Here is a 57671-nt window from a genome sequence, read left to right on the forward strand (position 1 = left end):
AACGCGCCACCCTGGGCTTCACCGAGCGCGGCATCGAATGCCTCAAGGAACTCATCGCCGATCAGAAGCGGTGACCCCCGGCCCGATCCCGGCACTCAGCACCCGCGGCCTTGGCCGGATGGATACGGGCAGGGCGCGTGATGAGCCGCAAGGCTGCGCACCGACAGTTCACGCGAGTGCAGATGGAGGAGTGGCTGCGCGGGCGCGGCGTGCGGCTGCGAGGTGGCGATCTGGACGAGAGCCCGATGGCTTACCGTCGGTTGCCCGATGTGTTGACGCGGCACGCGGCGAGCATCCGCGTCCTGCATCAGTTCAGGCCCATCGGTGTCGTCATGGCCGGACCGGACATCGTCGATCCCTTCAAGGACTGACGGGTGCCTTCATCACCGGCGCGAATCGGCCGGTTCACACCATCCCCGCCGCCTGCTTCGGCCGTCGTAAGCACGAGCGAAGCCCTCTCGCACCATGATGACCGCCAATTCGCGGCCCCGACGATCTCGTACGACTGCCAAGGTCCGGCGAACCGGTCGCGTCCGTGGCGCTCCAGAATGATGCCGTCAGCGATGAGTTGGGAAAGGCGTGCCTGCGCGGCACGGGCGGCCTGAATCTCGGTCGGACAGCGCCCGTGCATTTCGGGAGCACCAGACCCTGGATTCGGACCCGCTCGGAACCACAGCGGAGCGTGTCGCCACGCGGCGCTTTCTCATGGTGGAGATGGATGCAGGGATGGAGGACCCAACGCGGCGGCCGTTCCGCGGTGACTTCCTCGCCGACCTGGAAGCGGAGCGCGCGACGATGTTGCGCGATGTGCTCACGATCTGGCGCTGGGGGCGCCTGCAAGGCGCGGCGCTGACCGAAGGTGCACCCATCGGCAGCTTCGGCACGTGGGCGCGGTGGTGCCGCGATCCACTGAGCGCGCTCGGTTGCGCTGATCCGGTGCTTCGCCTCTCGCAACTCAACGCCAACGATCCGCGGCGACGGGAGATTGCCGAGCTCTTCGCGGCGATTTCGGCCGCGCATGGCACCGACTGGTGGTCGGTGAGCGAATTGAAGCAGGCGGTGCGCGATGTGGCGGACCCGAACAGCCGGGGGCGACAGTACATGGCGAACCGCATTCGCACTCTGGAAGGCACACGCGCCGCCGGCTTCGTGCTGATCCGGTATGCGCCTGAAGGCAAGCACTCGCCAGATCGATATCGGCTACAGCGACATGAATCCCAAAGTTAATCGGGGATTCGAGGCATTTCAACTCAAGTCACGGAGCTGCGGATCCCCGTGCATTCAGAGATGTCTTGAGGCTTGGTGCTCAGATGAGGCCAGGTCGCGTCTTTCCCCAAGGACCCACACCGTCGATGGGCTCACGATCTAAAAACCGGTTTGGCAGCTTCTCTTCACGCTTCTCGACAGCCCGCTGCAGCTCCTGCCTATTCACCTCCAATTGGACCTCTTTTAGCCGTCGAAGCGGTAGCATATTGGTCATAGCTGCTCGATCAGAGGTCATCCAAAGGTAGGCCCGCCGATCCGCTGCTGCTTGGAACAGCGTCCATGCAGCGTAGCTTTCGCCCCTGTCCTCGGCCCGGAGGAACTTGCCCCACCAATACTGAGCGAAGGCGTCGCGCGCTCGAGATCGGGCTGTCGTATGTCTGAGTGAGGCGGCACTCGTTTGTATCTTCCCAGCAGGCCAGGCGTCCGGTTCGTTCAAGCCGATGCCAGTCGTGAACCCCCGCAGGCGGACAGCGCGCATCTGTCGCCATGTCTCCGGCGCAACAGCATCCTGTTCGATAGCTTGATCGAGCCAGTCACGCCGGTCGGCAGCTATTGCGGCAAATGCGATATCGAACAGTTGACTATCCGTCGACGCCCGATTGAGGGCGAGCAATTCGTTTCGAAGGGCCGTGACTGGTTCGGAATCGGGCGCCCGAAAAAGCATGTGCACCGTCTCCTCTACCCCGCCGTGTCCTACATAGCGGATCGGTGCGACCTGGGTCAGCACGAGCCAGAGCTGCTTACCCCTCTGCGGATCTAGATCGAGGAGCGCCTCGCAGAGTGCAAGGTAGAGCCCCTGAGCGATCACAATCCGCGATCGCATTGCTGAGGAGCCATTTTCGAGGCCTTCGAGCCAAGCGTCGATCTCTCGCGGGGCTTGCGACACGAGCGCCTTCATATCCGCCACATCGACCTGCGACAGGTAAAGCGATGCCCCCTTTGCCCGTGCCTCATTGACTCGCGCAATGGTGACGTCGACCGCGCGCCTATCAGCGTCGCGTCGCTCCTCCGCTGATAGCCGTTTACTGGGACTGAAACTTTCATCATTCCGCAGCGTGATAGAAAATCCACCCTGTTCGTTGCGAGTCCGGTCGACTGTCAGCAGACCGCCAGGGATTTCGGGCGTGACGGAAACATTCAAAATAGACCGACCTAAGACTTCCGCAGCGAGGCGTAGCTCTGCAGCATCTGCACCCCGCCTACGAGCCGCCCAGACCAGTAGACAAGGCGCGAGCTTCGGTAGCAGTTGATCAAAAGGCATCGCAGAAGTCGCGTCGACCAGAGACCGCGAACCGTATTCACTTACATAGGCGTTCTCTTCAGAGACCGACCAAGACCAATTCACGGCGTTGAGATGCGCCCCAAATCGACGGCTATCTTTCTCAGTTAACAATCGAAACAGCAACCCGCGATGCGGATTATCCGCGTGGTCAGACGCGGCCTGTAGCCAGTTCCAAAGCCTTTCGCTTTCCGATATAGACGCCTTGAAGAAGAGACTCATCAACACGCCGGCACGATCAGAGGTTGTATCGGGGCCGTGCCGATCGAGGAGCGCTTCAGCCTCCTGAATCGTCATGCGCTCCAGGACGCACATGAGTTCTGTGGATAGGTACTCAAGATCGGCGGCAAGGATCTGCCGGGCCTGTTCTGCGCTCGGCTTCCCGACCAACTCTACCAGTAGGAGACGTGTGCGCGCCCATGTCTCCGACGCCATCTCGGTATGGGCATCGGGCGCCTGTCTCAAATCGTAAGCAGCTTGCGCATCTTCCGGCTCGGTCAACAGGAGGGCAGATGGGGCTCGAATCGCTCTCCAGTAACGAGACTCCGGCGCTATAGGGCCGCGTAGCTTTCGGTGCAGCAAGCGGGCTAAAGCTTCCGGCGAGCATCGCGCTACTGCTGGTATGAGACGCTCGAAGTTGTGGTCGCTGAGCGTTCGTGATCCATGGCTTTCAACATCTGATAGGTCGAACTGATCGGCTGCGGCCACCACTTCGACGATGAGTTCCGGGGGCAACGCGAAATTAGGGTCAAGAAGGAAGTCTCGGGCACGTTCGAGACGACGCAGCAACGGCGTTTCCGTGTCGCAGAGTGCGGCAGCCGCGTGCCTCTGTTCGAGGGGAAAAAAACTTGCTGCCGGGTGAGGCAGATAGTCACTCTCATATGTGATCCATCCATCTAGGTCCGGATCGAATTCCTTCGCATTATTTTCGTCAGTTTCATGGCCGGTCAGATACAGCAGTAGCGAAGCGACGCGAGCCGGCAGCCTTGCGTCAATGCCCGTCTCGACAGGCAAGTTTCGGACAGCCAAGGCTCTCTCGCGCAGGGCTGTCGCCGTCGCGTCCGCATCCCTGTCATTGAAGAGGCAAAGCCACTTCAAACCCTTCCATGGCGAAGAATGACCGCGAATGGCGAGGGCAATGGCTGCCGTTTCGAAAGTCGAGATTGCGGTCGCTAGCGAAAAGCCCTCTAGAAGGGAAGCGACACTCATTTGCAGAGCCTCGTCGTCGTCATCTAAAGCGAGCCGCACGCGATGGCCCAACACCACCATCTCGCCTTCCTCAGAGGTTCCGAGGCGCGTTTGAAAGCGCGCCGCTCGTTTGGCGTCCATGGCGTCGTCCGAACCAACGCCGAGGCGTTTCCGATCCATGGAGATAACGCTCAGCCACTTTGCGGTTCGGCCTAAGATTACGTTTCTCACCTCGCCGTCATCGCGTGGAATCGCCCGCAAAGCATTGAGGGCGTCCAAGCGCGCTCCCGACTGATTGTAACCGGTCGTCTGCTCCACTGCATCCAACAGCGCGAGGTGAAGCGGTCTCGCCATCCCGGTAATCTCGCTCCGGTGCGGTTCGGCGAGATTCTGTGTCGTCAGCCATGCAGTGAGTAGCACGCTAAGCGCTAAGTCAGCGGCCTGAGCACCCTGCGCAACCAGGATCGATACCGCCGCCCGCAGGATCTCCGCACGCTGATCCAGGCCTGAGATGGGATCCAGCCATTCATCGAGCTTCTCGGAAACCGCGCCACGCCCGTGGGGTGTCGTCACCTGGACGAGTTCTAGTAGTGCAAGGCCGAGGGCATGTGCGACTGCTTCGGGCTTAAAGCGACTACGTCCTAGTGGCCCATCTTCCGCGAGCTGGCCGTCAACAATGTCGTCCAGTCGGGCCTTGATGTCACCGGTGCTGAGGTCGGCGCGGTGCAACGAGTCAGCTAGGGCTCCTCGAGCCATCTCGGTCACCCCATTGCGGAAGTGTCGAGCGATGCCAGCCAACCAGGTGCGCCATTCCTCTTCGCTGAAGGATCGGCTCTGGCGCTTTCCCTCTTCGTCTCGACCGTACTCCCAGAGCAACCGGTGCAGTGTCATTTCGCCCCCGTCGGGAGCGGCGTGATACCTCGCCACCAAGTCGAATAGCCGTGGCGTGCGGGCGAGATGCAGAAGCTCGGCGTTCAGCTGTTCGCGTCGCATGCCGGCCTGAGCCAGTCGTTTATCAAGCTCCACGTCATTGAACGGTCCGACCTCGACCTCGACGGGCCGGTCTACAAGTACGCGCAACCGCTTCAAGTGGCCCTTGAAATAGGTGGGCCGGGCAGTTCCGATAACTCGGACATGGTTCAGAAAAGGATCGTCCTGGAGCGAGGCGAACAGTCCCTCCCACGGCGCTTCTGGCTGCTGGTTGAGTCCGTCGATGACCATCAGCACCACCGGCCCGCTATTCGTTGGGCGCTTCAATAAGCGGCGCGCTCGTGTCTCCCAATGTGACGCGTCCCGAATGCCGCCGCTCGCTTCATAGAGCTGTTCTCCGAGCAGCCTCATGGCCGCATGTCCGCTGCCATTCCGCGCCGCCGCCGCTGCTGAGGCAGGCAGAAGAAGTACAATCGGAAGGTTATCGAGACGATCGATCGTCCAGTCTAATGCGGCCCAAGTTTTGCCGACGCCTTCCGGCCCGATGATCAATGCCAGGCTGCGGTCGGCCTGGTCCCACCACCCCGACAGCTCCGTCGCAACGCCCTCACGCCGCACCACGAAAGCCGCGCCGCCGGCGACGTTTTGATGCATGGCAGCACGCGCCGTGCGAGGATTGTTCCACATCTTCTGCAGTCGTTCCGCCGCAAGTCGGCGGATACCCTCAAAGCCGAGCGCCCACGCCTGCAGATCAGCTTTTAGGGATGCCAGCTTGGCGACGCAGGCGACTGTCAGTGAACGCGTGAGGTCGGCAGCGGTCTTCGAATAGAGCTTCTCGACAGTGTCGGGAGCTGACGTGCAGAGAGCCGCGAGCAGCGGCAGCCCTGGCGACTTCCAGTCGATGACTAAGATTGGTAGTGCCTCACGCGCAGCCTTCGACCGCAGGGCGTCCTCAAGCTGTTCGGGGACCTCACGCGTTGTCGCCAGGATCCAGACTTCGAGCGCAGCGTCCCGATCAAGCGCGTGATCAATCTCACCCAGCAACTCCCGTTCGTTCAGCGAGGTGGAGTCGGCATAGCGCTTGCACTCGATCCGAAGCGATCGGCTTTGTCGGCCACCAACCCCACTATCGGCTCCATGCTGGAATCCGCTCTTGGCCACGGCGACGCTGATCCCGAGGAGATCGCCGATGAGGGCAGCAATGAGATGCTCGAAAGTCTTTGGGAGATGCTGATCACTTTGGAGCTCAGCTTTGAGCTCTTCGAGAGCCTTCTGTTCATTCGATGTCATGAAGAGTCTCGATTGTTGGGCGGCGACCGGAAGAGGTTACGATAATAGGAGACCTTGGCAAGAACGGCTGAAAGTAGCGGCGGCCGAATAGTCGCCACATGCTTCCGCCCCGAAGGCGCGGCGGAGCCGCGGGCGGGCAGCTGAAAGCCTCACTGCATGGATCGCCTTCGTGGCATCGTGCGAGAAGGCATCAAGGGCATCAGGGTTAGCATCAAGGTCAGGTAAGGTGCTGGGATATTTGTCCTGCTCCCCGATGCTCCTTATGCTCCCCGATGGTTTCGAAGAGGAAAGGTCAATAGTGCCTTGCATCGCCTGAAGGGGGACTTTCCCCCCGTTACCCAGGGTTCGTGTGGCCGTGACCGGGCCGTCGCGGGGAGGTCAGCGGGCGTTCCCAGGCGTGTTACCTGCCATTCCGCCTTTGCCGACACCTTGCGACGGCCGAATGCGTCGCCCCGCAAATGCTCGAAATCGCGAAGCGTGGTAGCCCGGTGGTAGCCCACTAGCGTTGGCTCCGGAGACGCTTCCCACAAGTGATTGAAAAATGGTGCCCAGGGGCGGAATCGAACCACCGACACTGCGATTTTCAGTCGCAATTTCGTCCGCCCTGAACTCTGCTGCCAAATCTTGATATCGCCGCCGGAGGACAAGCGTTGGCTTCGCCACGTTGGCACCCATCTGCTTCCATGGGCACGGCGGCTTGAAGCCGCCATTCCGCTTTCAGCCACAAGCGGCCAAATCCTGCCAGGCTCGTCGTTAGTTCCAGCGAAAAGCCTGGGGATTAAATCGCTACCTCAATGTATTGGGATCGTTGGGTGCGTGTCCCCGCATCCCAACCAATGACAAAACAAAAGCCCGTCGCCAAAAAGCGACGGGCTTTCCGCGTTCAGCACCCTCGCAGCCAAGCATTAAGACCATCCCAGCCGCGCCTCCCGCGGTCGCAACCAAGCCAGACAACGCACAGGCTATTCCCGGGCCTGCATCGTCTGCCTCGCCGACGGGAAGCGCGTCCAGCCTGGCACCACGGCGGCCAGGTTCACCTCCCGCCACTTCGGATGCCGCGGCGGGCGTAACAGCCTGTCGAAGTTCGCCGTCAGCGCCTCGACGAAGCGCGACACCTTCGCGTGCCTCTCGGTGTTCGGGGGCCAGCCATAGGCCGCAAGTACGGCGCCCACCGCCACGGTCTCGATGCCGTCCTGCGGCACCAGGGCCGGATAATCCGCGGCCGTGAAGCGGGCCGGTAGATAGGTCTCCAGCAGGGCGGGCTCCGGCGGGACCGCCAAGAGGCGCAGGCCCTCCTCAGCCCGGATGCCGGTGAACAGCCGCGCCGGCTTGCCCGCTACATAGATCAGCGCCGCGATCTCGCCGCGCCGAAGCCGCTCCAGCGCCGTGTCCTGCGGCTCGTTGCGCTCCTGCACGGCAATGCCAAGCGCGCCCAGCAACAGCGAGGCCGTCATGGCCGTGCCGCTGCCGCGTAGATCCACATTCACCGCCTTGCCCGCGAGGTCGCGAGGCGAGGCGATGCCGGGGCCCGCGAGGATATGCACCTCCTCGTCGTAAAGCTTGCTGACGTATTGGATGAGCCGGTCCACCATCGGGAAGAGCCGCTCCCGGCGGGCATAGGCCAGCACATCCGATTGCACGATGCCGAGGTCCACGCCACGCAGCGTCATGATGTCGGCGATGTTCTGCACCGAGCCCCGGCCGATCATGGCGATGACGCGGAGTTGATCCGCATTGTCCAGCACGGCGGCCAGATCGGCGGCGATGCGGATATAGGTGCCATCGACCCCGCCGGCCATCAGCCCCACCGTGCCCGCATTGGCACGTGCTGTCAGGGCATTGAGTCGCGCGACCGGGTTCGGGACCGGCGCCTGGGCTGCCGCCTCGCCCGCGGCACCGGCGGCGGTCATCGAGAGCAGCAATCTGCGCCGGAAAGCGCTGAGGCCCGGCAGCAGCTGGGAAAGGTCGTGCCTGCTCATGGAATGCTCCTGCGTCAGCGGGCTTCCTCCGCCCTTTGGTGCCACTGGCGTGCCTGCTCCGGATCCGGCCGGATGCCCCGCACGCCGAGGCGGTTCAGCACCTCGGCTTCGAAACTTTGCGCCATGGCCCGGGCGGCGGCCGCGCTCCCTGCCGCCGCCGCCCGCGCGTAGAGCAGCCGAGCCCCGGAGATATCCCCCCGGGCCAGCATTTCGTCGCCGCGCGCGATGAGCATTGCGATCACGGCCGGGGACAGAGTCGGCGCCGTCGGCGGGACGGCGACCACGCCGGAGGCCGGCGCGGGCGGGACGGGGACCGCCGGCGCCGGGACCGCCACGACGTTGGCTTCCGGCGCGGGAGGGACCGCCACTACGCCGGGCTCCGGCATCGGCGTGGGCACCCGATCGGCCGGGATGGGCACCGCCGAAGGCGGCTCGGCTGGAAGTGGCCCGGCTTGCGGGGCGGGAGGCGGATCGAGCGCGGGAGTCGGGGCCTCGGCGGGCGCCAGGCGATCCATCGCCGGTTCGGGACTGATCTGGGGCGGCAGGTCCTGCGGAGGATCGGGCGTTATGGCCGGCTCGAAGTCCGGGACCGAAGCTTCGGCAATCCGCGGTGCCACGGCGTGCTCCTCGGGCGCGGGCTGGGCGGCGGCGAGTTGCGCGGGAAGGGGACGGAGCTCCTCGGCGGGAGGGAGGCGAAGCCGTGCCGCCGACCGCGGCGGCTCGGGGGGAGAGGGCGGGTCCCCCGGTTCCGGCGAAGGCGGGGGCGGAGCGGCCAGAGGAACGAACAGATCCAGAAGGAGCGCTTCGTCCTCCGGCAAGGGGGCCCAGGCATCCTGGAGGCGCAGCGTCGCGTTCTGCGCGCCGGCCGGCGCGTTCGGGGGCGGTCCCGTGGCGGGCTCCGCCATGGGCTCCCCAACGGCCGGGACTGCCGCGTCCGCGGCGACGGGCAAGGCCCGGGCGATGCGTCCTTCCACCTCCGGCGGCTCGGCCGGACCCGCGCGTGGAAGCGAGACGAGGCCAGCCCTCCACCCCTCCGGCCAGGAGAAGTGGTGCGAGAGCCCGATCGCGGCGGCGAGGCCTGCCGCCAGAAGGAGCCACCAGGCACCCCGCTCTTGCGGGGACGGTCCGGAATGGGCCGGCAGGGCCTCGATGGCCGGTTTCTCCTCAGGCTCGACCTCCGCCCAGGGCTCCGGGGGCGGGATCCTGGCCTCAGGCTCGGCGACGGGATCCTTGGGCGGTGCGCGCGGAGGCTCGACCGGCTCGGCCTCCGGAAGGGCGGAAAAGTCCCATTCCTCGCCCGTAGGTGGCGCGCCGAGCGTATCTGGCGCTGCGGATGCCGGCTCCGACTCGGGCCAGGGCGTCTCGACCGGAGCGGTCCCGGCCCTCGGGACGTGGACCGTCGCTGCCGTTTCCAGCAGTAGGGCCCGCTGCACGAGCGCGATCCATTCCCTTCCCGCGATCTCCATCGGCGACTGGGACCTGAAGCCCGGATCGAGGACCAGCGACAGCCGCCACAGGTCGTCGACCCCGAGCACGCGGTGGATGACCGGCAGGTGCCCGGGAAAGGCCTCGGAGAAGCCAACCGCGTCCAGCCTGTCGCGCAGCCGCTGAACCGGTTCCGGATGCGCCCGCAGAAGGTCGACGAGAGCGACGCCAAAACCCGGATGCGCCAGCGCGAAGTCGATCTCCACCGGCGCCAGGGCCCCGGCGGCTCCGCCGGGCTGCAACACCTCCCATCCCAGCCCGGCGAAGCTTGCCGCCATGGTTTGCTGGTCGTCGCCGCCGGCGGATGGACCGGGCGTGAGGTCGGAAATTTTCCCCATGAATCCCCGCGGCTCAGCGTCGAAAAGGAAGGCTCCGATCAACGCAGGCGCAAATCATTTACGTCAGACGAAAGTAACGGCTTCCATAATGCGGATATTATTGAATTCCAGGCAGGTACCGTCAAGAAAATCTGTGGGCATCCAACAGATAACAGCATGAAAGCCGACAAACCGGCCGGCGGACGACCATCCGCCGGCCGGCTTCTACGCGACGTCTGGTTTACTTGCGGCGCCGGGCGCCCCGCACGAAGCCGAAGCCGAGCAGCGCCGAGCCCAGCAGGGCCAGCGAGGCAGGCTCCGGCACGCGGACGATCTGCGCCGAGGATTGCAGGCCGGCGAAGCGGTCGGTGAAGGTGGCCGTGATCACCACCGTCTCCGAGAAGAGCGCGTTGGTCAGCGCCACATCCGCGAGGATCGGCGGCGAGGCGTTGGTCGGCCCATCCGTGTAGGTCTGCGTGGCGATCTGGGTCGTGCGCGCGAAGGCGCCGTTGCCGTTGTCGACATAGCTGGTGAGCGTGACGCTATCCACGTTCTCGCCGTTCACCAGGAAGTTGGAGGTGAAGGTGGTCGCCAGCAACGCGAGCAGGCCGCCGGCCGAGCTGGAACTCAGGCCCGTCTGCGAGAATTCCACCCGGATGGTGTGCGTGCCGAAGAATCCCTCGCTGGCCGAGATGGTCGTCGTCTGCGCGAGGAGCGAAGGCTCGGCCACGAAGGGCGCGCCGAAGGCCGTCGCCGACACGTTGAAATGAGGCGTGGCTCCGCCCGCTGTGAGGGAGCCGTTCGTGGAGGAGGTGGAAAGTCCTCCGACAAGGTTGTTGTCGTCATAGACGCGGAACGACAAGACCGGCGCTGCCTCGGCGGCGCTGGCGAGGCCGAGGCTTAGCAGGCCAAGTGCCGCAAACAGATACTTCCTCATTTGGATAATGCTCCTTGGCTGACAGAAACCGCGAAAGCCGCGGCCGCTTTACGGTTAGCAAGGTGCATGCCAGGGAATTTTCGTAAGGAAATCAGAATTTTACAACCTCACGGCGCGGCTGTCGGAGTTTATGTCAAGTTTGCCGACAGGCCGGGTCAGCGTCGCGAGCGCGCGGAGGCCTCGTGCGCAAGCCCGTCCTCCTGGAACGCCAGCACGGAGCGAAGAAGGCGGAGCTCCCGCGCGGGGTCGGCCCCGCCGGAGGGGAGGAGCTCCACGAGGGCGACCACCGGCCGGCCGCCCTGGCCGAGCAGCGCGTTCCGGGCCTGGGTCGCCCGCGTGCGCAGCCCGTCGCCGGCCGGCGCCCCGTCCAGCCAGGCGCCTACCGCCACGGCCCCCGCACGGTCGCGGCTCTGGCGGCCCTGCCAGCGCATGCCCGGCCCGGACACGTCAAAGATCAGCGCCTCGTCGTCGGAGCCGGCGGCCTGCCGGCGCGCGGCGGCGACGGCCGACCAGTTCGTGCCGGGCGCGAAGAGGATCAGCGACGCCCGGAGAGTCGCCGTGCCGCATCGCAGTTCGAGGCCCTGCGCCTCGCAGCCGGCCGGCGCGGCCAGCCGGGCCGCCTCGCGCCGTGGCGGCGGATTGGCGGCATCGAGGGCCGAGGCGGCGACCGGCCCGGCGGCGGCGAGGCCGAGGGCCAGCAGCGTCGCCGCGCTGAGGCGAGAGGGGGAGGGCGGCCTGGGAGGCGCGGCCGGCCTGGGCCGGATCGGCTCCATGCCGTCCTGCCGGAAGGGCAGGCCCGCCAGGATGAGCAACGCCATCACGACTGAGAAGAAGACCCAGCCATAGACGAGGTGGTCCGCCGCCGCGGCCTCGGCGCTGCCCATGTGATGGCCCATGAGGACGATGGCGAAGGCTCGGACGCCGTTCGCCGCCAGCGGCACGGCCACCGCCAGCACCATCACCAGCAGTCGCCGCCAGGTGTCGCGGAACATGGAGAGCGCGTAGAGCGCGCCGAAGGCGATGGCCGCGATGAGGAAGCGCAATCCGGCGCAGGCCTCGGCGACGAGGAAGGTGCCTTCGGGAATCTCGATCACGAGCCCGTCGGCGTGATGCGGGATCCCGAGCAGCCGCAGCCCCACCAGGATCATTTCCAGCGTGATGTCCTGCAGCCAGGGCGTGGCGAACTCGCCGAAGGGCACGAGGAAGACGAGATAGGCCAGCGGCGCCGCCATGGCCCGCACCACACGCCATCCGTGGGTGGCCAGCACCAGGACCCAGACCATGCCGAGCGCCGCCATCTGCCGCGCTTCCATCACGCCCAGCCGTTCCGCCACGAGCCAGGCGGCCGCGCCGCCCAGCGCGAGCACGGCCGCCGCCGGCATCGGCTCGGGCGCTAGGCCGGCCAGGCGGTCGCGCCGCGTCCGGGCCAGCCAGCCCGCGATGGGCAGCACGAGCCAGCAATGGCCATAGGCGCTGGACCGGTCCCAGGTGGACACCGCGGCCGCCACCTCGGCGGCGAAGAGCGTCCCGAGCACCGCGAGGCCCAGGCCCAGCGCGATCAGGCCGCCCTGCCAGGCCGCGAAGCGCGGCAGCGCCAGTCCGGCCGGCCGCGCGAGGCTCACGCCGGCACGCGCTCCCTGGCCCGCGCCGGCGCCAGCGCGCCGTCGAGCCGGAGCAGCGTGGCCCGCCAGTCATGCGTGCCCATCACCGCCAGGCGGCCGGCCGCGCCGAGTCCGGGGTGCTGGCCGTCGAGCACCTCGCGGACGCGCCGCACCGTTTCGAGGGCGCCGGAGGCGACCAGGAGATCACGCCCGGCCCGCGCCCGCACGCCCTCGAAGGCCTCCGGCGAGGTGACCACCGGCCGGGCCATCGCCATGGCCTCCAGCACCTTGTTCTGGATCCCGCGCGCGATGCGCAGGGGGGCCACCGCCACGGCGGCATGGGCGAGGTAGGGGCGCACGTCCGGCACCGTGCCGGTGACATGGACGTTGCGCAGCTGCGCCAGCGCACGGACGGCGGGCGCCGGGTTGGCGCCGACGATGTGGAACTGCGCGCGGTCGACCATGGGCATCACCTCGCGCGCGAACCAGCAGACCGCCTCCACATTGGGGCGGTAGTCCATGGTTCCGGTGAAGACGATGGCGCGCGTGCCGGGGGTGAAGGGATTCTCCCGCGGCACGGCGGGGTCGAAGCGGCCCAGGGCCACGCCGTTGTCCACATGGTCCAGCCGGCCGGCGCATTCGGGGGCGAGCGCGCGGAAATGCTCGGCCTCGGCGGCGGAGACAAAGAGGGTGCGCTCGAAATCGGCCGCCGCCTCGCGCTCGAAGCGGAGCAGGGTGCGGGCCTCGCGCGCCCAGACCTGCCGCATCGGCGGCCGGGCATCGGCGGCATAGGCGCGCCACTTCTCAGAATCGACGTCCACCATGTCGAGCACGCGATGCAGGCCGGGCTGCCGCGCGCCCATGACATAGGGCGCCATGGCGGAGGAATAGACGAAGACCGCGTCATGGCGTCCGTGCGCGAGATGCGCCTCCGTCCAGGCCCGCAGCCCCGGCTCGTGGAACCAGCCGAGGCTGAGCGGCCGCCCGCGGCGCGTCGCGAGCACGGCGCGCGCGGCCGCCTGCAGCCGGGTGCCGGTCCAGCGCGCCTCGACGGTCTCGCAGACCTCCTTCAGGGCGGGCACATGGTCGAAATCCGCTCGGTCGTCGACGAGGCAGCCGAGGTCCACCGCCCAGTCCCGTGCCAGATGCTCGAGCATGTGCCAGGCGCGGATCTTGTCCCCCTTGTCGGGCGGAAAGGGGATCCGGTGGCAGAGGAAGAGGAGACGCCCGCCCATCAGCCGAGCCCCCGCACGATGGATGGGCCGATGAGGTTGGCGAGGCGGAGCGGCAGCCGCCGCCACGCCTGGATCATGAGCCGGTACTTGGGGTTGGAGGGGTTGTTCTCCGGCAGGGTCGCGCCGTCCCGCAGCCGGTAGCAGTAGTGCAGCGGCTCGGGCGTGAAGCCCCAGTTGCGCTTGAAGTCGAAGGCGCCGGTGTCCTTCTTGCTGCGGCCGAAATCGAAGAGCCGCGCGCCGCGCTCGGCGCCGGCGCGGCGCATCACCTCCCAATAGAGGAAGTCGTTGGCCGCGAGCCCGCGCGCGGCGCGCCCGCCGCCGCCGTAATAGGGCAGCACCTCGTCGCGGAAATGAAAATTCAGCACGGAGGCGACCGGGCGGCCCTCGTGCAGCACGGTGGTGACGTCGTGCGCATTGGGAAAGGCCTCCGCCAGCAGCCGGAAGTAACGCCGCGGGAAGACCGGCGTGCCGAGCGCGTGTACCATCTCCGCATAGACGCGGTGCAGCACGTCCGTGTCGCTGTTGGACACGCTGGCGAGGCCGTTCTGGATCCCCTTGCGGACCATCGCGCGCTGCTTGCGGGGGATCGCCTTCAGGTCGGCCTCCGCATCGCCGGTGATGGCGCGGCGGAAAGTATAGTGCAAGGCGGGGCGCTCGGACCAGCCGGGATCGGCCGCGTCCCGCCGGCGGAATTCCAGCAGCGGAACGCCGGTCCGCCGCATGAGCGCCAGGGCGTGATCCTCCAGCGCCTGCGCCGCCTCGGGCGTCACGGCCACGGGCCCGCCATAGACGCAGAAGGGCGTGGAGATCAGTGCGTCGCCGAAGAGCCGGCTGCGCATGCGGGCCAGCGGCAACACGCCGGTGACAACGCCGTCCTGCTCGGCATAGGCGTAGTGCGTCGCATGTCCGAAGGCCTCGCGAATGACCTTCCGCCAGGCCGGCAGGTGGAAGAAGGTGGCCTCCGGCGTCGTCCGCACGAACACCTCCCACACCTCCTCGGCGCCCTGCGAGGCGTGATCGTCAAGTTCATGGATGCGCACGGCCGCAGCGGCGCGCGGCGTCCGATTCGGCGCGAGCCTCGGGAGGACCATGCTCATCGTCAGCTCGCCATCGCGTGCAGCTCGGCGGAGACCGAAGGCGGGCCGATCTCGCCGGCATAGACATCCTCCATGGTGCTCCAGGCGAAGTCGCGCAGCAGGCGCGCGAGCCGCGGCGGCATGCGGGCCACGCCCGTGTAGTGGCGGAAGCGCGAGAGCCGGTTGGCCTGCCAGACGCGCGGCTGCGCCGCGTCGATCTCCCAGGGATGGAAGTAGAAGATGCCCGGCCGCCCCTCGGCCTCGTTCACCTGCCGCAGCCCCGCGCGGAAGAGGCGATAGGGGGCCAGGCGGAACCATCCCCCGCCCGAGCAGGGCAGGTTGCGGCCGAAGGCGCGGCAGGTGGTCATCGGCAGCTCCACCACGCCGTCGGGACGCGGGCGGTGCGGCAGGCGCGGGGTCTCCGGCGAGCCATAGAGGTCGTGGCGCACCGGGAAGACCGAGGAGGAGTAGCGGTAGCCCTCCTCGGCCAGGATGCCGTGCGCCCAGGGCGTCGCGGGGCCGATGGAGAAGGTCGGAGCGCGGTAGCCGGTCACGGCCACGCCGCCCTGGTCCTCGAGGATCGCGCGGGCGCGCCGGATGTCGGCCCGGAAGGCGGCGGGGCCGATGCGGTCCACGCGCTCATGCCCGTAGCCATGGCTGGCGAGCTCGTGCCCCGCCTCGACGATGCGGCGGATCAGCCGCGGATAGCGCTCGCCCACCCAGCCGAGGGTGAAGAAGGTCGCGCGGATGCCGGCCTCGTCGAAATGCTTCAGCACGGCCTCGGTGTTCGCCTCCACCCGGCAGGCCAGGAAATCCCATTCCCCGCGCGGGATCGCATCGGCGAAGCCCTGGACCTGGAACCAGTCCTCCACGTCCACGGTCATGGCGTTTCGGAGATGGGCGGGGGGCGGGCAGATGATGGAGGCGACCTCGGGGGTGATCGCGGTGTGTTTCATGTTCGGGTCCTCGCGCCGTCGAAGAAGATCTCGGCCAGGCGGTTGAAGATGCGTTCCCGGTGTCCGGCGTTCCGCTCGAGCGCCTCGACGCGCTGCTGGACGTCGCGGAGCATGTGCTCGTGCTCGCCCGAGGGGCGGCCCGGCCGCGGCAGCGTCGAGCCGAGATCCTCCTCCAGCTCTAGGGCAGTGGCCTCGACCATGGGTGCGCTCAGCAGCTCCGCCCGCTCCAGCATGCCGCTCAGCAGCACGCGCGAGCAGAGGCGGTTGATGCGGCGCGGCAGGCCGTCGGAATGGCGATGGACGAGATCCAGCGCGCTCGGCTCCCAGGGCGGATTCTCGTCCCAGCCGACGGCCCGCATGCGGTGCTTCACATAGGCGTGCGTCTCCTCGCAGGAGAGCGCGCCGAGATGGTAGCTGGCCAGCACGCGCTGGCGGAGCTGGTCGAGGTCGGGGCTGGCCAGGGTCGCGCGCAGCTGCGGCTGGCCGAGCAGGATGGTCTGCATCGGCGCCTGCCCGCCCTCCGTCACGTTGGAGAGCATGCGCAGCTCCTCCAGCGCGTCGGTCCTGAGGCCCTGGGCCTCGTCCACGATGAGCAGGAAGCGCCGGTCGCCGGCCCGCAGCGCGGCGGTGATGCCGCGCAGGACGGAAGCCTTGTTGCCGTCCGGATCCGTGCCGAAGGCGGCGGCGGCGAGGCGCAGCAGGTCGTCGCCCGCCACCTGTGTCGTGCTGATCCGCGCGACGGCGAAGCCGCCCGGATCGAGCTCCGCGCAGAGCCGCTCGACCAGCGTGGTCTTGCCCGCCCCGACCTCGCCGGTGATCACGACGAAGCCCTCGCGCTGCGCGATGCCGTAGGTCAGGTGCGCATAGGCGCGCGAATGCACCGTGCTCGGGTAATAGAGCCGCGCATCCGGCGTCATCTGGAAGGGATGCTCCCGCAATCCGTAGAATTCCGTGAGCATCATGCTTGTCCCCTAGAAGCTCTGGCGCAGCGCAACGAGAATGAGGTTCTGCGTCGCGCGGCCCGTGCTGCGCTGGTCGCTGCGGCTGCTGGTGGCGATCTGCATCGTGCCCAGGAGGCGCGGCTGCAGCTGGTGCGAGAGGGTGACGCTGCCGGTCACCACGTCGCCCTTGCCGAGCAGGCCGCTGCTGAACTGGCCGTACTGGGCATAGGCGAAGGCCGTGGTGCGCTCCGAGAATGAATGCGCCCAGGAAATGCTGCCCGAGGTGCCGTCCTGGTCGAAGCCCACGGTGCCGGGCGCGACCGAGACCGGCGTGCGCTCCTCGTTGGTCACGGTCAGCGCGATGGTGTCGCGCGGCCAGGACTGCGAGAGGCTGGCCGAGGCCGCGCGGATGCGCATCAGGCTGCTCTGCGCGCCGAGGAAGGAGCTGGCGAAGGGCTGCACGGCGGGCAGGCCGGTGGCGAGGTCGATGGGATTGCCCAGCTCGTCGAGGGAGGTGGTCGAGAGCAGGTCGGCGGCGCGGCCGGCGCTGCTCGTCAGCCGCTCGCTGTAGCTCGCCGAGAAGCGCGTGCGGCCGCCCAGGGCGAGCGAGGCCTGCAGGAAGGCGGAATTGAAGCCGTCGCGCCGGCCGTACTTCGCGACGATGCGGCTTTCGTCGGAGAAATCGATCCGGACTCCCGCGGACCAGATCGGGCCGTCGATCCGGATGCCCGGGATGCCGGCATAGCGCTGCTGCTCGTAGCCGCCCTCGAGCAGCGCCGAGACGCCGCGGATGATGGCGTAGCGCCCTTCCACCGAGGCGTTGCGACGATAGGCGCCGTCGAGCACGCCGGTGCCGATGTAGCTGGTGCTGTCGAGCCGGCCCTCGAAGGCGAGGCGGCCGAGGTCCGGGCCGCTGCGTCCGACCGCGTAGAACTCATGGGCGGTGAAGTGCTGGCTCGTGAAGGTCGGCAGGCCGCCGGGCGTCAGCGAGATCTGCGAGGCGTCGGCGCTGCTCCGCTGGTCCACGTATTGGAAGGCGTAGCCGGCCTGGACGGTCGCGAGGTCGCCGAAACGGTGCATCAGATAGGGCGAGATCTGGAAGCTCGTCGTCTGCACCTTGTTCTGCCGGCTGGTGACAACGGTGGATTCAGGCGCGATGCCGCCGGCGATCGTCTGCACGGCCGAGGCGCCGCGGACGTCCAGGTAGAGCAGCCCTGGCACCAGCGTCGCGAGGCCCTGGCCGTTGAAGCGCTGGTCCATGCGGTTCTGGCCGGGTGTGTCGGCGTAGAACTGAATATTTGGCGCGTAGTTCAGCACGCCCTGGAAGCGCGAGGTTTCCGCGCCGAGCAACAGCGCCGGCGTGATGGTGGTGATCAGGTCGGCCTGGCGGTTGCGGACCGTCTGGAAGACGTTGTCCGTGCCCATCAGCTGCACGCCGATGCTCGGCGTCACTGTCCAGCGGCGGCCCGGCTCCGGCTCGGGCTGCGGCGGTGGCGCGCCGGCCGGCAGGCCGAAGCCGCCCAGGCGGACCTCCGGCGACGTCGCGGGCAGCGCCGCCTCGCCGGCGAGGGCGGCGGCGCGCGTCATCGGAAGGGAGCCGGGCCCCACCTCGGAGGGCAGCGGCGGCGCCTCGGCGCGCGCCGGCACCACGCCGGCGAGGAGCGCGCCCGAGACCAGGGCCATCCCACCCAGGATCGGCCGGTCTCGGGAGGGTCCCGTGGCTCTCAGGACTTCAGGCATGCTTGGCGGCTCCATATTCCCCATGGGCGCCGAAGCTATCATTTGTGGCGAGTCGCGTGCGATTGAGAAGAAGCTGAAGAACCGGGCAGGCTTCGACCAGATCGAGCGCCGCCTCGATTTCCTCCCGCTGGGTGGATTCCGCGCGGACCACCATGATGACCTGCCCGACGATGGAGGCCAGCGCCTGGGCGTCGCTGGTGGACAGCGCGGGCGGCGTGTCGAGGATCAGCACATGGCGCGGCAGCGCCGCGGCCAGGGAGCGGATGGCGGCGGCCAGCGCGCTGGGGTTGGGCGTGCGCGCGGCGCTTTCCAGAAGCCGCCCGTGGGGCAGGAAGGACAGGCGCTCGATCGCGGTGGGCCGCAGCAGCGTCTCCCGCGGCCGGTCCGGATCGGCGGCGAGCCCAAGCAGCCCCGGCTCGGTCAGCACGCCGAGGCACGCGCTCAGCGAGGAGGCGCCGCCGTCGACATCGATCAGCAGCACGGGCTGCGAGGCGGTGCTCGCGATGCTGGCCGCGAGGTTGAGCGAAGTAAAGCTCTTGCCTTCCTCGCGCCGCGCGCTCGTGACCATGATCAGCCGATGCCGGGGAGCGGCCCGTGCCTCGCCCAAGGCGGGCTCGATGCCGCGCAGCAGCTGGTGCTGGACCACGGCCAGCTCCTCCATCAGCTTCGACCGGCCCGGGGCGTCGACGGCGAAGGCGAGGCCGGCCTCCTGCAGCCGCGCCATGGGAATGACCGGCAGGCGCTGCAGCGCCGCGGCGGGCGGCGCCTGCGCGGGGCGCTCGGCGGCCTCCGGCACATGGCGATGGCCCGCCGTCCCGACGGAGACCACCGGGGCGGAACCCAGGGCGGCCGGGCTGGGAAGGGGCGAGGTGCCCATCGCCTCGAGGGCGCGCTCCACCAGGTGGGCGCGCTTGGCCATACCGGCGTTCATGCGAACATCCTCGCCACGACGAAGGGGCCACCGGCGAGGACCACGCCGAAGACGAGAAGGAGCATCGCGAGGCCACCGGCGAAGCTGAGGCGGCCCAGGAGCACGCCGCGCCGGGGCGGCGCGGAGAGGGCGCCGAGCACCGCGGGACCGAGCCGCCGGAGATCGTGCACCGTGTAGAAGGTGCGATCGAACTGCACCAGCACGAAGGCCAGGGCCGCGCCCGCGCCGAGCCCGACGGCCAGGACGCCCGCGGCCAGCAGCGGCCGGTTCGGGAAGACCGGCACCGGCGCGACCGAGGGCGGGTCCACGACCTCGAGCCGCACGCGATCCGAGCTGTTGCGCGCGGCACCGCCGAGCTGGAGCGATTCACGCCGGGCGAGCAGCTCCTCGTAGTTGCGGCGGAGCACCGTGTAGTCGCGATCGAGGTTCAGGAACTGCGCCTGCACCTCCGGCTCGCTCCGCATCACGTTGTCCAGCCGCGTCACCTCCTCGCGGCCCTCGCGCTCCTGCCGCTCGAGAGAGGCGATCTGCGTCTCCACGTCGACCAGGCGCAGCCGCATCTGCTCATAGGCCGGATTGGCGCGCGACGGCTCCCGCGGCGTGGCCGGGCCCGGGCGGGCGGGGCCGCCACCGCCGGAGGAGCGCAACGCGCTCACGATGCCGCGCGCCGCGACCACGTCGGGATGGGCGTCCGTGAAGCGCAGGCGCAGCTCGCTGAGAGCGCGCTCGGCCTCAGCCAGGCGGGAGCTGCCACCGCCGCCGCCGCCCGTGGCTGCCGTAGCGGTGGGCAGCGATTCGAGCTGCTGCCGCGTGAGCTCCAGCCGGCGCCGCTGGTCCTGCAGCTCGCCGCGCACCTGCTGCAGCCGCGCGCGCGCGGCCTCGAGCCGGGTGACGCCGCCCAGCGCGTCGGAGGGCAGGATGTCGATGTAGCGCGTCTGGAATTCCGCGCGCCGCCGCTCGGCCTGGCGCAGCTGCACCTCGTAGGAGGAGATCTGCTGCGAGACGAAGGCTCGCGCGTTATCCATCTGTTGGCGGTCCGTCAGTGTCGCGGCCTCCATGAAGAGGTTCAGCGCCGTCTGGACGACATCCTGCGCGACGCGCGGATCCGCGTCGCGGAAGTCGATGGTGAAGAGGTTGCGCGTCTGCGTCGTGATGCGGATGTCGCGGGCCAGGCTCGTCATCAGCTTCTCGCGCGACAGATCGTCCTGCACCCGCTGCTCGAGCGCGCTGCGGTTGATGATCTTCTCGAGATTGGGGCGGCTGAGCAGCGTGCGCTGCAGAATCTCGACCTGGCTGGCGGGCGTGCTGTCGATCGCGATCCCGCGCAGCAGCGGGCCGAGGATGGCATCCGCATCCGCATAGACGCGCGTGGTGGCGGCATACTGGTTCGGGATATGCGCCACGACGACCCAGCCCGTCAGGCAGACCACCCAGGCGAGGCCGAGGGCGCGCCAGCGATGCCGGGCGCCGGCGGCGATCGAGCGCCGCGCGAGTGCGATCGGGTGCATGCGTCAGAACCAGCCTTGCGGGATGACCAGCGTGTCGCCCGGCCGCATTGCCAGGTCCTGCGAGACGTCGCCGCCGCGCATGAGGTCGTTCAGCCGCACGCGGATGACCTCGCGGCGGCCTTCCGGGTCGCGGCGGATGATCTCGGCGCGGTTGCCGGCGGCGTAGCGCGTGAGGCCCCGGGCGCCGATCACCACGTCCATGACGGTCATGCCGTCGCGATAGGGCAGGCCCATGGGCTGAGCGGCCTCGCCGATCACGCGGATCTGCTGGTTCGACGGCCCCATGAAAGTGCGCACCATGACGGTGACGTTCGGCTCCCGCACATATTGGCGGAGCTGCCCCTCGATGTCCCGTGCGAGCTGGGTGGGCGAGCGGCCGGCGGCCTGGATGTCGGGAATGAGGGGCAGCGAGATGCGTCCGTCGGGGCGGACGGGCAGGTCGGGTGCGCTGAGCTCCGGCGCGCGGTAGACGAAGACGGTGAGGGTGTCGCCCGGGCCGAGCAGATAGGCCGAGGCCTCCTGCGGCGCGCCGGAGCCGTTGGCCGCCAGCTGCCTCGGCGCGTCGCAGGCCGCGAGGGCGAGGGCCAGAAAAGGCAGGGTCGCGAGGCCCTTTCTCCAACTCGTGGTCATGTCTTCTTCCTCGGCTTGAAGGCTGGGCCGCGTAAGGTTTGGCGACCTCCGCGGTGCGCAAATATCCCGAAAATGATCCCGAATATCAATGCAATATTTGACGACATCAGAGATAAATTTTACACATCTAAAGTAAAAACAATCACGGAATACGCGGAATTTCCGGTAATTATATCAGCTTCAGAGAGACATTGAAGATCAGGTTCGGAAAAATTAGTCTGAATAAATCGACATTTTCATTGCCGATTTGGTCGGCGTGGATCGAGTATCGGCCCGCACGCAACGGGCGTCGAGTTGGGAAGAAGAGAAATGACGAGTCTGTTCAGCCACAGCGTCCGCTCCGAAATGCTCGCCCTCTTCGTCGCGGAAAGCTGCGCGGTCGCCCTTCTCGTGCTCGCCCTCCTGACCGCGGGCGGGGCGGAAGGGGTGATGGCCGCTGCGGCCACGGCGATCATGGTCGCGATCTGCGCCGTCCTCGTCGCCGGCGCGATCGGCTTCTACCGTCCTGTCGCGCTGCAGGGGCTGTGTCCCTCCCTCGTCCACGGCGCGACGGGCGCCGGCGTCCTGGCCCTGGTGCTCGCGCTGCTCCTCGCCATGCTGCCCTTCGATCACGCGCAGTGGAGCTTCCTGGAGCTGCTGGCCGCCGCCTTGGCCGGAAGCGTCGCCGGGATAGCCGCCACGCGCTTCGTCTTCGGGCTGCTGCGCCTTCCCCTGCCGCGGCTGGCCCTCGTGGGGTCCGCGGCGGAGCCGGGCGCGATCCACCGGAACTACCAGCCCTTCGAGGTCACGCTCGCGCTGCCCGTCGGCGAGGCCCTGCTGGAGGCGGTGGAGCGCGGCCGCCTCCGCGCCTGGCGGATCTGGGCGGTGGTCTCCGCCAGCTCGATGCCGCTCGCGCCGGCCGACAGCCGGCGCTGCGGCGCCGCGGGGCTGCAGGTCTTCACCGAGGCGGAGTTCAGCGAGCACGGGCTGCACCGCATCGACATCGACCGGCTGCCCGATGGATGGCTCGCCTCCGCCAATTCGATGCGGGAATCGGGCTGGAGCGCCGGGCTTCGCCGGGCCTTCGACATCACCTTCGCGATCGCCCTGCTGACCCTCACGCTGCCGCTGCTGCTGCTCACCATGCTGGCGATCCGGCTGGATGGCCCCGGGCCGATCTTCTACCGGCAGGAGCGCGTGGGCCGGGGCAACCGCGTCTTCCAGCTTCTGAAGTTCCGCAGCATGATCCCGGATGCCGAGGCTTTCGGCGCGCCGGTCTGGGCCTCGCGCGGCGACTCCCGCGTCACGCGCGTCGGCCGCTTCCTGCGGCTCTGCCGCATCGACGAGATCCCGCAGGCGCTGAACGTGCTGCGCGGCGACATGTCCATCATCGGCCCGCGGCCCGAGCGGCCCGGCTTCGTGGAGCAGCTGGGAGAGCTCATCCCGCACTACCACGACCGCGCGGTGATCCGCCCCGGCATCACGGGATGGGCGCAGGTGAACCATCCCTACGGCGCCTCGGTCGAGGACGCGCGGATGAAGCTCTCCTACGACCTCTACTACATCCGCCGCCGCAGCCTGTTCCTCGACGCCCTCATCCTGCTGGCGACGGTGCGCGTGGTGCTCTTCCAGGAGGGCGCGCGATGAACAGGTTCCCGACAGGCCCGCGACAGGCATGATCCCCATGGCATCGTCCGTCCTGCACGCGGGAAGCGCGCTGATCTGCCTCGCCTGGATCGCGCTCATCCTGGTGGCCGGCCGGGGGCGCACCGCGCTGGTGCTGGCCCTGGCCTGCCTCGCCGCGGGCGCCTGGGCCGCTTCCGTGGCCCTCTGGCCCGCGGAGCCGCTCTCGGGCGCCGCAGCCGTGCTGGAGGTGCTGCGCAGCGCCGTCTGGTGCGGCGTGCTGCTCTGGCTGGCGCGGCGCGGCGGCGGCAGCTGGCCGGCCGCCCTGATGCGGCGCTTCACCGTCGCCGTCGCGGTGCTCACCGCGCTGGCGCTGGCCGCCTTGCTGCCCGGCGCGGCGGCCCTGCCGACGCTGGGCTCGCCCGGCCTTCTCGCGCGGCTGGGCCTGGCCCTGCTGGTGCTGGTCGCGGCGGAGAACCTCTGGCGCAACGCCGAGGAAGGCGCGCGCTGGCACGTGGTGCTGCCCTGCATCGCCCTCGGGCTGCTGTCCGGCTTCGACGTGCTTCTGCATGCGGATGCCGCGCTCTCCCGGGCTTATTCGCCGGCGCTGCTGGATGCGCGGGCGGCGGTCACGGCGGCCGCGCTGCCGCTGCTGGTGATCGCCGCCGTGCGCGACCGGCGCTGGCGCCGCGACCCGCCCGTCTCGCGTCTGGCGGTCTTCCACGGCGCCACGCTCATCCTGGCCGGAACCTTTCTGCTCGGCGTCGGCGCCGCGGGCGAGGCGCTGCGGCACCTGGGGGCCGACTGGTCGCGCGCCGCGCAGGCGAGCCTGCTCGCCTTCGGGGTGATGGCCCTGGCGCTGGCCGCCGGCTCGCGCTCGATGCGCTCCCGGCTGAGGGCGCGCGTGGTGGATCATTTCTTCACCGCCCGCTTCGACTACCGCCGCGAATGGATGCGCTGCATCGCGACGCTCTCCGGCACGGCGGAAGATCCGCACCGCCGGGCGGTGATCGCCATCGCCGATCCGGTGGACAGCCCGGCCGGCGCGCTCCTGCTGCGCGATGCCGGCGAGGAGCGGCTGCATTGGGCCGGATCCTGGAACCTGCCCGAGAGGAGCCTCGACATTGCCCTGGACCACCCGCTGCTCGCCGCGCTCGGAGCGGGCGAACGGATCGCGACCGAAGTCCCGCAGGATCTTCAGGCGGCGTTCGGCCGGCTCTGGCTGGCCGTGCCGCTCCACCACGCGGAGGGGCTGATGGGCGTGGTCCTGCTGGCGCCGCCGCGCGCCGGCTTCGCGCTCGGCGGCGAGGTCTTCGACCTGCTGCGCGCCATCGGCCGCGAGGTCGCCATGTTCCTGGCCGAGCGCCGGGCGGCCGAGCGGCTGCGCGACCAGCGCGGCCTGCAGGACTACGCGCGCCGCTTCGCCTTCGTGGCGCATGACGTGAAGACGGTGGCGCACCAGCTCTCCCTGGTGCACGCCAACGCCGCGCACCACATGGAGGATCCGGAATTCCGCGCGGATCTGCTCACCACGGTGGGCGCCGCGGCGGCCCGCATCGCGACGCTGGTGGCGCGCCTGCGCCATCCGGAAGCCGAGGAGGAGGCCGCGCGCGTGGCGCCGCTCGAGCGGTTGAAGGCGATCACCGCGGAGCTCGGCCATGCGGTCGAGATCCGCGACGAGGGAACCGCGCAGTGCCGGCTGCCCATCGCCCCGGCCCGCTTCGATGCGGCCCTGCGCCACCTGCTGGACAATGCGGCCGAGGCCTCGCCGCCCGACGCGCCGGTGCGGGTCACGTTGTGGCAGGAGCAGGGGCGGCAGGAGCAGGCGCGGCTGATCCTCGACATCACCGACCGCGGTCCCGGCATGTCCGCCGAATTCGTCCGCGACACGCTGTTCCGCCCGCTCGTCTCCGGCCACCCCGACGGGAACGGGATCGGAGCCTGGCAGGCGCGCGACCTGCTGCGCGGCGCCGGCGGCGACCTCTCGGTGATCAGCGCGCCCGGCGCAGGCACCACCATGCGGATCACGCTGCCCTGCGAGCCGCGGCCCGATGCGCCGCAACCCTCCGCCCAAGCGCAGGTGATGGCGGCATGAGCAAGCCGAAGCTCCTCGTCGTGGAGGACGACCTGGGCCTCTGCGCCCAGTATCGCTGGGCCTTTCCGGCCTATCGCGTCCTCGTCGCGCATGACCGCCGCCAGGCCGAGGCGACCGCCCGGCGGGAGCAGCCGGCCATCACCCTCCTGGATCTCGGCCTGCCGCCGGATCCGGAGGGGATCTCGGAAGGCTTCGCGACGCTGGCCATCCTGCGCGCCATCTCGCCCGACATGCCGGTGATCGTCGCCAGCGGGCAGGGCGATCGCGAGAACATGCTGCGCGCGCTCCGCGTCGGCGCCTACGACTTCTGCGAGAAGCCGGCCGACCTGGACGTCCTGCGCACCGTCCTGGACCGCGCGCTCCGCCTGCGGGAGCTGGAAGACGAGAACCATCGCCTCGCCGCCGCGCCGCGGCCGAGCCCCGTCGCGAATATCATCACGGCCGACGAGGGCATGCTGCGCATCTGCCGCATGGTGGAGCGGCTCGCCACGGTGAACGCGCCCGTGCTGCTGCTGGGCGAGAGCGGGACCGGCAAGGAGGCGCTGGCGCGCGCGCTGCACGACATGGGCCCCCGGGCCCCGCGCCCCTTCGTCGCCATCAACTGCGCCGCGATCCCGGAGGCCCTGCTGGAGAGCGAGCTGTTCGGCCATGAGCGCGGCGCCTTCACCGGCGCCGTCAAGCAGATGACCGGGCGCATCGAGCAGGCGGACGGCGGCACGCTCTTCCTCGACGAGGTCGGTGACCTGCCGCAGAGCCTGCAGGCGAAGCTGCTCCGCTTCCTGCAGGACCAGGTCTTCGAGCGCGTGGGCGGGCGCCTGGCGGTGCGCGTGGACGTGCGGGTCGTCTCCGCGACCAACCAGCCGCTGGAGGCCCAGGCCGGCGCCGGCAAGTTCCGCGGCGACCTGCTGTTCCGGCTCAACCCGATGACCGTGCGCGTGCCGCCGCTACGCGAGCGCGGCGACGACATCCTGCTGCTCGCGCGCTGGTTCCTCGCCCGCTACTCGCAGGAGTTTCAGCGGCGCGTCCGCGGCTTCGAGGACGCCGCCATCCAGGCGATGATGGCCTATTCCTGGCCCGGCAATGTCCGCGAGCTCGGCAATCGCGTGCAGCGGGCGGTGCTGATGGCGGCCGGGCCGCTGATCAGCGCGGCCGAGCTCGAGCTGGTGCCCGGCGCCGACCCGGAGACGGAGAATCTCGACCTCCGCGCCGCGCGGGGCCGCGCCGAGCGGGAGACGATCTCCCGCGCGCTCGCCCGCAGCCATGGCGGCCTCTCCACCGCCGCGCGCCTGCTCGGGATCAGCCGTCCCACGCTCTACGGCCTTCTCGCGACGCATGGGCTGATGCCCGAGCGCGATCCGCCGGACGACAGGTCCGGCGACCACCGATCCCCCAGATCCTGAACGGAGGCGATGATGCGCCTACATCCCGTCGTGCTTTCCCTCACCCTCGCGGGCTCGCTCGCCGGCCTCTCGCCGGCGCAGGCCAATCCGGCGCGCGATCGCGCGCTGGCGGCCCAGTCGCGCGGCGAGCTGCGCGCCGCGCAGATCGAATGGCGCAACGCCGTGCGCGCCGAGCCCACGGCCGGCGCCCTCCGCGCAGGGCTCGCCTCCGCCAGCCTGGATGTGGGCGACGTCGATACGGCCGAGCGCGAGGCACGCGCGGCGCTGGAGCGCGGCTACGAGCGGTCGGCGGGGACGGCGCTGCTCCTGCGCGTGATCCTGGCGCAGGCGCGCTTCCAGGACGTGCTCGCGCAGTTCCCGGAGCCCGGCCCGGACATGCCGCCGGCCGTGGCCGCGCAGATCGCGGCGGGGCGCGCCCTGGCGCAGATCGGATCGGGCGACCGCGAGGCCGCGCGCGCTTCCGTGGCCCTGGCGGAGCGGCTCGGCGCCGCGATTCCGGAAGTCGGCGTGGCGGCGGCCGGCCTCGCGATGGCCGAGGGCGACCGCGCGGCGGCGGAGGCGCGGATCGACCGCGTCCTCGCCACGCACCCGGGGGCGCGCGAGGCGCGGCTCGTCAAGGCGCAGCTGCAGCTCGACCGCAGCGACGCGGCCGGCGCCCTCGCGACCTTCGACGGCCTCATCACGGCCGCGCCGGGCGACGTGCCGGCCCGACTGCGGCGGGCCGAGGTGCTGCTGCGCCTGGCCGAGACGGAGCGCGCTTCCGTGGACATCGACGCCGCGATCGCGGCCATGCCGACCAACGCGATGGCGGCCTATCTGCGCGCCATGCAGCTGACCATCCAGCGCAACTGGCGGGCCGCCGACACGGCGCTGCAGCGCCTCGGCCCGCAGGTCGCGAGCTTCCCTGACGGGCTGCTGCTGCAGGCGACCGCCAAGCGCGGGCTGGGCCAGACCGCGCAGGCCGAGGATGCCGCCCGCCGCCATGTCGCGCGCTTCCCGGAGGATCCCCGGGGGGCGCGTCTGCTGGGCTCGATCGAGCTCGAGGCGGGGCGGCCGGCCGAGGCCGCCGCGGTGCTGGCGCGCGCGGCCGTCCCGGGCACGCGCGACGTGGAGCTCCTGGAGATGCTGGGCCGCGCCTATGCCGGAGCGGGCCGCCATGCCGAGGCGGTGCAGGCCCTGGAGCGGGCCGTGGCGCTGACGCCTGCCAACGGCGCGCTGCTGACGCGGCTGGCCGTCGCCCGCCTGGCCCTGGGCGATTCCGCCGGCACGCGCGAGGCGGTGGCCGAGGCGATGCGCGTCGGCCCGGTGCAGCCCGGCGCGCGCGAGATGCTGGTCGCGACGGCGGTGGCGCGGGGCGACCTCGCGGGCGCCGAGGCGGAACTCGCCGCGATGCCGCCGGAGGTCCGGCAGGGCGAAGTGGGCGCCGTGCTGGCGGGAACGCTCCGGCTGATCCATCTCGACCTCGGCGCGGCGCGCACGGAGTTCGAGGCGGCGATCCGGCGGGCGCCGGCCAGCCGGATGGGCCGGCTGGGCCTGGCGCGTGTGGCCGCGCTCCAGGGCCACGAAGCCGAGGCGGTGGCGCTCGTCGCCGCGGTGGTGCGCGACGATCCCGCCAATCTCGAGGCGATCCGGCGGCTGGCGCATATGACGCTCGGCGCGGGCGCTGCGACCGAGCCGGCCGTGGCGGCGCTGATCGCGGCGCAGGCGGCGCATCCGGACCAGCCGGACCTCGCGCTGGCCACCGCCGAGGTCCTGGTCCGGCGACGCGAGACGGACCGCGCCGTGGCGCTGCTCCAGGCCGCTCCGCTCCGTCGCGCGCGGGGCGCGGCCATGGCGTTGGCGCGGTCGGAGGTGCATGCGGCGGCCGGCCAGTGGGGCCCGGCCGAGGAGGCGGCGCGGGAGGCCCTGGCGGAGGATCCGGCCTCGGCCCAGGCGCGCGTGCAGCTCGCCCGCCTGCTGCTGCGCGCCGAGGATGCGCGCGGCGCCGAGAACCTGATCCGCGAGGGTCTCCGCGCCGAGGCGGGCAATGCGAGGCTCCAGCAGGCGCTGATCGGCCTTCTCTTCGAGAAGCAGGGGCTGGAGGCGGCGCTCGCCGAGGCCGGGAGGATCGCCGCGCAGCCGGCGGCGATGCCCGCGGCCGCCGGCCTGCGGGGCGAGGCCCTCATGGCTGCCCGCCGGCCCGCCGAGGCCGCCGAGGCCTTCCAGGCGGCGATGGCCGCGGCGCCGGGCGCGGCCCTCGCCCTGCGCGCCTCGGCCGCCTGGCGTGCCGCGGACAGGCCCGACCGCGCCGCCGCGGTGCTGCGCGACCGGCTGGCCGCGGCACCGGACGACATCGAGCTGCGCCACATGCTCGCCCAGCTCGACATCGTCGCCGGACGCCTCGGCGAGGCGGAGGCGGGGCTGCGGCAGGTCGTCGCCCGCGCGCCGGAATACGCGATGGCGCTGAATAACCTCGCCTGGGTGGTGGGCGAGCGGGACGATCCCGCGGCGCTGGCCGAGGCCAAGGGCTGGGCCGAGCGCGCCTTCTATCTCGCGCCCAATGCGGACACGGCCGACACGCTGGGCTGGCTCCTGGCGCGCGGCGCCGAGCCGCGGACGGCGGTGCTGCTGCTGCGCCAGGCGGGGGAGACGCCCGGCACCGCCTATCGCCTTGCCTTCGCGCTCAAGGCGGCCGGCGAGCGGCAGCAGGCGCTCAGCGTGCTCGGCCCGGCGCTGGCGAGCGGCTCCGAATTCCCGGAGCGCGCCCGGGCCGAACGGCTGCGGGCCGAGCTGCAGAACTGATCCGCGATGCGCGATCTCGTCTTCGTCGCGGTCATGCTCGGGCTGCTGCCGCTGGCCGTGTACCGGCCCTTCGTAGGAGTGCTGCTATGGTGCTGGATCTCTTTCATGAACCCGCACCGGCTGGTCTACGGCTTCGCGATGGAACTGCCCTGGGCGGTCGCGGTTTTCGCCGCGACCTTCACGGGAGCGATCCTCTCGGGCGAGCTCCGCCGCCCGCGCGTGGATGCGCTGACCTTCCTGCTCTTGGCCCTGCTCGTCTGCATCACCGTGACGTCGGTGACGGCGCTCGGCGTACCTGCGGATGTCTGGGCGAAGCACGATGCGGTGATGAAGGTGATCCTCGGCCTCCTGCTCACCTCGGCCCTGCTGACGGAGCGCCGTCGCGTCCACGCGCTGGTCTGGGCCATGGTGATCGCGATCGGCTATTACGGCGTGCGCGGCGGCATCTTCGCCATCGCGACCGGCGGCAACTACCGCGTCTGGGGCCCGCCCCAGACCATGATCACCGACAACAATCATCTTGCCGCGGCCATGCTGGTGACGCTGCCGCTGATGAACTACCTGCGCTTGCAGTCGCAGCACCGCGTCGTGCGGAACGGTCTCGCGGTGGCGATGGCGCTGACCCTGCTGGCGGCTGTCGGCAGCTACTCGCGCGGCGCCCTGCTCGGGCTTTGCGCGGTCGCGGCGCTGATGTGGTGGCGCAGTCACGCGAAGGTGCTCTCGGCCGCCGTGCTCGCCGTCGTGCTGACCGGCGCCATCACCTTCATGCCGCCGCAGTGGATGGACCGCATGCACACCCTCGGCGAGTACCAGGCCGACGGCTCGGCGACGGGGCGCCTCGAACTCTGGGGGATCTCCTGGAAGCTGGCGCTGGATCGGCCGCTGCTCGGCACCGGCTTCACCGGTCCCTATACGCGCGAGGTCGTGGACCGCGTGGCGCCGGGCGGGCCGGCCCGCGCGGTACACAGCATCTGGTTCGAGCTGCTGAGCGAGCAGGGCTTCGTCACCTTCGCCGTCTGGCTGGCCATGACGCTGACCGGCGCCTACTGGTCGCAGCGGCTGATCCGCTCGACGCGCGGCAGGCCGGAGCTCGCCTGGGCGCACGATCTGGGCCGGATGAGCCAGGCCTCGCTGGTGGCCTACGTCGTCAGCGGAACCTTTCTCTCGCTGAGCTACTGGGACTTCTACTGGACGCTGCTCGTGGTCATCGGCGCGACCTGGAGCATAGCGCGGCGCGCGGAACAACCGGCGCCCGCCGCCGCCCGCCACGGATCCCCCGTGCCGGCGGGATGGCGGGCGGCATGAAGGATCGATCGCATGGATGGGCTCTACTTCCTCGCGATGGTGATGGGCATGGCCTGGCTCGCCGTCTGGGCCGCCTGCGACGCGACGGTCGCGAAGCGCTTCTGGTGGCCCTTCGACATGCGGGAGGGCGGGGCTGATGCCGGACCAGGCGATGCTGCTGCCGCTGCCCCCCTCCGAGGCACCCAGGCGGGCGGCTGGCGCGCGCGGGCCGCTGCGGCTGCTGACCTTCAGCACGCTCTACCCCAACCCGGCGCGTCCGCATCATGGCGTCTTCGTGGAAAACCGGCTGCGTCATCTCGTCGCCAGCGGTGAGGCGGTCGCCACGGTCCTCGCGCCGGTGCCGTGGTTTCCCGGGCGCGGAGGCGCCGTGACGGCGCATGAGGAACGGCATGGAATCGCGGTGCATCATCCGCGCTTCGTCGCGCCTCCCGGCCTGGGCATGTACACCGCGCCCCGCGCGCTGCATGCGGCCGCGCGCGCCGCCATGGCGCGGCTGATCGCCGAGGGCGCGCGGTTCGACGCGATCGATGCGCATTACCTCTATCCGGACGGCGTGGCCGCCGTGCGGCTCGGGGAGGAGTTCCGGCTGCCGGTGGTGATCACCGCCCGCGGCTCGGACACGAGCCAGCTGCCGAACCATGCCTGGCCGAGACGGCTGATCCGCGGCGCGATCGACCGGGCGGCAGCGCTGATCGCGGTCAGCGCGGGGCTGAAGGACGGGCTGATCGCGCTCGGAGCGCCGCCGGACAAGGTGACTGTGCTGCGCAACGGCGTGGATCTCGAGACCTTCCGGCCGCCCCCGCGCCGGGCCGCGCCGGGGGCGCCCGTGCTGATCTCGGTGGGCCATCTGATTCCGCGCAAGGGCCACGACCTCGTGATCGGCGCCCTGCCGTCCCTGCCACGGCATCGCCTGGTCATCGTCGGCAACGGGCCAGACCGCGCGCAGCTCGAAGGGCTGACGCGGCGTCTCGGCGTGGCCGACCGGGTCTGGTTCGCCGGCCCGCAGCCGCATGCGGCCCTGCCCAGCTTCTACGCCGCGGCCGACGTCCTCATCCTGGCCTCCAGCCGCGAGGGCTGGGCGAACGTGCTGCTGGAATCCATGGCCTGCGGCACCCCGGTGATCGCCAGCCCCGCCTGGGGCAGCCGCGAGGCCGTCGCGGCCCCGGAGGCCGGCCTGGTGCTCGACGAGACGACGCCGAGCTCCATCGCCGCCGCCGTGCGGCGCCTGCTCGCCGATCCGCCGGCGCGCGAGGCGACGCGGGCCTATGCCGAAGGCTTCAGCTGGGACGAGACCACCGCGGGCCAGCTCGCCTTGTTCCGGAGGGTCCTCGGATGAGGCGTCGCGCTGTTCTTGCCCTTTCGGCGCTCCCCGCCTGGCCGGCCTGCGCCCAGGTCGGAGCGTCGCTGCCCTGCCCCGGCCGTCCGGGCGACGTGGTCGGGCTGGTGCTGGAGGGCACCGGCGCGCCGGCCGGCGCCGTGACCGTCTTCGGCCAGTGCTTCCGGGCCGGCGACCTGCCGCGCCAGGCCTGGCTCGGCGCGCGCCTCGCCGATGGCCGCCCGCTGGCCGCGCAATGCGACGTGAAGACGCGCCATCCCGACGGCTCGGCGCGCCATGCGGTCGTCGCGCTCGCGGCGCCGGCGCTCGCGGCGGGCGCTCGCGCCGCCGTCGTCCTCACGCGCGAGGGCCAGGCGCCGCAGCGCCTCGACCCGGCGCCGGTCCTGGCCGCGCACCGGGCCGAGCTCTGGATCGACCAGCGGCAGATCGACCTGCTGGCGCTGATGCGCGCCGCCCTGGCCGATCCGGCGGTGCAGCCCTGGCAGTCCGGCCCGCTCGCGCTGCAGACGCGGGTGGCCCTGGCGGTGACGCATCTGGGCGCCAGCTCGCTGCGGCTGGTGGCGGACCTGGCGGTGCGGGCGGATGGGAGCCTCTGGGTGGAGCCCTGGCTGCGCAACGACGGCGCCATGCGCGCCGGCGGCGGGCCCGTCGCCTACGGAATGCGGCTCGTCCTGGACGGGCGCGAGGTGCTGCGCGCGGAGGTCGGCCGCCAGCACCAGTACACCGGATGGGGCCGGCTGGCCGGTAGCGCGCTTCCGCCCCCGCTGGTGCGCCACGACGCCGGCTACCTCGCCGATGCCGGTGCCGTGCCGCGCTACGACACCTCGACCGGCGTGGCGCCTGCGCTGCTGGCCGCCCTGGGCGAGGCGGCGCGCGCGCCGCGCTGGTCGCGCCCTCTCGATCCGCGCGGCATCACCCAGAACATGCCGCAGACCGGCGGGCGCGCGGATATCGGGCCGGTCACGCAGTCCCAGGCGATCTGGCTGCAGACCGGCGATCCGCGCGCGGGCGCCTATGCCATCGGCCAGGCCGAGGCGGCCGGCGCCATTCCCTGGCATTACTGGGACGGCGCCTGGATGGACACGCGCCGCTGGCCGCGCCTCTGGACCGATGGGCGCGGCGGTCCGCCGCCGGGCGGGCTGATGCAGCCCGTCGCCGCCGACACCGGTTGGGTGCTCGATTCCGCGCATCAGCCTGACCTCGCGACCGTGCCTTATCTGCTGACCGGGCGGCGGGCCTTCCTGGACGAGATGCAGGCCCAGGCCAGCTGGAGCGTGCTGAGCCAATGGACCGGCACGCGCGGCACGCCCGACCGGCCGGGACCCGCGGAGGGCGTGAACGTCGTGCGCGGCAACCAGGTGCGCGGTGCGGCCTGGTCGCTCCGGCAGATCGACAACGCCGCCTGGGCGAGCCCGGACGACGATCCCATGGCCCCCTGGCTGCGGTCCACCGGCTCCGCGAACTGGGCGTGGCTGCGGGCGCAGATTCCCGGCTGGACCTCGGCCCAGGGCGAGGCCCATGGCTGGATCCCCGGCGAATACGGCGCGCCTGGCCTGCTGCCGCCCTGGCAGCAGGACTACTTCGCCTTCACCTGCGCCGCGGCGGCGCGCCGGGGCAATCGCGATGCGGCCGCGGTGCTGGCCTGGATGGGCAATTTCCTGGCCGGGCGCTTCCTGGCCGAGCGACGCGGTTTCGTCCGCAACGACGGGGCGGCCTATCTCCTCGCCATGAACGCCGATCCGACGGCGAGCCGGCCGCTGCGCAGCTGGGCCGAGATCGGCCAGGCGACGCGCGCGCGCGGGCTCTCCAACGGCGCAGGGTGGAGCAAGACGGACGGCGACTATGCCCAGCTCGCGCTCGCCTCGCTTGCGATGCTCTGGGAGACGACCGGAAACGGGGATGCGCAGGTGGCGTGGCAGTGGCTGCGCAACTCTGGCGCGCCCTTCATCAGCCAGGAGGCCTTCCGGCGCGATCCCGTCTTCAACATCGTGCCCCGCGGCGAGGCCCGCTCAGCCTGCCGCTGACGCGCGCGCCGGCCGGCGCAGGGAGCCGAGCCGCAGCAGGAGATTCCCGACCAGCGCGCCGATCGGCCGCGGCAGGCGGGCCACCCCCGCCTTCAGGCGCTGCATCCGGCCGCGCCGGGACTCGGGCAGCATCGCGAAGATGGCCCTGACGGCGGCGAAATCGCGCCGCGCGAAGGCGGTGTCCAGGGCCTGCCGCCGGCGATGCGCGATGCTCTCGCGGATCTCGGCCGCGAGGGGGCGCAGGGAGGGCCGCTGCGCCAGGAGCTGATCGAGGATGGCGGCATCGCCGAGATTCATGGCCTGCACGTCGGCCGAGTAGTTCGCCGCGTGCTTGCGGATGCCCACCAGCGGGCGCCGCAGGACACCGAGCGGCGCGTGCTCCGCCAGGCGCAGCATGGTGGCGAAATCCGTGCCCACGGTGCGGCCCACGCTCTCGTCCCAGCCGCCGGCCCCCAGGAGGAAGCCGCGATCCGCGACCAGGCAGGAGGGGAAGAAGGGCTGGAAGCGGATGAGCCGCCGGACGATCGGCCGGTCGAAGGCCATCGCCCCGCCGCCCAGCTCCCGCAGCCCGTCCCAGAAGCCCGCAGGCGCGTCGGCGAACTTGTCGCCCGCCTCCCACTTCCCGCCGCGGACGATCCGGAAATTGGCGAAGCCTGCCCGGAGATGGGGCTCCGCCTGCCAGAGCCTCCGCATCTCCGCCAGGAAGTCCGGGTGCCAGAGGTCGTCGCTGTCGCAGAAGGCGACGAGGTCGCCGGAGGCGGCGGCCAGCCCGCGGTTCCGCGCGGCGAGATCGCCGGAATTGGCGATGCGGCGCAGGGCGACGCGGGAGCCGAACCGCGCCTCCACCATCTCCGGCGTGCCGTCGGTGGAGCCGTCGTCGACGACGATGACCTGCTCGGCCGGCGAGGTCTGGCCGAGTATGGCCTCCAGCGTCTCCGGCAGAAGATCAGCCCGGTTGAAGCTCGGGATGACGACGCTGACGCTGCGATGCATCAGCGTGAACGCCGGAAGGCGAGGTCGAGCGCGCCGGATGCCGCCAGCCCACCCTCCCGGCGCAAGGGCAGCCAGAGGCGGAGGAAGCGCAGGAGGTCCGGAATCTCGCGCGGATCGCTCGTCCATCCGCGCAGGGCGAGCGCGAGGGCCTGGCGGCGGCGGCCTGCGATCAGGGTGTCGAGCGCGAGTCCCCGCAGGGCGCCGTGCCGGGCCCGGCGCAGCTCGCGGCCGAAGGGCCGCAGCTCGGGCTCCCGCGCGGCGATCGCGTGCATGCGCAACGCGGGATCCGGTCTGCGCAGGTCCGCCGCACGGCCCTCCCCGCGCCGCCACCGGTAGGCGTCGGCGTCCAGGTAGAAAAGCGGCGCCCGTCTGGACAGCTTCGCCGTGAACAGGAGGTCCTCGAAACGGCCAAGGCCCTCCGCGAAGCCGCCGACGGCCGCGGCCAGGCCGCGCCGCACCACCATGGCGCCCAGATGCAGATGGAAGCCGCCGAGCAGCACGCGCGTCAGCGCGGGCCCACCGCAGCGCAGCAGGCCGGGCCCGATGCGCTGGGCACAGGGGCAGTCGAGGCGGGGCGCTGCCACGGAGCTGCCCTCCGGCGATGCCAGCCGATGGCCGGCGCCGATCCAGCTCGCCTCCGGATGCTGCGCGGCCAGCCTGCCAAGGCGGGAGGCATGGTCGGGGAGCCAGGCGTCGTCGGAATCGAGGAAGCCGATCCACTCCTCGCGCGCGGCGAGGAGGCCGAGATTGCGGGCGCCCGCGGGGCCGAGATTGTGGGGCGCGCGCAGCATGGTGACGCGCGGGTCCGACCCGGCGATGGCCTCCAGGCTTCGCAGCGTGTCTTCGCGGCGGGAGCCGTCGTCGACGAGGACGAGCTGGCCGATGACTGCGGAAGGGTCGCCCAGGACGGAGAAGGCGGCAGCGGCGAGCAGATGCGGCGGCGTGTCGTAGACCGGGCAGACAATGCTGATCCGCATCCAAGGCTCCCTGGTCGGTCAACCATGGGTAGCTCCCATCCCGCATGGAGTAAATGAAAATCAGCATTTTTGCGGCAATCACACAGGTAAAACTTGTAAAATAGAATGCAAATGGAAATTATCTTTCGGATAAAATGAGTAAATGACAAGATTTTACACCTTTTATACTTGATGCTGGCCAGTCGCGAATGCTTTCTGAAAGGCGAAGCGGGAGTTTCGGGCATGGCGCGGCTGCTGGTGACGGGTGGATGTGGCTTCATCGGATCGCATCTGTGCGAGGCGCTGATCGCGCAGGGCCACGGGGTGCGCGTTCTCGACAATCTCTCGACGGGCTCCCTCGCGAACCTGGTGCCCGGCGCCACCCTCGTCATCGGCAGCGTCGAGAATGCGGACGACGTGGCGCGCGCCATGGACGGCATGGATGGCTGCTTCCATCTCGCGGCCGTCGCCTCCGTCCAGCGCTGCACCGACGCCTGGCTCGCCTCGCATCATGCGAACCTTTCCGGCACGATCGCCGTCCTGGCCGGTGCGCGGGATGCCTCGAAGGAGCGGGGCCGCCCCGTGCCGGTGGTCTACGCCTCCTCGGCCGCCGTCTACGGCGTGCCGGCCGCCCTGCCGATCGAGGAGAGCGCGGCGCCGGGCCCGCTCTCCGCCTATGGCGCCGACAAGCTCGGCTGCGAGCTGCATGCGCGGGTGGCGGGGCAGGTCCATGGCGTGCCAACGCTGGGCCTGCGCTTCTTCAACGTCTTCGGGCCGCGGCAGGATCCGTCCTCGCCCTATTCAGGCGTGATCTCGATCTTCTGCGAGCGCCTTCTGCACGGGGACGCCGTCGTCATCCACGGCGATGGCGGCCAGACCCGGGATTTCGTCTTCGTGGGCGACGTCGTCACGGCGCTCATCGCCGGCATGGGCGCGGCCAGCACGCTGGCCCCCGTCTTCAACGTCTGCACGGGCCGGCCGACCTCGGTCCTGAAGCTGGCCCATCTGATCGCCTCGGCCTGCGGCACGCGCGCGGCGGTCGAGTACCAGCCGGCCCGGCTCGGCGACATCCGCAACTCCGTTGGCTCGCCGCGCCTGGCGCGTAAGGCGCTCGCCTTGCCGTCGCCGATGGCGCTCGAGGCCGGGCTGGCGCGGGTGCTGGACTGGACGCGGGCCGGGTCGCCCGCGCTGGCCTCGATCGATCTTGCGGGTCTCGCCGTCGGCTTGCCGGCGCGGTCCGGGCGCGCGGTGCAGAATGCGTGACGCGCGCAGCGGGCCCGGACGTCAGCCCAGCCATCGTCCGGCAAGGCGGATGATGCCGACCCAGAGCGCGGCGGAGAGAAGCAGGATGACCGCGATCGAGACGCGCCAGGACCAGCGGCCGGGGGCGCTCATGGCCCGCCGCAAGGCTCGGTCTCCGCGCCGTCCCCTCCGGCTCGACTCGACACCGGTATCCTCCATGGCCCCTGGCCTCCTGACCGTGCCGAGGGTGGTCACGATTTCCAAGACAATTTCGGCGCGCGGCGGCGATCCGGCAAGACGAGGACAAGATCATCCCGTCGCGCCCGCGCCGGAGCCTCGCCTGGACCAATACATCGAATCAACGCTGGAACACGGCGCCGTTTCATTTGGAGCGGAGAAATAAATGTGCGGTGTTGCGGGACTGTTCCATGCCTTCCGGACCACGCCGCCGGAGCTCGCCTCGCTGAAGGCCATGGCCGATCTGATGAGCCATCGGGGGCCGGACGGTGAAGGCTTCCACGCCGAGCCGCATGTGGGGCTGGCGCATCGCCGCCTCGCCATCGTCGATCTGGCCGGCGGCGCGCAGCCCATGGCGACGGCCGATGGCGGCATCGTCGTGTCCTTCAACGGCGAGATCTACAACCACGTCGCCCTGCGCCGGGAGCTGCGGCGGCTGGGCCACGAGTTCCGCTCGCATTCGGACACCGAGGCGATCCTGCTCGGCTGGCGCGAATGGGGCGTCGACATGCTGCGGCGGCTGGACGGCATGTTCGCCTTCGCCCTCTGGGATGCCGAGCAAGGCCAGCTGCTGCTGGCGCGCGACCGGCTCGGCGAGAAGCCGATGCATCTGGCGCGCCTGCCCGATGGCGGCTGGGCCTTCGCCTCGGAGATCCCGGCGCTGCTCGCCCTCCCGGGCGTGAACGGCCGGCTCGATCCGGCCGCCCTCGACGACTATCTGGCCCTCGGCTACGTGCCCGATCCCGGCACGATCTACGCCGGCATCCGCACGCTCCCGCCGGCCCATGCCCTCCTTCTGCGCCGCGGCGAGCAGGAACCCATCGAGATCCGCTACTGGCAGGCGCCCGTCGCCGCCGTGGTCGCGCCGGCGGCCCCCGCCGAGGAACTCGCCGCGCGCCTGGGCCAGGCGGTGCGCGATCGCCTCATGGCGGACGTGCCCCTGGGCAGCTTCCTCTCGGGCGGGCTCGATTCCGGCGCGGTCACCGCCATGGCGGCCCGCGCCCTGACGGGCATCTCGACCTTCACCATCGGCTTCGAGGGGGCCTCGGACGAGCGGCCGGTGGCGGCGCAGGTCGCCTGGCGTGCCGGCGCGCGGCATCACGCGCAGACCGGCACCGCGGACTATCTCGAGATGGCCGGCCGCCAGGCCGCGCTCTTCGGCCAGCCCTTCGGCGATCACTCCTCGGTGCCCACCATGGCGGTCTGCGCGCTCGCGCGGCGGCACGTGAAGGTGGCGCTCTCGGGCGACGGCGGCGACGAGGTCTTCGCCGGCTACCGGCGCCACCGCTTCCACAGCCTCGCCGACGGCGTGCGGCGGATGCTCCCGCCCGGGATGCGGCGGCGCGTCATCGGCGGGCTGGCGGCGGCCTATCCCGCGATGCACGGGGCGCCGCGCTGGCTGCGGGCCCGCAGCACGCTGACGGAGCTCAGCCTGGACAGCGCGCTCGGCTATTACCGCATGGTCTGCAAGCAGCAGGCCGGCGCGCGGCGGGGGCTCCTCTCCGCCCCGGCGCGGGCGGCGGTGGACGGCCATGATCCCTCCGCCCGCTTCGTGGCCCTGATGGCGCGATGCGACCCGGACGATCCCCTGCTGCAGGCGCAATACGCCGACATCCACACCTATCTGCCGGGCGACATCCTGACCAAGCTGGACCGCACGAGCATGGCGGTCTCGCTGGAGACGCGGCCGCCGCTGCTGGCGCATGAGCTCGTGGAATGGGGGCTGGCGCTGCCGGCGCGGCTGAAGCTGCGCCAGGGCGTCGGCAAGCGGGTGCTGCGCGAGGCGATGGCCGACCACCTGCCGCCCGCCGTGCTGCAGGGCGCGAAGCAGGGCTTCGCGGCCGCCATCGGCCCGCAGCTCCGCGCCCGTCCCGGCGCCCTGCGCGCGCGCCTGACCGGCGAGGCGATGGGCGATTCCGGCCTCTTCGATCTCGCCGCGCTGGGCCGCCTCGTCGACGAGCATGCGGCGGGGCAGGGGGATCACTCGCAGGCGCTGTGGCAGCTGCTGGTGCTGGAGGGCTTCCTTCGCGGCCAGGGGCGGGAGCGCATCCCCTCCGAGGCCGAGCTCGTCCGGAGCTGACCATGACGGCGGATCGGGGAAGCATCCTGCGACGCACGGTCCGCGGGGCCGGATGGGTCGTCGCCTGGCGCATGTCGACGCGGCTGCTGGGCCTGGCCAGCACGCTGGCGTTGGTGCGGTTGCTGGCGCCCGGCGATTTCGGCCTGGTGGCGCTCGCCGCCGCCTTCGCGGTCTCGCTCGACGTGTGCCTGGCGCTGGGGGTGGAGGAGCAGATCATCCGCGCCGAGCGGCCGGACCGCCGGCTCTACGACACGGCCTTCACGATCAACCTGCTGCGCGGCGCGGCCGTCGGCGCGGCGGTCGCCCTGGCCGCCGCGCCCGCCGCGCGCTTCTTCGGCGATGCGCGGCTGGAGGAGGTGCTGCTGGCGCTGGCACTGTCCGCGCTACTCTCGGGCCTGGCCAATATCGGCGCGGTGGAGTTCCGCCGCGAGCTCCGCTTTGAGCGCGAGTTCATGATGCAGATCGTCCCTCGCATCGCCGGGATCGCCGTGACCATCGGCCTCGCGGCGATCTTGCGGAGCCATTGGGCGCTCGTGGGAGGAATCTTCGTGAACCGCCTCGGCATCGTGGCCATGGGCTATGCGCTACATCCCTACCGGCCGCGCCTCTCGCTGGCCGCCTGGCGGGAGCTCGCCGGCATCTCGGCCTGGAGCTGGGCGCTGAGCGTCGCCTCGGTGGTGAAGGACCGTTCGGAAAGCCTGGTGATCGGGCGCGTGCTCGGCCCCGTGGCGGTCGGCCACTACACCGTCGGCGTCGAGGTCTCGGCGCTGGCCGCCACCGAGCTCGTGGACCCGATCTGCCGGGCCTGCATGCCGGGCTTCGCCGCGAGCCGCAGGGAGGGCGACGGCGGCGGGACGGACTATCTGCGCATCCTCGCGCTGCTGGCGATGCTGACCTTGCCGGCGGGGCTGGGCATCTCGCTGGTCGCCGGCCCCGTCATCGCCCTGGGGTTCGGGCAGGCGTGGCTCGCCGCGGTGCCCGTGGTGGTGGTGCTCGGCATGGCGAGCGTGCTCACGCCCCTCGGCAATGTGAGCGCCGCGATGCTGAACGCGCATGCGAAGCTGAGCCGGCTGCTCGGCATCACGGCGACGGCGGCGGCGATGCGCGTCGGTCTGCTGCTGGTGCTGACGCCGATGCTCGGGATCACCGGCGCAGCGCTGGCGGTGGCCGTCGCGGTGGTGGCCGAGCACCTGATGACCATGCTCCTCGCCTTCCGCCTGCTGAAGCTGCCGCTGATCCGGCTCGTGCCGGTGCTCTGGCGCCCCGTGCTGGCGAGCGCGGCGATGGCGCTGCTGCTGTGGCAGACCGGCTACGGCTGGGCACCGGCCCCGGCGACGGGGCTGGCCGCGGCGGGAGAGCTGGCCCGCGGCGCCGGGCTCGGCGCCGGGTGCTACGTGGCCGTGCTCGGGCTGCTCTGGTCCCTGGCGGGGCGGCCGGCCGGGGCCGAGGCCGACATGCTCGGACTGCTGTCGCGCGGCCTCGGCCGGCTGCGCGCCGGCCACGGCCTGCAGGTCGGCTGAGCATGGATGCGATGCCCATGACATGGCAGGCGCCCTCGGTCCCGGCGGAGGGGCCGTGGAGCGTCGCCGTCTTCGCGCGCAACGAGGCGGAGCGCATCGGCCATTGCCTGCGGGCGCTGGCCCGCTGCGAGGACGCGGCGCGGCTGCACGTGACGGTGCTGCTGAACGGCACGACGGACGGTTCGGCGGCCATCGCCGCATCCGCCCTGCGCGAGGCGCGGCTCCCGGGCGCGCTCTACGACATCCCGCATGGCGACAAGTCGCATGCGGTGAACCTGTTCCTGCACCGGCTGCGGCCCGCGGCCGGGCTCTATCTGATGATGGACGGCTATGTCGAGATCCGGCCCGATGCGCCGAGGCTGCTGGCGCGCCGGCTGGCGCGGCGGCCGGACGCCCTGGCCGCCGCCGCCGTGCCGAGCACCGGGCGCAGCGCGGCGGCGCTGCGCCGGAGCATGATGGAGCATCCGGGCCTGCACGGCTCGCTCTTCGCGCTCCGGGGCGGTTTCGTCGAGCGGTTGGCCCGGGCCGGCCTCCGGCTGCCGCGTGGCCTTTACCGCGGCGACGGGCTGCTCGGCTCCATGGTGCTGCACGACCTGGATGCCCTCGGCGGCGGCTGGATCGGCTCGCGCATCGCGGTCGAGCCCGGGGCCAGCTGGGCGAACCCGCCCTCGCATCTCTGGCGCTGGCGGGACCTGCGCCGCCATGGGAGGCGGATGATGCAGCAGGCGCGGGGCCGCCTGCAGAACGCCGCCCTTCGCTCGGCGCTCTATGCCGGCGGCTTCGCCGGCTTGCCCGAGGATGCGGACCGCATGCTGCTGGACTGGATCGCCGCCGATCCCGCCGCGCGTGCGCCGCGCCCTTGGAAGGACCCGCTCGCCTGCCTTGCACTCGCGCGCATCCGTCAGTCCGGACCGGGGCCCTCGCCGGAGGGGCTGGAGCCGCGGCTGCTCTGGGCCGGCGCATGACGATGCGCGAGGTTCCGCAGGCGCAGGGCGAGCCCGAGGAGAGAGTGGCGGCGCACCGTCTCGGCCCAGAAGAGCGGCTCGGCATGCTGCGCCAGGGTGAGCTTGTAGCGGTCGGCGCCGCCCAGGAAGTCGTAGACGGTCTCGCTGGCGGCGACGGCGCGCGCGATGGCCATCGCGTGGCAGGTGAGGCCCGGCTTGCCGTGCGGGCCCGCGCCTTCGATGTCGAGGCCGCTCTGATAGGCGGAGATCCGCCCGCGCAGGCGGAAGTTGTAGAGAAGGCCCACGCAGCCCCGGTCGCCCTCCACCCGCAGGAGGTCGATCTCGTCGCGCGGCATCGCGCGGCGCAGCAGCGCCGCGTGGAAGCGACGCTGGAAGGGATCCGCGAAGGCGCCGGGCTTTCCGCGCGCCTGCCAGCTCCTCTGATGCCGCGCGATCAGCTCCTCCAGCATGGCGAGCGCCTCCGCCTCCGTCTCGGCGCGCCGCAGCACGGGGCGGCCATAATGCCGGGCGGAGCGGCGGATCTGGTAGCGCGCATTGGCGCTAAGCAGCGCGAGCGGATCGCCGCCCGCCGCGCGAACCTCGTCCAGCCGGACATAGGGCGCGAGCCGCTCCTGAACGCGCAGCGCGATGCCCGGGGTCTCCGCCAGCAGCGCGGCGGGAATGCCGCTCAGCACCAGGCGCCGCGTTCCGCGCATGGCCGCCGCCGCCCGCAGCAGCGCCCCGTCGAGACCTGCCGTTCCGAGCGTCAGCGGACCGTTGTGCTCGACGAAAGGCGCATCCAGCAGGCCGTCGCCGCTTTCGCCGAGGCAAAGGCGGCCGCGGCGCCGGTTGAACAGCGCGAGCCCCACCAGCACCCCGCCCCGATGGGCCTGCAACACCACGGGATCGGGGAAGCGCTCCTCCGCCAGGCAGCCGACCCAGCTCCAGGAGCGGAAGAAGGAGAGCTGCGGCACCTGGGCCTCCAGCTCCCGCCAGAGGGTGCCCAGACCCTCGAGGCCGTGATGCTGACTGACGACGATCTCCACCTCTCGCATGTGCCTGCCGGGACATGCTGCCGCAAGCGAAACCTGCGCCATGACCGATGATGCCCCGCGCCCACAGCGTGTGCTGCACGTCCTGAAGTACTATCGCCCGACCTTCACCGGCGAGGGCGTCTTCCTCGAGCGGTCGAGCGCGGTCATGCAGGAGATCGCGCCGGGAATCGAGCACGACCTGCTCGTCACCCACACGCCGGAGCCTCCCGGTTCCATGGCCGCCTGCACCACGTTGCGCCGGGTGATCTACCTGTCGCCGCGGCCGCTTGGCACCTGGCGCCGTCAGGTCGCCATGGCCGCCTGGTTTCTCGCGAACCTGCACCGCTATGTCACGGTGCATTTCCGCACCCATGCGGACTGGTATTTCGTGAGCTACGCGCTGGCCTGGGTGATGCGGCGGCGGCTCGTGCTCTCGGCGACGCTGGACGACAGCCTTCCCGTCCTGGTCGGCCAGTACCGTCCCGGCCTGCGGCGTCTGGCCGCGCGCGGCTTCGGGCTGTTCGACGCCTTCGTGAGCATCAGCCCGAAGCTGCTCAACGAGACGCGGCTCATGGCGGAGCCCGAGCGCTGCCACCACGTGCCCTGCGGCATCACCATTCCCGAGGCCGAGCCCGGCCAGCGCGGACGGATGCGCGCGCGGCTCGGCATCGGCGCCACCGACCCGGTGCTGCTCTTCGTCGGCGGGCTCTGCGCGCGCAAGGACCCGCTCTTCCTGGTTGAGGCCATGCCGTACATCCTGGCCGCGCATCCGCGGACGCACCTGCTGCTCGTGGGGCCGGCGCTGGAGCGGCAGCATCTGCGCGCGCTCACCGAGGCGATCGCCCGGCTGGACATCGAGGGGCGCGTGCTGCTCGCCGGCGAGCAGGCAGATCCGCATCCCTGGTTCGTCGCGGCGGACATCCTCGTCTTCGCCTCGCATCTCGAGGGCTTCGGCACGGTGGTGCCGGAGGCCATGGCGCATGGGCTGCCGGTCGTGGTCCGGCGGCTGCCGCAGGTGAATGACAGCTTCGTGATCGAGGGCGAGACCGGCTTCCTCTTCGAGGATGCGCGGACCTATGTCGGCGCGGTGAACGCCTTGCTGAGCGATCCCGCCGCGCGCGGGCGGATCGGCGGGGCGGGTCGGCGCTTCGCGCGGGAACGGTTCGGCATGCGCGGCGTGGCGGCGCGCTACCTCGAAATCTATGGGCTGCCCGCGCCGGAGGCCTCTGCAAAGGTTTTGCCGGAGGCGTCTGCGAAAGTTCCGCCGGCGGTGACGGCCTTGCCGGGGGCCGCCGCGGGCACCATGCCGGAAACCGGCCTCGGCTGCACGGCCTCGATCCTGGACCGGCGGTTCCACACGGCGGTTGAGATCCCCCCGCGGGAGCCGCCGCTGCTCATCACCATGGTGGATGCGGAGGAGGCCTTCGACTGGTCGCGCCCCTTCCGGCGCGACGCGCTCGACGTGAGCTCGATGGGCGTGCAATGGCGCGCGCACCGCGTCTTCGAGCGGCACGGCGTCGTGCCGCTCTATCTCGCCGACCATCCGGTCGCCGCGCAGCCGGCAGGGCGCGAGCCGCTGCGCGACCTGCTGCGCTCCGGCGCCTGCGAGATCGGCGCGCAGATGCATCCCTGGGTGACGCCGCCCTTCGACGAGGCGCTGGGCGAGCGGAACAGCTATGCAGGCAATCTGCCGGTGGAGCTGGAACTCGCCAAGGCGCGCCACCTCACGGAGGTCCTGGCCGAAGCTTTCGGCGAGGCGCCGCGCATCTTCCGGACGGGCCGCTTCGGCGCGGGGCTCCGCACGGCCGACATCCTCAAGTCGCTCGGCTATGCCGCCGACAGCAGCGTCACCCCCTGCTGGCCGCCGGAGGGCATGGCCTGGCCCTGGCTGACCGCCCATCCCTACTGGGCCGACCGGGAGAAGACGCTCATGGAAATTCCTGTCTCTGCGGCGCTCGTGGGACATCTCTCGCGGGCGACGCGGCTGGCGCCCTTCGTGCTGCAATCCCGCATGCAGCGGCTGCGTGTGGCCGGCGCGATGTCCCACCTCGGGCTGATGGAGCGCATCCGCCTCAGCCCGGAGGGCATGACGATCGAGGAGGCGAAGCGCCTGGCCCGGCACATGCTCGCCATCGGCCATCGCGTCTTCGTGCTGACCTACCATTCGCCGTCGCTGGCGGCCGGCAACACGCCCTATGTCCGCAACGGCGAGGACCTGGCGCGCTTCCTCGACTGGCTGGACCAGTTCTATGGCTTCTTCGCGAGCGAGCTGGGCGGCCGTTTCGGCAGTTGGCGCGACGTGCGCTTCGGCGAGGCGGCCGTGGTGCCGATGGCGGCCCAGTGAGCGGGCTCCAGGAGCTCCTTGTCGCGGTGCCGCGCCTGCGACTGCGCGCGCCGGAGTCGTGCGCGCCGCGTGACGGCGGGCCGCCGGAGTTCGAGTCGAAGAATCTGACGTCCGGCTCCGGCGAAGCGGGTGACAGGCCAGAACCTGCTGAAAAAGAATGCGGTTTTCCATGGCTCGCATCTTGCTGTCTCGCATCATGAAGCTTGCCCGCTCATCCCGGCCGAAGGACGCCGCCCATGACCCGCTCATTCGCTGCCGTCCGGGCGCCGGCTCGTCAGCCGGTGGTCGTGTCTTGAGCCTTTCCGCCAGGGGGCAGGCGGGCCTGCCGCTGCCATCCCGCACAAGCCCCCGGTCGGCGCCGGGCCTGCGCCTCCATCGGCTGCCCATGCGAACCATGCCCGACTGGGCCGACGCCTTCCTGGCCGGGCAGGAGGATGGCGACATCTTCGCCACGCGCCTCTGGTACGACACCCTCCTCGCCCACGCGCTGCCGCGGGGCTCGGTCGCCGAGCTCGCGCTGGTGGGCGAAGGCGGGGCGCTGCTCCCGCTGCTGCGCGGGCCCGGCGGCCTGCGCGCCCTGACGACCCCCTACACGCTGGATTGGCGGCCGCTCCTGCCGCAGGCCGATGCCGCTTCCGCCCAGGCCGCGGGACGCAGCCTGGGCGGCTGGCTGCGCCACCGCGCGCCGCTTCGGCTCGAGGCCATGGACCCGGAGGCGCCCGGGCTGCGGCCGCTGAGGCTCGGCCTCGCCGAAGCGGGCATCGCGGTGCAGGCCTATCGCCACTTCGGCAATTGGCACGAGCCGCTCGCCCCTGGCGGATCCTGGGACAGCTATGTCGCCGGGCGCCCGCCCGCGCTGCGCAGCACGATCCAGCGCAAGCTCCGTCGCGCCGCGCGCGAATTCCGCTTCGAGGCGATCGATGCGCCGGGCGCCGCGCTCGCCCAGGGCATCGCGGCCTATGAGGCGGTGCGCGCCGCGAGCTGGAAGCCGCCGGAGCCCTTCCCGGATTTCGATGGCGCGCTGATGCGCGCCGCCGCGGAGCAGGGCGCGCTGCGGCTCGGCGTCCTGCGGGACGAGGCCGGGCATCCGGTCGCCGCGCAGTATTGGCTGCTGTCGGGCGGCCGGGCCTGGCTCCTCAAGCTCTGCCACGTCGAGGCGGCGCGCGGCGCCTCGCCGGGAACGGCGCTGACCGCCCTGATGATCCGGGGGCTGATCGAGCGGGACGCCGCCCGCGAGCTCGACTTCGGGCGCGGCGACGACGCCTACAAGCAGCTCTGGGTCTCGCGGCGCCGGCAGCGCATCGGCCTGGTGCTGGCCCATGCCTGGCACCCGGCCGGCTTCGTGGCGGTGGCGCGGCACCGGATCGCCGGCTGGCTGGGGCGCGGCGCATGAGGATCCTCTACAGCCACCGCATCGGCTCGCGCGACGGGCAGGGCGTGCATCTGGAGGCGATGGTCGGCGCCCTCCGCGCGCTGGGCCACGAGGTGAAGCTCGTCGGCCCGCGCGACTTCGACCGGGCTGCGCTGGGGGGCGAAAGCCGCTGGGTCGGCCGGCTGCGGCGCTCCCTGCCGCGCGCGGTCGCGGAACTGGTGGAGCTGGCCTATGCGGCGCCCGCCGCCTGGCGGCTGGCCCGGGCGGCGGCCGCCTTCCGTCCGGACGTGATCTACGAGCGCGCCAACCTGTATCATCTGGCCGGAAGCCTCGTCGCGCGGCTGCGCGGCGTGCCGCTGCTGCTGGAGGTGAATGCGCCGATGGCCGAGGAGCGCGGGCGCTTCGGCGGCCTGGCCCTGCCGAGCCTCGCCGCCTGGCTGGAACGCCTCGTCTGGCGTTCGGCGAGCCGCGCCCTGCCGGTCACCGAGGTCCTGGCCGGCCGGCTGCTGGCCGCGGGGGTCGCGCGCGAGCGCGTCACGGTCGTGCCCAACGGCATCCATCGCAGCGATTTCTCCGATGTCGGGGAGGCCCCGGCGCGCGATCCGCTGGTGCTCGGCTTCGTGGGCTTCGTGCGCGAATGGCATGGGCTCGACGCGGTGCTGCGCGGCATCGCCGCCTGGGAGGGTCCGCCCGCCCTGTCGCTGGTGGTGGTGGGCGAGGGGCCGGCGCGGCCGGAGCTGGAACGGCTGGCCCGGGAGCTCGGGATCGCCGATCGCGTGCGCTTCACGGGGCTCGCCGAGCGCGCCGAGATCCCCCTGTTCATCGCCGGCTTCGACATCGCGCTGCAGCCCGCCTCGGTGCCCTATGCCTCGCCGCTCAAGGTCTTCGAGTACATGGCCGCCGGCCGCGCCATCGTGGCGCCCGACCAGCCGAACCTCCGCGAGGTGCTGGAGCACGGACGCACCGCGCTGCTCTTCGACCCCGACGCGCCCGGCGCCTTCTGGCGGGCCGTGCAGCGCCTCGCCGGCTCCGCGCCGCTGCGCGAGCGGATCGGCGAGGCGGCACGGGACGAGGTGCTGCTCCGCGACCTGACCTGGGAGGGCAATGCGCGCCGCGTGATCGCGATCGCCGAGGCCGAGATCGCCGCGAGCCGGAGGCGTGGTCCCCGGCGCGCCGGCCTCGCCGTGGCGTCCCGCCGGTGATGGACATGCCCCTCGATACGACGGCGGCCCTCAGCCGCGGTGCGCGATCCGGGCCGCCGATGGTCCTGCACGTCTTTCCGAGCTTCGCCGTCGGCGGCGCGCAGGTGCGTTTCGCGGCCCTGGCCAACCGCTTCCAGGCGCGCTGGCGCCACGCGGTGCTGGCGCTGGACAGCGACGAGGCCTGCGCCGAGCGCATCGGCCCCGGCGTGCCGCTGGCCATGATTCCGCCGCCGGAGCTCGGCGGACTCGCCATGGCGCGGCGCATCTGGCGCATCCGGGCGCTGCTGCGGGAGTGGCAGCCGGACGTGCTGGTCACCGGCAACTGGGGCAGCATGGAATGGGCGGTCGCGAACGCCTTGCCGGCGGGCGTGCGCCATCTGCACACCGAGGACGGCTTCGGGCCGGAGGAGGCGGAGGCGCAGCTGCGCCGGCGCGTGCTGGCCCGGCGCTGGGCGCTGCGGAACAGCACCGTCATCCTGCCTTCGACGCGCCTGCTGCGCCTGGCGCGCGAGGAATGGCGGCTGCCCGGCGATGCCCTGCGCTACATTCCCAATGGCGTGGACATCGCCCGCTTCCGCCCGGATGGGCCGGCGGCCGCGCTGGGCCTGCCTGGGGAGGGGCCGCTCATCGGAACGGTGGCGGCGCTGCGGCCGGAGAAGGCCCTCGACCGGCTGCTGCGGGCCTGCGCCATCCTCCGCCAGACGGGCAGCGCCTTCCGGCTCGCGGTGGTGGGCGAGGGGCCGGAGCGGGGAGCGCTCGAGCGGCTCGCGGTGGAATTGGGACTTCAGGGGCGGGTCCATTTCGCGGGCGCCATGCCCGACCCGGCCTCCGCCTATCGCGCCTTCGACATCTTCGCCCTCTCTTCCAGCACTGAGCAGATGCCGTTTGCGGTGCTGGAAGCCATGGCGAGCGGGCTGCCGGTGACCGCCACCGATGTCGGCGACGTGCGCGCCATGCTGGCACCGGAGAACCTTCCGCATGTTTCCGCGTTGGACGACGTGGCCTTTGCCGCCGCCCTGCGTCCCCTGCTGGAGGGCCGCGACCGCCGGCGGACGCTGGGCCAGGCCAACCATGCCAAGGCGCTGCGGGATTTCGACCAGGAGGCGATGTTCCAGGCCTACGCCGCGTTGATCGATGGAGGAGGCGCCTGATGGACGGTACCGCCGGCCCGCCCCGCACCGCCGCGCTCCGGGGCATCCCCCTGTGCTGCCCGGGGGACGGGCGATTGCTCCTGCAGGCCGAGGCAGGCCTGCTCTGCTCCCATTGCGGCACCTGCTATCCCGCGCCCGGCGGCGTGCCGGTGCTCATTCACGACGCGCGCTCGGCCTTCGCCATCGCCGACTACATCGGCGGCGCGGGCTATGAAGGCGCCGCCTATGGCCGCGCGGCGGATGCCGCCAGCGGGCCGCGCCGGTGGTGGCGGCGGCTGGCCCGGGCGCTCGGCGACGCGCCCTCCTCCATCCGTCATCCGGGTCCCGAGGCGGCGCTCGGCTATGTCGCGGCGCTGCGGCCATCGCCTCGCGTGCTGGTGGTCGGCTCCGGCGGGTTGCGGCTGGGCGGCCCCGCGGATTGCGTCGTGCAGATCGACGTCGCCTTCGCGCCGGGCGTCGATGCGATCGCCGACGGCCACGACCTGCCCTTTCCCGACGGAACCTTCGACCTCGTCGTGGCCGTCGCGGTGCTCGAGCATGTGGCGGATCCGCAGCGCTGCGTGGCGGAGATACGTCGCGTCCTCGCGCCCGGGGGACACGTCCACGCGGTCACGCCCTTCCTGCAGCCGGTGCATATGGGCGCCTACGACTTCACCCGCTTCACCCCCATCGGCCACCGGCGGCTGTTTCGCGGCTTCGACGAGGTCGCCGCGGGAATCGCCCTCGGCACCGGCAGCGTCGCGGCCTCAACCTTGCGCGGCGCGCTCCTCTCTGTCTCCTCGCGGCGGTGGTGGCGTGTCCTGGCCGGATCGGCGGCGCTGCTGGCCACGCCGGTGCTGCGGCGTCTGGACCGGTGGCTGCCGAACGGGGCGGATGCGGCCTCGGCCTGCTGGTTCTTCGGCCGCCGCCGGGAGGGCGATCCCGTCTCCGATCGCGCCCTGGTGGGAAGCTACCGGGAGGGCTTCGGCATGGGGCCGCTGAGCCTGCCCCGCCCACCGAGCCGGACCGCGGAGGCGGCCAGCCCGATCGCGCCGCCGAAGTCAAGGACCTAAGGACAGATGCCGACGGGATCGGACCGCCTATTCAGGCGTGGCCGGCGCGAAATAATCTCGTTTCCAGAATATCCTATGGCAAGTGAAGGCCAGCAGAATGGCCCCCCGGCCCCGGCCCCCCAATTGGCGCTTATCCTCATGCCTCGGAAATATCGTTATAGATTATTCAAGAATATCATCAGAACACTAGCTGACATTGTCAAATTTTCCGACACATATTATGGATTACTAGAGAACAGGCAAGGAAAAACCTGCGAAATCCGAGATGAACTCGCCAATTGTCGGAATGTTCGTCGGATCTTAATTTTTGATGGAGGAATGTAACCTCCGGCCGGCGTTTTTGGGGTTGGCTCGTACAGCCCCGGGTTGCAGATGGGCGGCTCCTGACACGCGTATCCTCGGAGCATCTATGTCCGACCTTGTGAAGCTTTCGTTCGATAATGCCGGCGCCGCCACTCTTCAGTCCGGCGTCGCCACCCTGGGCCAGGTGTTCCTGCCCGGGGAGATTCCTTCCGGTTCCTCTCTCACCGCCCTGACCGGCGGCACCTCACTCCACGTTCAGATGGACGTGAAGACCCGTTACGAGGACGGCTCGGTCAAGATGGCGGTGCTCTCGGTGGAGCGGCCGGCCCTCGCCGCCGGCGCGTCCCTCGAGGTGACCCTCGCCACTGCGGCGCCGTCCCAGGCCGCGGCCATCGACCTGAAGCAGGCGCTGGCGGGTCATTCCTTCGATGTCGATCTGAGCATTCACGGCGGCGGGCATGTCGCCGTCGATGTGCTGGCCGCATTGCAGGACGCCCTGGCCGCCGGCACCGCCAGCTTCTGGCAGCAGGGCGACCTTGCCACCCAGGCGCGGGTGGAGATTCCCCTGGAGGGCTCGCAGCGTCTGGTCTTCGACGTCACCGCCTTCAAAGGCGGCGGCTTTGCCGTGGACGCCCAGTTCAACAACGACGGCGCCATGGGCGCCACGGGCGGAGCGGCGACCTATCACCTCAAGGTGACCATGGACGGCAAGCAGGCGTTCAACGACACGGTCGCGCAGGCCCAGTACCAGAACTGGCACGAAACCTTCTCCAGCAACGCCACGGATGGCGGGCAGGGGACCGGCAGCCCGGAGGCGGGCTGGCTCAACATCCGCCAGGATGTCGCGCATCTGCAGGAGGCCGGCGTCGTCGCCGGCTACGATCTCAGCCTCGACATCGACCCGAACATGCTGTCCGGCTTCGCAGCCGCCACGCAGGCGGCAGGCTGGGGCGACCCCCTCGCGACCAACGGCGTGACCCAGTACATGCCCGGCACGGGCGGGCGAGCCGACATCGGTATCACCACCGAGGCCAATACCGCCTGGCTCATCAGCCAGGATCCGCGCGCGGCCGCCTACGCCCTGGGCCAGGCCGAGGCCGCCGGCTCCGTGCCCTGGAATTTCTGGGACGCGAAGAACGAAACCTGGCTGAACACCACGGATTACCCGAATCTTTGGACCGACGGCCGCGGCGGCACCGGCAGCCCGGGCGATGCCGCCTCGCCGGGTCTCACCCAGCAGGTGGCCGGCGGGGCCGGCTGGACCACGGATCCCGCGCACCAGCCCAGCCTCTCCTTCGTGCCCTACGTGCTGACGGGGGAGCGCTGGATGCTGGACAATTTGCAGGCGCAGGCGGCCTGGAACATCCTGGGCCAGAGCCCCGCCGTTCGCGGCGGCGCGGACGACAACGTGATCAACGGGAATCAGGTGCGCGGCGCCGCCTGGGGGCTGCGCGAGGTCGACAACGCGGCCTGGGCCGCGCCGGACGGCAGCGCAGAAAAGGCCTATTTCCAGGAAGCCTCGGACGCCAACTACGCCTGGCTCGTCTCGAAGATCCCGGAATGGACGGCGCAGCAGGGCGAGGCCCATGGCTGGGTTCCGGGCAGCTACGGGGCCGACGGAGCCCTGCCGCCCTGGCAACAGGATTATTTCGCCTCCACCGTGATCGCGGCGGCAAGCCGGGGCAATGCGGATGCGCTGACCTTCCTGGAATGGCAGTCCAACTTCCTCGTCGGCCGCTTCACCCAGGCGGCGCAGGGCTTCGACGAGCATGATGGCGCGACCTATCTCATCGCCATCAGCGATCCGGTCTCGGGCGCTGCTCCCTACAAGACATGGGCGGAAATCGGCGCCCAGACCGAGGCGCGCGGCTGGAGCAACGGCGACGGCTGGTCGCAGAGCCAGGGCGACTATGCGCAGCTTGCGGCGGCCAGCCTGGCCGGCATCCACCGGCTGACCGGCTCGTCCGAGGCCAAGGCGGCCTACGAAGCGCTGATTGCCGATGGAGCGCCTTTCGTCAGCACCTCGGACTTCAGCCGGGATCCGACCTACGCGATCGCCGGGCCGGGCGCTCCGGCCGGCAAGCCCGCGCCGATCCCGGACAGCCCCTCCGCCCCGGTCCCGAAGCCGGAGCCGACACCGGTCGCGACGCCGGACCCGATTCCCGGCCCGGCCATTCCGGCGCAACCCGGAGACACCGTCCAGCTCTCGGTCGTCCTCGGCGCTGACAGCTGGAACGGCCATCCGATCGGGGTCGTCCGGGTCGACGGGCAGGAGGTGTTCCGTGGCGAGATCGCCGCCCAGCACGCGACGGGCGGCGCAAGGTACGATCTGGGCAGCTTTGCCGGGGATGTCGCGCATACCGTCACGGTGGAGTTCCTCAACGACGCATGGGGCGGCGCGATGGCGATGGACCGCAACCTCTATGTCGAGGCTGTCCTCGCTGACGGCGTGGATACCGGATTCCATCACGCGCTGACGGCGGATGGGCATGCGGCCTTCACCCTGCCCGCCAGCGGTGCCCTTGCCCCTCAGGCCCCGGCGCAGGAGACCGTGAATGCCGCGATCCCGAAGCCTTCCCCGGATGGCGGTGCCGACTCCGCGCTCCCCGGCGACGGCGCGCAGGCGATCGTCGGAGCCGGCGACGCCCTGCCTGCGGCCGAGGCCGGCACCGGGGCGGCCGATCTGCTCCGCGTCACCATTTCGCAGGATGCCTATCAGGGGGACGCCCATTACCTGCTGCTGATCGATGGCGTGCCGGTCGGCGGGGAGCGCGCTGCCACCGCGCTCCACGGATCCGGCGAGGCGGATGTCATCGAGATCCTGGGAAGCTTCGGGCGGGAAGATCACTCTCTCACGGTGCGCTTCCTCAACGATGCCTGGGGTGGGAGCGAGTCCGCGGACAGGAACCTTTACGTCGAGGCGGTGGAGTTCAACGGCGTCGACCAGCATGCCCATGCTGCGCTGACGCAGAATGGTGACGCCGTTTTTTCCTTCTGACGCAGGGGCTTCGCGCGGAGCTTGCCATTTGGGCAACCTCCGTCGCGGCGTCGGGCGCTGCGAGATTGCATTCCACGGGAGTATTTGCCGCAGCCTAAGAGCCCGTGATGGCGGGGTTTACAACCGGCGCGCGAAATTTCCGGAGCGTGGCCGGGGATTCCGCGTCGAAGTACGCACTTCACTGAGTATTTTCCGATCCTGTCGCCGGCCGCGTCCCGACCGTAAATTCCTCCCGTCGATCACCCTCACGACAAACACCGCGAGGCAGTTTCGACCGACAGGAAAGTATCGTGACGCTCTGCGGCCGAACGTTGTGAAGAAGGAAAGCCCCGTGGGTTTTCCGGCCGACTCGCTTTTGCGCTTTTGCTGCGATGCGTCTTACGCCGGGAGAGAGAAAATGCACGTAAACGGGAAGATCATCGGCCCCGACGGGCGCGAGATGAGATCGCGCTCCCTGGGCATGGACGATCCCATCGGCCTCAACAACCGTTCGCCCACCTCCGCGGACGCGCGCGTGGGCGTGCGCATCAAGGAGCTTCGCCGGGCTGCGGGCCGTACGCAGAAGCAGATCGCGGCGCAGATCGGCGTGACCGGCGCCCAGTTCCATCGTTACGAGACGGGCGCGACCAGGGTCGCCGCCAGCCGGCTGATGGCCATCGCCGCGGCGCTGGGCACGCGGCCCGAGGCCCTCATGGGAATGCCGGCCCCGGCGCTGGTGGCGGCCATACCCTTGGAGGGTGGCGCGACGGATGACCTGGTGGAGCTCGTCGAGGCCTATGGGGCCATCAGCGACCCGCGCCGCCGCCTGGCGCTCATCACCTTCGCGCGGGCCGTCGCGCGGGGCGCCGGCCCCGAGGATGCGATCGCGGCCGAATAGGCTGGCCGGCTCCGACCGGCTCAGCGCGCGCCCATCACGATCCGGATGAGTTCCGGGAGAGAGCGCGCGCCGAGCTTGGCCATGAGGGTCGCGCGGTGGTTCTCCACCGTCCGCTGGCTCAGGTTCAGGTCTGCCGCGATGATCTTGTTGGGCGCGCCCGCGAGGATTCGCTCCAGGATTTCCCGCTGGCGCGGGGTCAGGCTCGCCAGCCGGGCGGCTTGTTCCGCCTTCGACGCCTGCTGCTGCTCGCCCTCTGCGACCTGGGCCGTTGCCTTGCCCAGGCTCCGCACCAGCATGTCGCGCTGGATCGGGCGTTTGATGAAGTCGATGGCGCCGGCCGAGATCGCGGTGACCGCCAGATGGATATCGCCCTGATCCGCCAGGGCGATGACCGGGAGGCGGTGCGCCAGCGGGCGGAGGGCGGCCAGCAGGGTTCGGCCGCGCGTCTCGGCCGTGGACCAGTCCGCCAGCACGCAGCCGCGCCGCTCCGGCGTGTCCGCCTCCAGGAAGCCTTCGACGGTGGCGAATTCCTCCGCCACCCAGCCCTGGCTGCCCAGCCAGTCCCGCAGCCTGAGCCGGCGTTCCGGATCGTCGTCCAGGAGGAAGATGCGGCCCGGCACCGTCGCCGGCAGCGTGGCCGCCCCGGTGGCGCGCGGCAGCAGCCGCCGCACCTGTCCCAGCAGCTCCCCGGCATCCGCCGTCCGGGGCGCATGGTCGAAGCCCGCGGCGGCGATGTCCCCGAGCGCCCCGGCGCCGAGCCCGTCCGTCAGCAGGATGGCCGCCGGCGGAGGCTCCCGCCGGCCGGCCATGCGCCGGGCGAGATCGAGGCCGGTCATCGAGCCGGGCAGATCGTAATCCGTGATGATAAGCGCCGGCGGATGTTCCAGGGCGAGGCTCAAAGCATGGGCCGCATCCGTCGAGGTCATCACCGCGTAGCCGTCGCGCTCCAGCAGCAGGCGCAGGGCCACCGTGAGTTCGACGTCCTCCTCGATGATGAGGACGTGGCTCATGCCGTCGCGAACGGCCCTTGCCACCGCCGACGCGGAACCGTCGGCGGTGGGGACGTCCGTCAGGAAGACCGCCTGGCCCGGCGAGCGGGCGTCGATGCGGATGACATGCCCGAGGAACTCGCCGAGGCGCCGCGCGACATCCAGGCCGAGGCGCATGCCCTCGCTTCCTTCCCCGCGGACTCCGCCGTCATGATGGGCCTCGAACCCGGCGCGGAAGGTGGGCAGCGGAAGCTGCAGGCCCTGGGTCCGGATCTCGATGCGGAGCCCGGTGCCACGCGGGCGGCAACCGATCAGGATCCGGGTGACGGGCGTATAGCGCAGCAGCACGGAGACCACGTGCCGCAGGGCCCGCCGCAGGATGCGGGGATCGCTGAAGATCACCCTCCCGCATCCGACGACCCGCCAGCGAATTCCCCGCAGGCGTGCGCTGGCCGCGAAATCCGCGTCGATCCCGGCGAGGACGGACCCGACCGGAAAGGCCGAGGTGGTGAACTCCAGCGTTCCCATATCGAGCTGAGCGCCGTCCTGCAGGGCGTCGAGGACGCCGGCCATCTCGCCGATCGCGAAGCCCAGGCGCTTCATGTGCCGGGGAAGGCCGGCCTCGTTCTCCCATTCGACCTGCGCCCGGTAGAAGGCCTCGAAGCTCTGCAGCGACTGGCGCAGCTCCTGGCTTGCGGCGGCGAGCAGCCGCGACTTGTCGCGGCTGGCGCGTTCCGCGCCGGCCTTGGCCCGCTCGAGGCTGGCCGTCAGGAGAACGCGCTCAGTGATGTCGTCCACGCCGAGCAGCGTGCGCCCCGGCGGGACCCGCGACGCGACGAGCCGCAGCGTCCGTGCGCCATGGGCGGGCAGCGATACCTGGATGACGCAATCGTCGATCCGCCTTGCGCGGTCGTCCCGGCTGGTCAGGAAGGTCGAAAGCTCCGGCGCCGCGCGCAGGGCGGCACCGATGAGCATGCGAAGCCCGGCCTCGTTGCCATCGCCGCCGAAGATCTCGCGGAACGGATCGTTCACGAAGATCACCTGCAGGTTCGCATCGAGGAGAATCAGGGGCTGGGGGTGGGCCCGGATCAGGTCGACGGCAATGTCCCGCGTGGCCTCGGCCTCGGCGGCTGCGGCCTTGGCGTCCCGGATGTCCGCATAGGTGATGACGACGCCGGCCGTCACCTCCCGCTCCAGATAGGGGTGGATCCGCCGCATGAGCCAGGCGCCGCCGGGCCCCTCCAGCTCGCGGCTGGCCGGCTGCCCCGTCCCAAGCACCAGCCGCGCGTCGTTCAGCAGGTCCGGGTCGGGGACCAGCGGAGCGATGTCGGCCAGCGGCCGCCCGATGTCGCTGGCGATCAGATGGAAGGGAAGCTGGTCGGACGGCGTGAAGAAGCGGATGCCGAGGCCGGCGTCGAGCAGCAGGCAGGCGGTTCCCGAGGAGGCCATGATGTTCTGCAGGTCGCCGGCCAGCTCCTGGTTCCGCCACGCGTCCTTCCGCAGTTCCGCGACGGCGCATTCGAGCTTCCGGACCTGGCTCCTCAGCTCGTCCGTGCCGGCGCTCAACTCCTCCTGGATGGATTGCTCCTCCTCGAGGCGGAGGCTGAACTGCTGCTGCCGGGCGGCGAGCTCGAGGCGTGCGGCGTCGACCTCCCGCTGCAGGGCCCCGTTCTCCTCCTCGAGGGCCATGAGCCTGTCGTGCTGGGCGCGATCCACCAGGTCTCCGCGGGTGCCCTCGGAGAATCCAGGGCTCAGGAAGCTGACCAGGAGCAAGCCGGCCCTTTCGTGCTGGACCGGCTGGACCCGCAGGGTGACCATGCCGCCGCCCGTCTCGCCGAGGGCCGCCATGGCGCGGAAGGACGCCGTGTCGCCGGAGCGCCTGGCTTCGGCCATTGCGTGCGCCAGGCCGCGCCGGAGCCACGGAGCCGAGGCCGCCAGAAGCCGCGACGAGCCCGCTCCCATGTTCAGAAACCGGTCCACGGGCCCAAGGGTCGCGAAGATGCGGCCCGATCCGTCGATGAGGACGCTTGGCGGCACGAAGGCGTCGGTGGCGGCCTGGGCGGCGATCTCCAGGTCCAGGGCGTGCGAGGAGGGGCCGCCCTGCGCCGCGACAGAGTCCAGCGGAGGAGGCTCGGGAGCTTCGGTGGCAGAGCCGTTTCGCCGGAAGAGACCCGGCGTCGCAGCAATCGTCTCGAAGCCGGCGATCCTCGTCACCTGATCCGTTGGGCCCAGGAGGAGAAGGCCGCCCGGCCTCAGCGCGAAACGGAAGCTGACCAGCAACCTCGACCGCTCATCGGCCGGCCGCGAGGAGAGCATGTCGCGGCACAGGACGAGATCCATGCGCGACAGGGGCGGCGCCCAGGAGTTGTACCGGCCGAAGACAAGGCTCGCGCGAAGCTCCGGCGTGACGCGCCAACCAGTCTCGTCCTGGATGAAGTAACGAGCGAGATACCTGGCCGGAACATCCTGTTCGATCCTCCCCGGATAGACCCCCCGTCGCGCTTCCTCGACCGCCCATTCATCCGCGTCCACGGCGAAGACCTTG

37 protein-coding genes and 1 tRNA gene (1 of these 38 running past the window's edge) are annotated in these 57671 nt (G+C 71.0%); 20 read left to right on the forward strand and 18 right to left on the reverse strand.

Features of this window, described 5'->3' with window-relative positions:
* Positions 1-140: 140 nt before the first annotated feature.
* Positions 141-371, forward strand: a complete 231-nt coding sequence (locus tag EJV46_RS20050) for a hypothetical protein (RefSeq protein WP_206020886.1) — start codon at positions 141-143, stop codon at positions 369-371.
* 334 nt (positions 372-705) lie between these two features.
* Entirely contained in the window at positions 706-1227 is a 522-nt protein-coding gene (locus EJV46_RS20055; RefSeq protein WP_131550506.1) for a hypothetical protein, read from the forward strand.
* Positions 1228-1306: 79 nt separating this feature from the next.
* On the opposite strand, the gene EJV46_RS20060 is transcribed toward EJV46_RS20055, so the two are convergent.
* From EJV46_RS20060 to EJV46_RS20120, 14 genes are all read right to left on the reverse strand, one after another.
* A complete protein-coding gene (locus EJV46_RS20060; RefSeq protein WP_131550507.1) occupies positions 1307-5953 on the reverse strand; it encodes a hypothetical protein in 4647 nt (1548 codons plus the stop codon).
* A gap of 542 nt (positions 5954-6495) precedes the next feature.
* Positions 6496-6564 (reverse strand) — tRNA-Phe (locus EJV46_RS22945).
* A 351-nt stretch (positions 6565-6915) separates the two neighbouring features.
* A complete protein-coding gene (locus EJV46_RS20065; RefSeq protein WP_240782672.1) occupies positions 6916-7932 on the reverse strand; it encodes a TAXI family TRAP transporter solute-binding subunit in 1017 nt (338 codons plus the stop codon).
* Between the two features lie 14 nt (positions 7933-7946).
* The gene (locus tag EJV46_RS20070; RefSeq protein ID WP_131550508.1) at positions 7947-9755 is read right to left on the reverse strand and encodes a hypothetical protein; all 1809 of its coding nucleotides are present in this window, start codon (positions 9753-9755) and stop codon (positions 7947-7949) included.
* Positions 9756-9975: 220 nt separating this feature from the next.
* Positions 9976-10671, reverse strand: a complete 696-nt coding sequence (locus tag EJV46_RS20075) for a PEP-CTERM sorting domain-containing protein (RefSeq protein WP_131550509.1) — start codon at positions 10669-10671, stop codon at positions 9976-9978.
* 155 nt (positions 10672-10826) lie between these two features.
* Positions 10827-12293 (reverse strand): exosortase A, encoded by a 1467-nt coding sequence (gene xrtA, locus EJV46_RS20080; protein WP_131550510.1) that lies wholly within the window; start codon positions 12291-12293, stop codon positions 10827-10829.
* On the reverse strand, positions 12290-13507 hold the full coding sequence (locus EJV46_RS20085; RefSeq protein WP_131550511.1) for a TIGR03087 family PEP-CTERM/XrtA system glycosyltransferase: 1218 nt from the start codon (positions 13505-13507) through the stop codon (positions 12290-12292). The genes xrtA and EJV46_RS20085 overlap by 4 nt, the downstream gene beginning before the upstream one ends.
* The gene (locus EJV46_RS20090; protein WP_240782673.1) at positions 13507-14604 is read right to left on the reverse strand and encodes a FemAB family XrtA/PEP-CTERM system-associated protein; all 1098 of its coding nucleotides are present in this window, start codon (positions 14602-14604) and stop codon (positions 13507-13509) included. Before EJV46_RS20090 ends, EJV46_RS20085 begins: the two co-directional genes overlap by 1 nt.
* Before the next feature lie 2 nt (positions 14605-14606).
* The gene (locus EJV46_RS20095; RefSeq protein ID WP_131550512.1) at positions 14607-15539 is read right to left on the reverse strand and encodes an XrtA system polysaccharide deacetylase; all 933 of its coding nucleotides are present in this window, start codon (positions 15537-15539) and stop codon (positions 14607-14609) included.
* On the reverse strand, positions 15536-16501 hold the full coding sequence (locus EJV46_RS20100; protein WP_240782674.1) for an AAA family ATPase: 966 nt from the start codon (positions 16499-16501) through the stop codon (positions 15536-15538). Before EJV46_RS20100 ends, EJV46_RS20095 begins: the two co-directional genes overlap by 4 nt.
* A gap of 9 nt (positions 16502-16510) precedes the next feature.
* Positions 16511-18220: a TIGR03016 family PEP-CTERM system-associated outer membrane protein gene (locus EJV46_RS20105; protein ID WP_165585632.1), complete on the reverse strand. Its 1710-nt coding sequence runs from the start codon at positions 18218-18220 to the stop codon at positions 16511-16513.
* Positions 18213-19151: a hypothetical protein gene (locus EJV46_RS20110; RefSeq protein ID WP_131550514.1), complete on the reverse strand. Its 939-nt coding sequence runs from the start codon at positions 19149-19151 to the stop codon at positions 18213-18215. Before EJV46_RS20110 ends, EJV46_RS20105 begins: the two co-directional genes overlap by 8 nt.
* Positions 19148-20659: an XrtA system polysaccharide chain length determinant gene (locus EJV46_RS20115; protein ID WP_131550515.1), complete on the reverse strand. Its 1512-nt coding sequence runs from the start codon at positions 20657-20659 to the stop codon at positions 19148-19150. Before EJV46_RS20115 ends, EJV46_RS20110 begins: the two co-directional genes overlap by 4 nt.
* Positions 20660-20662: 3 nt before the next feature.
* The gene (locus EJV46_RS20120) at positions 20663-21289 is read right to left on the reverse strand and encodes an XrtA/PEP-CTERM system exopolysaccharide export protein (RefSeq protein WP_131550516.1); all 627 of its coding nucleotides are present in this window, start codon (positions 21287-21289) and stop codon (positions 20663-20665) included.
* A gap of 309 nt (positions 21290-21598) precedes the next feature.
* On the opposite strand from EJV46_RS20120, the gene EJV46_RS20125 reads away from it, so the two are divergent.
* From EJV46_RS20125 to EJV46_RS20155, 7 genes are all read left to right on the forward strand, one after another.
* Positions 21599-22915: an exopolysaccharide biosynthesis polyprenyl glycosylphosphotransferase gene (locus tag EJV46_RS20125; protein ID WP_131550517.1), complete on the forward strand. Its 1317-nt coding sequence runs from the start codon at positions 21599-21601 to the stop codon at positions 22913-22915.
* A gap of 37 nt (positions 22916-22952) precedes the next feature.
* The gene (gene prsK / locus EJV46_RS20130; protein ID WP_240782675.1) at positions 22953-24986 is read left to right on the forward strand and encodes an XrtA/PEP-CTERM system histidine kinase PrsK; all 2034 of its coding nucleotides are present in this window, start codon (positions 22953-22955) and stop codon (positions 24984-24986) included.
* Positions 24983-26386 (forward strand): PEP-CTERM-box response regulator transcription factor, encoded by a 1404-nt coding sequence (prsR, locus tag EJV46_RS20135; protein WP_131550519.1) that lies wholly within the window; start codon positions 24983-24985, stop codon positions 26384-26386. The genes prsK and prsR overlap by 4 nt, the downstream gene beginning before the upstream one ends.
* A gap of 12 nt (positions 26387-26398) precedes the next feature.
* Positions 26399-29167, forward strand: coding sequence for an XrtA/PEP-CTERM system TPR-repeat protein PrsT (prsT, locus tag EJV46_RS20140; RefSeq protein WP_165585633.1), 2769 nt, complete (start codon positions 26399-26401; stop codon positions 29165-29167).
* A gap of 6 nt (positions 29168-29173) precedes the next feature.
* A complete protein-coding gene (locus EJV46_RS20145; RefSeq protein ID WP_131550521.1) occupies positions 29174-30472 on the forward strand; it encodes a putative O-glycosylation ligase, exosortase A system-associated in 1299 nt (432 codons plus the stop codon).
* A gap of 136 nt (positions 30473-30608) precedes the next feature.
* Positions 30609-31808, forward strand: coding sequence for a glycosyltransferase family 4 protein (locus EJV46_RS20150; RefSeq protein ID WP_240782676.1), 1200 nt, complete (start codon positions 30609-30611; stop codon positions 31806-31808).
* A complete protein-coding gene (locus tag EJV46_RS20155) occupies positions 31805-33832 on the forward strand; it encodes a hypothetical protein (protein ID WP_131550522.1) in 2028 nt (675 codons plus the stop codon). Before EJV46_RS20150 ends, EJV46_RS20155 begins: the two co-directional genes overlap by 4 nt.
* On the opposite strand, the gene EJV46_RS20160 is transcribed toward EJV46_RS20155, so the two are convergent.
* A complete protein-coding gene (locus EJV46_RS20160; RefSeq protein ID WP_165585634.1) occupies positions 33818-34825 on the reverse strand; it encodes a glycosyltransferase family A protein in 1008 nt (335 codons plus the stop codon). The two genes, EJV46_RS20155 and EJV46_RS20160, sit on opposite strands and share 15 nt — an antisense overlap.
* On the reverse strand, positions 34825-35802 hold the full coding sequence (locus tag EJV46_RS20165; RefSeq protein ID WP_131550524.1) for a glycosyltransferase family 2 protein: 978 nt from the start codon (positions 35800-35802) through the stop codon (positions 34825-34827). The genes EJV46_RS20160 and EJV46_RS20165 overlap by 1 nt, the downstream gene beginning before the upstream one ends.
* Positions 35803-36024: 222 nt before the next feature.
* Between EJV46_RS20165 and EJV46_RS20170 the strand changes: the two genes are divergently transcribed.
* The 4 genes from EJV46_RS20170 to EJV46_RS20185 all read left to right on the forward strand — a co-directional run bounded on the left by EJV46_RS20170 (position 36025) and on the right by EJV46_RS20185 (position 41825).
* Positions 36025-37044 (forward strand): NAD-dependent epimerase/dehydratase family protein, encoded by a 1020-nt coding sequence (locus EJV46_RS20170; RefSeq protein WP_131550525.1) that lies wholly within the window; start codon positions 36025-36027, stop codon positions 37042-37044.
* 382 nt (positions 37045-37426) lie between these two features.
* The gene (gene asnB / locus EJV46_RS20175; protein ID WP_131550526.1) at positions 37427-39340 is read left to right on the forward strand and encodes an asparagine synthase (glutamine-hydrolyzing); all 1914 of its coding nucleotides are present in this window, start codon (positions 37427-37429) and stop codon (positions 39338-39340) included.
* Positions 39341-39342: 2 nt separating this feature from the next.
* Positions 39343-40860: an oligosaccharide flippase family protein gene (locus EJV46_RS20180; RefSeq protein ID WP_131550527.1), complete on the forward strand. Its 1518-nt coding sequence runs from the start codon at positions 39343-39345 to the stop codon at positions 40858-40860.
* A gap of 17 nt (positions 40861-40877) precedes the next feature.
* Positions 40878-41825 carry a hypothetical protein gene (locus EJV46_RS20185; protein ID WP_131550528.1) on the forward strand — a complete coding sequence of 316 codons (948 nt, stop codon included), beginning with the start codon at positions 40878-40880 and terminating at the stop codon, positions 41823-41825.
* Here EJV46_RS20185 and EJV46_RS20190 read toward each other — a convergent pair.
* The gene (locus tag EJV46_RS20190; protein ID WP_165585635.1) at positions 41762-42859 is read right to left on the reverse strand and encodes a GNAT family N-acetyltransferase; all 1098 of its coding nucleotides are present in this window, start codon (positions 42857-42859) and stop codon (positions 41762-41764) included. The genes EJV46_RS20185 and EJV46_RS20190 overlap by 64 nt on opposite strands.
* Before the next feature lie 40 nt (positions 42860-42899).
* Between EJV46_RS20190 and EJV46_RS20195 the strand changes: the two genes are divergently transcribed.
* The 7 genes from EJV46_RS20195 (at position 42900) to EJV46_RS22950 (ending at position 54137) form a co-directional block, all read left to right on the forward strand.
* Complete coding sequence (locus EJV46_RS20195) at positions 42900-45182, forward strand: glycosyltransferase (RefSeq protein ID WP_165585636.1); 2283 nt, start codon at positions 42900-42902, stop codon at positions 45180-45182.
* A gap of 394 nt (positions 45183-45576) precedes the next feature.
* Positions 45577-46575 carry a GNAT family N-acetyltransferase gene (locus EJV46_RS20200; RefSeq protein WP_165585637.1) on the forward strand — a complete coding sequence of 333 codons (999 nt, stop codon included), beginning with the start codon at positions 45577-45579 and terminating at the stop codon, positions 46573-46575.
* Entirely contained in the window at positions 46572-47756 is a 1185-nt protein-coding gene (locus EJV46_RS20205; protein ID WP_131550532.1) for a glycosyltransferase family 4 protein, read from the forward strand. Before EJV46_RS20200 ends, EJV46_RS20205 begins: the two co-directional genes overlap by 4 nt.
* 5 nt (positions 47757-47761) lie before the next feature.
* Positions 47762-48907: a glycosyltransferase gene (locus EJV46_RS20210; RefSeq protein ID WP_165585638.1), complete on the forward strand. Its 1146-nt coding sequence runs from the start codon at positions 47762-47764 to the stop codon at positions 48905-48907.
* Positions 48907-49959 (forward strand): class I SAM-dependent methyltransferase, encoded by a 1053-nt coding sequence (locus EJV46_RS20215; RefSeq protein WP_131550534.1) that lies wholly within the window; start codon positions 48907-48909, stop codon positions 49957-49959. The genes EJV46_RS20210 and EJV46_RS20215 overlap by 1 nt, the downstream gene beginning before the upstream one ends.
* 409 nt (positions 49960-50368) lie before the next feature.
* Positions 50369-53260 carry a carbohydrate-binding domain-containing protein gene (locus EJV46_RS20220; protein WP_131550535.1) on the forward strand — a complete coding sequence of 964 codons (2892 nt, stop codon included), beginning with the start codon at positions 50369-50371 and terminating at the stop codon, positions 53258-53260.
* A gap of 397 nt (positions 53261-53657) precedes the next feature.
* The gene (locus EJV46_RS22950) at positions 53658-54137 is read left to right on the forward strand and encodes a helix-turn-helix domain-containing protein (RefSeq protein ID WP_165585639.1); all 480 of its coding nucleotides are present in this window, start codon (positions 53658-53660) and stop codon (positions 54135-54137) included.
* Between the two features lie 20 nt (positions 54138-54157).
* On the opposite strand, the gene EJV46_RS20230 is transcribed toward EJV46_RS22950, so the two are convergent.
* Positions 54158-57671 carry the 3' portion of a CheR family methyltransferase gene (locus EJV46_RS20230; RefSeq protein ID WP_131550537.1) on the reverse strand. The gene runs 884 nt beyond the window's last position, so only the last 3514 of its 4398 coding nucleotides appear in the window; the start codon falls outside the window, past its right edge — the gene reads right to left on this strand; it ends in the stop codon at positions 54158-54160.

It is taken from the genome of Roseococcus sp. SYP-B2431, assembly GCF_004336745.1.
Taxonomy (GTDB): domain Bacteria; phylum Pseudomonadota; class Alphaproteobacteria; order Acetobacterales; family Acetobacteraceae; genus Roseococcus.

Bases quoted from the DNA above. Each gene is read 5' to 3' on its own strand.
- EJV46_RS20150 (WP_240782676.1), top strand. From the start codon at position 30,609: ATGCCGGACCAGGCGATGCTGCTGCCGCTGCCCCCCTCCGAGGCACCC.
- EJV46_RS20050 (WP_206020886.1), top strand. From the start codon at position 141: ATGAGCCGCAAGGCTGCGCACCGACAGTTCACGCGAGTGCAGATGGAG.
- EJV46_RS20085 (WP_131550511.1), bottom strand. From the start codon at position 13,507: ATGGGCGGGCGTCTCCTCTTCCTCTGCCACCGGATCCCCTTTCCGCCC.
- EJV46_RS20065 (WP_240782672.1), bottom strand. From the start codon at position 7,932: ATGAGCAGGCACGACCTTTCCCAGCTGCTGCCGGGCCTCAGCGCTTTC.
- EJV46_RS20055 (WP_131550506.1), top strand. From the start codon at position 706: ATGGTGGAGATGGATGCAGGGATGGAGGACCCAACGCGGCGGCCGTTC.
- EJV46_RS20215 (WP_131550534.1), top strand. From the start codon at position 48,907: ATGGACGGTACCGCCGGCCCGCCCCGCACCGCCGCGCTCCGGGGCATC.
- EJV46_RS20160 (WP_165585634.1), bottom strand. From the start codon at position 34,825: ATGCATCGCAGCGTCAGCGTCGTCATCCCGAGCTTCAACCGGGCTGAT.
- asnB (WP_131550526.1), top strand. From the start codon at position 37,427: ATGTGCGGTGTTGCGGGACTGTTCCATGCCTTCCGGACCACGCCGCCG.
- EJV46_RS20210 (WP_165585638.1), top strand. From the start codon at position 47,762: ATGCCCCTCGATACGACGGCGGCCCTCAGCCGCGGTGCGCGATCCGGG.
- EJV46_RS20200 (WP_165585637.1), top strand. From the start codon at position 45,577: ATGCCCGACTGGGCCGACGCCTTCCTGGCCGGGCAGGAGGATGGCGAC.
- EJV46_RS20180 (WP_131550527.1), top strand. From the start codon at position 39,343: ATGACGGCGGATCGGGGAAGCATCCTGCGACGCACGGTCCGCGGGGCC.
- EJV46_RS20205 (WP_131550532.1), top strand. From the start codon at position 46,572: ATGAGGATCCTCTACAGCCACCGCATCGGCTCGCGCGACGGGCAGGGC.
- EJV46_RS20145 (WP_131550521.1), top strand. From the start codon at position 29,174: ATGCGCGATCTCGTCTTCGTCGCGGTCATGCTCGGGCTGCTGCCGCTG.
- EJV46_RS20125 (WP_131550517.1), top strand. From the start codon at position 21,599: ATGACGAGTCTGTTCAGCCACAGCGTCCGCTCCGAAATGCTCGCCCTC.
- EJV46_RS20060 (WP_131550507.1), bottom strand. From the start codon at position 5,953: ATGACATCGAATGAACAGAAGGCTCTCGAAGAGCTCAAAGCTGAGCTC.
- EJV46_RS20220 (WP_131550535.1), top strand. From the start codon at position 50,369: ATGTCCGACCTTGTGAAGCTTTCGTTCGATAATGCCGGCGCCGCCACT.
- EJV46_RS20195 (WP_165585636.1), top strand. From the start codon at position 42,900: ATGACCGATGATGCCCCGCGCCCACAGCGTGTGCTGCACGTCCTGAAG.
- prsK (WP_240782675.1), top strand. From the start codon at position 22,953: ATGGCATCGTCCGTCCTGCACGCGGGAAGCGCGCTGATCTGCCTCGCC.
- EJV46_RS20115 (WP_131550515.1), bottom strand. From the start codon at position 20,659: ATGCACCCGATCGCACTCGCGCGGCGCTCGATCGCCGCCGGCGCCCGG.
- EJV46_RS20155 (WP_131550522.1), top strand. From the start codon at position 31,805: ATGAGGCGTCGCGCTGTTCTTGCCCTTTCGGCGCTCCCCGCCTGGCCG.
- EJV46_RS20190 (WP_165585635.1), bottom strand. From the start codon at position 42,859: ATGCGAGAGGTGGAGATCGTCGTCAGTCAGCATCACGGCCTCGAGGGT.
- EJV46_RS20185 (WP_131550528.1), top strand. From the start codon at position 40,878: ATGACATGGCAGGCGCCCTCGGTCCCGGCGGAGGGGCCGTGGAGCGTC.
- prsT (WP_165585633.1), top strand. From the start codon at position 26,399: ATGCGCCTACATCCCGTCGTGCTTTCCCTCACCCTCGCGGGCTCGCTC.
- EJV46_RS20095 (WP_131550512.1), bottom strand. From the start codon at position 15,539: ATGAAACACACCGCGATCACCCCCGAGGTCGCCTCCATCATCTGCCCG.
- EJV46_RS20100 (WP_240782674.1), bottom strand. From the start codon at position 16,501: ATGATGCTCACGGAATTCTACGGATTGCGGGAGCATCCCTTCCAGATG.
- EJV46_RS20165 (WP_131550524.1), bottom strand. From the start codon at position 35,802: ATGCGGATCAGCATTGTCTGCCCGGTCTACGACACGCCGCCGCATCTG.
- EJV46_RS20120 (WP_131550516.1), bottom strand. From the start codon at position 21,289: ATGACCACGAGTTGGAGAAAGGGCCTCGCGACCCTGCCTTTTCTGGCC.
- EJV46_RS20075 (WP_131550509.1), bottom strand. From the start codon at position 10,671: ATGAGGAAGTATCTGTTTGCGGCACTTGGCCTGCTAAGCCTCGGCCTC.
- EJV46_RS20090 (WP_240782673.1), bottom strand. From the start codon at position 14,604: ATGAGCATGGTCCTCCCGAGGCTCGCGCCGAATCGGACGCCGCGCGCC.
- EJV46_RS22950 (WP_165585639.1), top strand. From the start codon at position 53,658: ATGCACGTAAACGGGAAGATCATCGGCCCCGACGGGCGCGAGATGAGA.
- EJV46_RS20070 (WP_131550508.1), bottom strand. From the start codon at position 9,755: ATGGGGAAAATTTCCGACCTCACGCCCGGTCCATCCGCCGGCGGCGAC.
- prsR (WP_131550519.1), top strand. From the start codon at position 24,983: ATGAGCAAGCCGAAGCTCCTCGTCGTGGAGGACGACCTGGGCCTCTGC.
- EJV46_RS20170 (WP_131550525.1), top strand. From the start codon at position 36,025: ATGGCGCGGCTGCTGGTGACGGGTGGATGTGGCTTCATCGGATCGCAT.
- EJV46_RS20110 (WP_131550514.1), bottom strand. From the start codon at position 19,151: ATGAACGCCGGTATGGCCAAGCGCGCCCACCTGGTGGAGCGCGCCCTC.
- EJV46_RS20105 (WP_165585632.1), bottom strand. From the start codon at position 18,220: ATGCCTGAAGTCCTGAGAGCCACGGGACCCTCCCGAGACCGGCCGATC.